Source organism: Streptomyces wedmorensis, from assembly GCF_000716445.1.
Lineage (GTDB): Bacteria > Actinomycetota > Actinomycetes > Streptomycetales > Streptomycetaceae > Streptomyces > Streptomyces wedmorensis.
In genome coordinates this window covers 109,477-156,983 of the sequence record NZ_JNWK01000012.1, presented here as the reverse complement: position 1 = coordinate 156,983, position 47,507 = coordinate 109,477, and the positions used below count along the sequence as shown (strand labels likewise).

Here is a 47,507-nt window from a genome sequence, read left to right as displayed (position 1 = left end):
CCCCCGCCCCCGACCCCGACCCCCGAACGACCGCTGCCGACCCCGGAGGCACCGGAGCCGACGCCGCCCCCCGGACCGACGGCAGCGACTCCCACGCCCGTGTCACCGGCGCCGACGCCGTCCTCCGCTTCAAGGCGGCCGCCTCCACCGAGGCCTACCGCCTCGCCGCCCACATGGCCGCCGTCGCCCCCGTCACACCCCCCGTGATGCGCCTCGTCCAAGCCGCCCTCGGCCCTCCCACCGACCCCGGCCACCTCACCGAGGTATTCCTCGGCGGCCTCATGCACGAACTCGACCCCATCGAACCCCACCGCCTCCCGCACCTCCGCCGCTTCGACTTCGACGCCGACGCCCGCCGCGCCCTCCTGACGGCCGTCCCCCCGAGAGAACTCCTCCGCACCGCCGACGCCCTGACCCACCGCATCGAGTCCGCCATCGGCCGCGCCGCCGTGTTCCCCGCCTGGGTCGGCCACCCCGACGGCACCGCCCTCATCGAGGACCCCACCCGCTCCTTCGGCTGGCTCCAGTCCCAGCTCCTCACACGGCTCGGCATCCAGCCCGCACCGGAGCACCAGGAACCACCGGTCGGCTCCCGCCCCCGCGTCGAACAGGACCCGCCGCGGAGCGACGGAAGCCCCGCCGGAGGGAACGCGGGCCACGACGCCCTCACCGAACTGCGCAGGAGGCTCGATCACGGGCGTGTCGTCGCCCGGCTCAACCTGACACAGGTCACCCGCCTGGCGGGCCTGGGACGTACGACGGTCTCGGCGGCCTTCCGCGACGACGGACCGATGCCGTCGGAACAGACGCTGGTGTCGTTGGCCCGTGCGCTGGCACTCCCGGCGGCGGAGCTGCTCGACCTGCGCCGAACAGCCTTGGCCGCCCCGGCGGCGCAGCCTCCCGGGCAACCGGGGCCCGGTGACGAGGCCGTCGCCGTGGAAGAGCGGGCCGTCGCCGAACACGAGCGGACCCTGGGGCCCGATCACCCCTTCACCATCGATGCCCGGATCGACCTCGCCTTCGCCTACAGGCGGCTGGGGCGCCTCCGCGAGGCCATCGACCTGCTGGAGCGGGTTCTCGCCGATTCCGAGCGGGTGCTGGGGCCGGAGCATCCCGACACCCTCACCGCCCGTGCCGACCTCGCCTTCACCTACCGGGAGGCGGGGCGGACCGACGAGGCCATCGCCTTGCAGGAAGAAGTCCTGGGCGACTCCGTGAGACTGATGGGCTCGGAGCATCCGGAGACCCGCAGTGCCCGGATCGACCTCGCCCTCTCCTTCAGAGAGGTCGGCCGGCTCGACGACGCCATCGACCTGCAGACTCACGTACTGGCCGATTGCGAGCGGCTTCTGGGCGCTGAGGAACCCGACACGCTCAGCGCGCGCTCCGACCTCGCCTTCACCTATTGGGAGGCGGGGCAGACCGATCAGGCCATCGAGCTGGAGGAGCAGGTTCTGACGGTCCGTGAGCGCAATCAGGGGCCGGAGCACCCCGACACCCTGACCGCACGCGCCAACCTCGCCATCTCCTTCCGGCAGGCGGGGCGGACCGGCGAGGCCATCGCCCTCCAGGAAGAGGCACTCGCCGGCCGTCAGCGGATCCTGGGGCCGGATCACCCCGACACGATCTCCGCCGGCGCCGCCCTCGCGGCCTCCTACTACCAGGCGGATCGGGTGGACGAGGCGATGGCGTTGGAGGAGCAGGTTGTGGCAGACCGCGAGCGGGTCCTGGGGCCGGATCACCCCGACACCCTCAACGCCCGGACCACCCTCGGCTTCTCCTACGGGAGGGTGGGGCGGATGGACGAATCGATCGCCCTGCAGGAACGCGTACTCGCCGATTCCGAGCGGGTCCTCGGCGCCGATCATCCCGACACGCTGCACGCTCGCTCCGACCTCGCCCTCTCCTACCGGCGGGTGGACCGGGTCGACGAGGCCGCGGCGTTGGAGGAGCGGGTCCTGACGGACTGCGAGCGGGTCCTGGGCCCGGATCACCCCGACACCATCACCGCTCGCTCCGACCTCGCCTTCACCTACGGAAAGGCGGAGCGGACCGACGAGGCCATCGCCTTGGAGGAACGCGCGTTCCGCGATTCCGAGCGGGTCCTGGGTGCCGAGCATCCGGAAACCCTGACCGCCTGTGCCGACCTCGCCTTCTTCCTCAGGCAGGCGGGACGGACGGACGAGGCCATCGTCCTCCAGCACAAGGTCCTCGCCGACCGCGAGCGGGTCCTGGGGGCGGACCACCCCGACACTCTCGCCGCCCGTTCCGACCTCGCCTTCTCCTTCCGGTGGCTCGGGAACTTCGCCGAGGCCGTCCCGCTGCAGGAGCGCGTGCTCGCCGATTCCGAGCGGGTCCTGGGCCCGGATCACCCCGACACCGTCACCGCCCGCGCAGACCTCGCCCTCGGCTACGGCCGGGTGGGGCGCGTCGTCGAGGCGATCGTCCTGGAGGAGCGGGCTCTGGCCCATTGCGAAGAGCATCTGGGCCCGGACCACCCGGACACCATCACCGCCCGCGCCGACCTCGCCTACTCCTATGAGCGGACGGGGCGGATCGGAGTGGCCGTCCCGCTGCAGGAGCGCGTGCTCGCCGATTCCGAGCGGGTCCTGGGCCCGGACCATTCCGAGACGATCGTCGCCCGCGCCAACCTGGCCCTCGTCTACCGGAGGGCGGGGCGGATCGACGACGCCATCACGCTGCAGGAAGCGGTCCGCGCCGACCGCGAGAGGACCCTGGGTCCCGAGGATCCCGCGACCCTCTCCGCCCGTGCCGAACTCGCCTTCTCCTACTACGAGACCGGGCGGGTCGAGGAGGCCATCGCCCTGGAGGAGCCGGTCCTCGCGATCTCCGAGCGGGTCCTGGGTCCGGATCACCCCGACACCGTCACCGCCCGCGTCAACCTCGCCTTCTCCTACTACGAGGTGGGGCGGACCGACGAGGCCATCGCACTGGAAGAGCGGGTCCTGGCCGACCGGGAGCGGCTCCTGGGCCCCGGGCATCCCGACACCGTCAGCGCGCGATCCGCTCTCGCCTCCTCCTACCGGCAGGCGGGCCGGACCGGTGATGCCGTCGCCCTGGAACAGCGGGTCCCGGGCGCCGGCGCGGAGAGCGCCGCTCCCGAGGGGGACGGTTCCTGATGGTCTCGCGCTCCGTGTCCGGAAATCGATCGGCCTCTCCCGCCCCCGCCCGCACACACCCCGCCGAGAGATGAGAGGGTCTTGCGGGTGAGTGAGACATCGACGAACACCCTGCAATACCGCGTCGACGGACGGGAGGACGCGCCGGTTCTGGTCATGGGGCCATCGTTGGGGACGACGTGGCACATGTGGGACCGGCAGGTGCCGGAGCTGGCGCGGGAGTGGAGGGTGGTGCGGTTCGATCTGCCGGGGCACGGGGGTGCGCCGGCGAGTGCGTTCGGTTCGGTGGCGGAGCTGGGGGACCGGCTGCTGGCGACGCTGGACGAGATCGGGGTGCAGCGGTTCGGGTACGCGGGGTGTTCGCTGGGCGGGGCGGTCGGGCTCGACCTGGCGTTGAGGGCACCGCACCGGGTGGCGTCGCTGGCGCTGGTGGCGACGTCGCCGAGGTTCGGGAGCGCGGACGAGTTCCGGCAGCGGGGCGTGATCGTCCGGACGAACGGGCTCGAGCCGATGGCGAGGACGGCGCCGGAGCAGTGGTTCACGCCGCTGTTCGCGGGGGCACAGCCGGCGATCGTCGACTGGGCGGTGCAGATGGTCCGCACGACGGACCCGGCCTGCTACATCGCGGCGTGCGAGGCGCTGGCGGTGTTCGATGTGCGGGAGGCGCTCGGGCGGATCGGGGTGCCGGCCCTGGTGCTGGTGGGCTCCGAGGACCAGGTCACCGGCCCCGCGGAGGCGCGGACGCTGGTCGCGGGGATACCCGACGCGCGCCTCGCGGTGGTGCCGGGCGCTTCGCACCTGGCGCCCGTGGAGCAGCCGGCGGCCGTGACGGACCTGCTGGGCGAGCACTTCGCCGGGACGGCGCAGGAGACCAGTGGGACGCTGACGGTGCCGCCGATGCCCGCGGGTCCGGTTCCCGCGGCCGAGCCCGCGGTGGCCGCGCCGGTGGCCGAGCCCGCCGAGGCGGGGTGGCCCGACCCGTACGAGAAGGGCCTCGGGCTGCGGCGCGAGATCCTGGGCGACGCCCATGTGGACCAGGCGCTGGCCGATGACCGGGACGGCGCGTTCCAGGAGCTGGTCACCCGGTACGCCTGGGGTGAGGTGTGGGGCCGGGAGGGCCTGGACCGGCGGATGCGCAGCGCGGTGACGCTGACCGCGCTGGTGGCCGGGGGCCACCGGGAGGCGCTCGCCGATCACACGCGGGCCGCCCTGCGCAACGGTCTGTCGCCGGAGGAGATCCGCGAGGTCGTCCTGCACGCGGGCGTGTACTGCGGGCTGCCGGCGGCCGAGACGGGCCTGCGGGTGGTCGCCCGCGCCATCGAGGAGGAGACGACGCCTCCGGCGTAACCTGGCGGAGTGAAGCTGACGAAGAAGTCCCACGCGTGCGTACGGCTGGAGAAGGACGGGCGGACGCTCGTCATGGACCCGGGCATGTTCACCGAGGAGGACGCGGTCCGCGGGGCGGACGCCCTGTTCGTCACCCATGAGCACCCGGACCACTTCGACGAGGGTCGGCTGCGCGCCGCACTGGAGGCGAACGAGGCCGCCGAGATCTGGACGCTGCGGAGCGTCGCGGAGCAGCTCTCGGCGGCCTTCCCCGGGCGCGTGCACACCGTGGGCCACGGCGACGCGTTCACAGCGGCCGGTTTCGACGTGCAGGTCCACGGCGAGCTGCACGCGGTGATCCACCCCGACATCCCGCGCATCACCAACGTGGGCTTCCTCGTCGACGGCTCCGTCTTCCACCCCGGCGACGCGCTCACCGTGCCCGACCACCCGGTGGACACGCTGCTGCTGCCCGTCATGGCCCCCTGGAACAAGATCTCCGAGGTCATCGACTACGTCAGGGAGGTCAAGCCGCGCCGGGCGTACGACATCCACGACGCGCTGCTCACCGATCTCGCCCGGCCCATCTACGACCGTCAGATCGGCGCCCTCGGCGGCACCGACCACTCCCGCCTCGCCCCGGGCGCCTCCGCCGAGCTCTGACCGGAGCCGGGGCGGTGGGCGACCACCACGACCCGGCGCCGCCGTGCCGGACGACTGTCACACCCCGCCAGTAGGCTTGCGGACATGCGCATCGCCACCTGGAACGTCAATTCGATCACCGCCCGGCTGCCCCGGCTCCTGGCATGGCTGGAGAGCAGCGGCACGGACGTGCTGTGCATCCAGGAGACCAAGTGCACGGCCGAGCTGTTCCCCACCGAGGAGCTGCGTGCCCTGGGGTACGAGTCGGCGGTCAACGCCACGGGCCGGTGGAACGGCGTGGCCCTGGTCTCCCGGGTCGGCCTCGCCGACGTGGTCACGGGGCTGCCCGGCGGCCCGGAGTACGACGCGGCGGAGGAGCCGCGCGCCGTCTCGGCGACGTGTGGCCCGGTCCGCGTCTGGTCGGTGTACGTGCCGAACGGCCGCGAGGTGGAGCACGAGCACTACGCGTACAAGCTGCGCTGGCTCGAGGCGCTCAAGGCGGCCGTCGCGGAGGACGCGGCGGGGGAGCGGCCCTTCGCGGTCCTCGGCGACTACAACATCGCCCCGACGGACGACGACGTGTGGGACCGGGCGGTCTTCGAGGGGGCCACGCACGTGACGGAGCCGGAGCGGGCCGCGCTCGCCGGTCTGCGCGAGACCGGTCTGACCGATGTGGTCCCGCGCCCGCTCAAGTACGACCACCCGTTCACGTACTGGGACTACCGCGCGCTCTGCTTCCCGAAGAACAAGGGCATGCGGATCGACCTGGTCTACGGCAACAAGCCCTTCGCCGAGGCCGTCTCCGACAGCTACGTGGACCGCGAGGAGCGCAAGGGCAAGGGGGCGTCGGACCACGCGCCCGTGGTCGTGGACCTGGACGTCTGACCGGTGGCCCGTCCCGGCGGCGGAGATCGTCTCCGCGCGCCGGGTGGTCGACCGGCGGGTGACGGTGCGAGGCTGTTCGGATGAACATCCCGTTTCTGGACAACTGGCGCAAGCGGCATGAGCCCGAGCCGGCCGACGCTCCCCTGGCCGCGGCCTTCGACCGCGACCCGGAGGGAGTCGCCGAGCTGCTCTCCGAGTGCGAGCTGCTGCGCACCCGGGTCGGCGCGGTCGGCGTGGTCCTGGACGACACCCCGCGCTCCCTCCAGGAGCTCGACCAGCTGCCGCCGCGCTGGCGGAACGACGCGGAGGAGCTGCCCTGGATCGGGAACGACGCCGGGCTCTACCTCGGCACCGTCATCGTCCGGAACGTGCCGGACGCGCGGTGGCAGGTGTGGCCCGGCGGCGGCCCGGTGGTGCGGCTCGCCTCCGGCCGTGAGATCCAGGTGGTCGAGGCCGGTCTCGACTGGGCGATGACGGGCTCGCCGGAGCTCTACCACGTGTACGCCGAGGCCGCCGAGTACTGACTCCGGGCGCCGCCCCCGCCACCCTTCCGCAGTAAATACGGCTTATCCCGGTTGTATGTGTGTCGGCCGTGAAGTCCCTTTTTCTCGTGGATAGTTTGCGCTGACCGCGACACCGCCGAGAAGGGGACAGGGCAGCGCATGGCCGTCGCCGATCCGCTGATCGAACTGCGTGGCGTCAACAAGCACTACGGCGCGCTGCACGTCCTCCGGTCCATCGACCTCACCGTCGGGCGCGGGGAGGTGGTCGTCGTCATCGGTCCGTCCGGCTCCGGCAAGTCCACCCTCTGCCGGGCGATGAACCGGCTGGAGAGCGTCGAGTCGGGCGAGATCGTCATCGACGGGAAGCCCCTCCCCGAGGAGGGCAAGGCGCTCGCCCGGCTGCGCGCCGAGGTCGGCATGGTCTTCCAGTCGTTCAACCTCTTCGCGCACAAGACCGTCCTGGCGAACGTCTCCCTCGCGCAGATCAAGGTCCGCAAGCGCAAGAAGGAGGAGGCCGACCGGCGTTCGCGCGAACTCCTGGACCGGGTCGGACTCGCCGCGCACGCCGACAAGTACCCGGCGCAGCTCTCCGGCGGCCAGCAGCAGCGCGTGGCGATCGCCCGCGCCCTCGCCATGGATCCCAAGGCCCTCCTCTTCGACGAGCCGACGTCGGCGCTCGACCCCGAGATGATCAACGAGGTCCTGGAGGTCATGCGGCAGCTGGCCCGGGACGGCATGACGATGGTGGTCGTCACCCACGAGATGGGTTTCGCCCGATCCGCCGCCAACCGGGTCGTCTTCATGGCCGACGGGAAGATCGTCGAGGACCGCGCGCCGGAGGAGTTCTTCACCGCTCCGCGCAGCGAGCGCGCCAGGGAGTTCCTCTCCAAGATCCTCAAGCATTGACCGGGGTGGGAGCCATGCGGCGTACGCACCGGACCCTGGCCGCGCTCGCCCTGCTGCTCGCCGTGTCGGCGCTCGGCGGCTGCGGCAAGGAGGGCAGCCCGCCGGTCAAGGGCCCGCAGCCCGACCGACTCCCGGTCTACCAGGTCCAATCGGGCTTCACCCTGCCGGACTCGGCCACCTGGAACCGGGCGAAGAAGCGCGGCCGGCTCGTCGTCGGCGCCAAGGAGGACCAGCCCTACATGGGGGAGAAGGACCCGGCCGCCGGGCGGTACTCCGGCTTCGACATCGAGATCGCCAGGATGATGGCCGCCTCCCTCGGCTTCGACCCGGCCGGCGTCGACTTCCGTACGATCGCCTCGGCCAACCGCGAGACGGCCCTGCAGAACGGCCAGATCGACTACTACGTCGGCACGTACACCATCAACGACAACCGTAAGAAGCTCGTCGGCTTCGCCGGCCCGTACTACCAGGCCGGTCAGTCCCTCCTGGTCCGCACCGACGAGGACGACATCGACGGACCGCAGGACCTGGCCGGCAAGCGCGTCTGTTCGGCCGCCGGCTCCACCCCGTACCAGCGGATCGCGAAGGACTACCCGCAGGCCGAACTCGTCGCCTACGACACGTACTCCGTCTGCGTGGACAACCTGCTGACCTACCAGGTCGACGCGGTCACCACCGACGACACGATCCTGATGGGCTACGCGGCGAAGGTGCCCGACGAACTCAAGGTGGTCGGCGAGCCGTTCTCCGAGGAGCCCTACGGCATCGGCGTCCCGCACGGCGACGACGCCCTGCGCTTCGCCCTCGACGACGCGATCGCCGCGCACGCGAGGAACGGCGACTGGAAGAAGGCGTACGACGCCACACTCGGCCTCTCCGGGGTCCCCGCCCCGACACCGCCCGCCATCGACCGCTACCCGGCCAACTGAGGACGAACCCCGCTGACATGGACGTACTGACAGACAACTTCTCGCTCTACGGCGAGGGTTTCCTCGGCACCGTCGAACTCACCGTCTACGCCTCGGCGCTCGCCCTCGTCCTGGGCTTCGTCATGGCCTCCTTCCGGGTCGCGCCCGTGGGCTCCTTCCGGGTCTTCGGCACGGTCTGGGTCACCGCCCTGCGCAACACCCCGCTGACCCTGCTCTTCTTCGCCGTCATGCTCGGCCTGCCCCGCTTCGGACTCGTGCTGCCCTTCGAGGTGTTCGCCGTCCTCGCGCTCGGCTGCTACACCTCGGCGTTCATCTGCGAGGCGCTGCGCTCCGGCATCAACACCGTGCCGCGCGGGCAGGGCGAGGCGGCCCGCGGTCTGGGCATGAGCTTCTCCCAGACCCTGTCCACGGTCGTCCTCCCGCAGGCGTTCCGTACGGTCATTCCGCCCATCGGCTCCAACCTGATCGCCCTCGCCAAGAACTCGGCGATCGCGGGAGCGTTCAGCGTCACCGAACTCCTCGGCACCTACAAGACGTTGAGCGAACTCGGCTACAGCATCGTGTGGACGTTCGTCTGGATCGCCGTCGGATACCTGATCATCACCCTCGGCATCAGCGCCCTGTTCCACGTCATGGAGAAGCACTGGGGGGTCGCCCGATGACCGAGTCCACCGCCCTCTACGACATCCCGGGGCCCCAGGCGCGGCGCCGCCACCTGATCTACGGCCTCGCGTCCACCGTCGTGCTCCTCGCGCCGGCCGGCTGGATCATCCATCTCCTCTTCGACACCGATCAGTTCACCTCCACCAAGTGGATGCCCTTCGAGTACGAGGGCATCCAGGAGCTGCTGCTCAGGGGCCTCGGGAACACCCTGAAGGCCTTCGCCTACGCCTCGGTGCTGTCGCTCGCGCTCGGCGCCGCGCTGGCCGCCGGCCGCCTCTCCGAGCACCGCGTGCTGCGCTGGGTGTCGGGTCTGGTCGTCGAGTTCTTCCGCGCCATGCCCGTCCTCGTGATGATCTTCTTCATCTTCGTGGCGCTCAAGGTGCAGCCGCTGCCCGCGCTCGTCGCCGGGCTGGCCCTCTACAACGGTTCCGTGCTCGCCGAGGTGTTCCGCACCGGCGTCCACGCCGTGGCGCGCGGCCAGGGCGAAGCGGCGTACGCGCTCGGCATGCGCAAGACCCAGGTCATGACCTACGTCCTGGTGCCGCAGGCCGTCCGCGCGATGCTGCCGGCGATCATCAGCCAGCTGGTCGTCGCCCTCAAGGACACCTCGCTCGGATTCCTCATCACCTAGGAGGAGTTCCTCCACGCGGGCAAGCTGATCGCGTCCGACCTGGACTACGACCTGCCGTTCATCCCCGTCGTGCTGGTCATCTCACCGATCTACATCGGGATGTGCATACTGCTCTCCTGGTTCGCCACCTGGGTGGCCCGCCGGGAGCGCCGCAATCCCAGGACGAAGGCCGTCGACGTCGCTCCGGCCGAACCGGGAACGCTGCTGCCGGGAGCGCAGTAGCCGGTGTGGAGCCCTGCCCGCCCGGCAGCAGCCGGTGATCACTCCTGCCGCAGCGGAACCGACACGTACGACGGGTCGGCCGACGGGGAGGAGAAGGTCAGCTGCGCGCCGGTCGGGTTGTGCTCGATGTACAGCGGGTCGACGGTGTCGACGACCAGCGCGAGCCGGTGTCCGGCCGGCACGTCGTACGCCGTGGAGAACAGTTCCAGATCGACGGGGAACGACTGCCCCGGGGTCCGGTCGTGGAAGGTGTACGGGGCGTTGCTGACGAGCTTGCCGATGCCGAGCGGGCCGACGTCGTAGAGGTACGCGACGAAGGTGCCGCTCTCCTTGGTGGGGGTGACCGTGGTGTGTACCTTCGCCGTCCCGCGCACCTTCTGCGCGGTGTCGTACCGCTCGGACTGCCATACGCCGGCGAAGGCGCGGGGCAGCAGCGGGACGGACACGACGGGCGGGGTGCGGAGGAACTGGTCCAGGGCGTTGGTCAGCAGCGTGATGCCGCCGTTGGCGCCGGAGTCGACGTTCGCCCAGACGTGCTCGGTGTCGGCGAGGGAGAACTTCCGCTGGTCGGCGTTGACGGACTTCCAGTCGGCGTAGCCCTCGTAGCCTCCGGTGGAGCGGGACTTGAGCTGGACCGGCTGTTCGCGGTCGATGCCGTTGTCGGCGCCCTTGAGGTAGCGGTCGAACCAGCGGTGGGTGCTGGTCCAGGTGTCGTTGGGGAGGCCGAACAGGCCGGTGGCCTCGGCGGTGGCGTGGTCGCCGGGGCGGAACTCCAGCCGCTTGGGGCCGGTGAGCTTCTCGTAGAAGCTCGCGTACTGGTTGGGCGGGAAGATCGTGTCCCCCCAGGCGTTGCCCAGCATGATCGCGGCGCCGTTGGCGTTGATCCGGTCCAGGTACGTCGCGGGGGACCGGGTCCGGCCCCAGGCGATCATCTCGTCCTCCTTGTCGAGGTTCGACGAGAGGAAGTCACCCAGGATCTGCTTCAGTTCGGGCCCCGGCCGCCCGGTGAGGTATCCGGCGCCGCCGAGCAGTCCGGCGGCCTGGAGGTGCTGGGTCCGCCCGCTGTAGATGGACTCGATGAGGTCGGCCCAGCCGCTGAGCGCGGCGACGGCCTTGACGCGCGGGTCGTGCGCCGCGGCCAGCAGGCTGATGCCCGCGCCGTAGGAGACGCCCGCCATGCCGACGCGGTCCGGGTCCGCGGGTGTGTTCGCGAGGGCCCAGTCGATCACCTTGGAGGCGTCGGCGACGTCCTTCGGGCCGGCGGTCTCGATCTCCCCGCCGGACTGCCAGAACCCGCGCGAGTTGTAACTCACCACCACGTAGCCGGAGTCGGCGAGCTTCTGCGCCTGCGCGAGGTACTCGATCTGGGGCATGGCCCAGCTGGTGGGCAGCACGATCACGGGGTAGCGGGCGGAACCGTCACCACCCGCCGGCGTGACGACGTTCGCCTTCAGGACGGTGCCGCCGTCCCCCACGATGTCGACGAAGCGGATCGAGGTGTCGGCGGCCTGGGCGGCGGGCGCGAGCCCGAGCGCCGTCCCGGCCACGAGAGCGGCCGAGACGGCGAGGGCCAGGGATGTGCGCACGGGGCACTCCTCACTGGGGGGTCACTGATGGGGGGGCAGTGAAAGTGACCCGACGGTAACGGGAGCGCCTTACCCGTGGTAACCAGTCGGTAAGTTACGTGCGGGTAACGATTGGGGTGCCGGAGTCGAGGGCGAAGGCCTCCGCGAAGTCGGCGTGAGCCTCCTCGTACCGCTTGACGGCCAGGAGGAACATGGACCGGTCGACGAGGGCGCGGGCGACGGAGGAACGGTCCTCGGGGAGGCGCCGGGCGAGCGCGACACCCTCGTCGAAGTCCGGGCGGAGCACCTCCTCGGCCCGGCGGCCGCACGTCTCCCAGCGGAGCGCCCGCCGGACGGTGAGGCGGCGCTGGGCGGCGACCAGCTCCGGCAGGTCACCCGAGGCGCGCAAGGCGGCGACCCGCTGTTCGAGGGAGGGGACGGAGGCGAAGTACTCCTCGCGCGTGTCGGGGGACCATCCGTGGTACGGGTGGGCCCCGAACGCCGGCAGCGGCGCGTCCGGAGTGGCGGCCGGCTCGGCCGGCCGGCCCGAGAGGACGAGGAGGGTGACCCAGGAGGCCTGGATGTTGCTCCAGCTCACCGGCTCCCCGCCCGCCGCGAGACGGGTGACCAGGGTCAGCGCCTCACGCCGCGCCGCGGCCTCCTCGGACCGGCGCCCGGCCGCCCGCAGCATCCGCGCGTAGTGGTCCAGCTTCCACACCAGGGAGGCCAGCGGGGAGCGGTCCTCCGCCGCCGTTCGTCGCGCCTCCGCGACGACGCGGGCGAACACCTCCAGGGCCTCCCCGCGCCGTCCGGCCGCGTCGAGCTCGGCCGCCCACTCGATCAGCGTCCAATCGGACACGTCGGCGGACCCGGGCACGATGCGCCGGGCGTACAGGTCCGCCGCCTCACCGTGACGCCCCTCCTCGGCCAGGACGACCGCGAGCCGCCCGTACTGACCGGCCGCCGCCAACTCCTCGCACACCGACCGGCCTTCGGCCCGCCGCCCGGCGGCGAACAGCGCGTGCTGGTACCCGCGCAGCGCGCCGTTCAGCTGGTCCTTCCGGCCCGGCACCTCCGCGTCGTACCGCCGCACCGCGTCCACCGCCTCCGCGTACAGGGCCACGTGCGCCTTCGGGTCCCTGAGCTCCCGGGTGCGCGCGACCAGCGCGTGCGCCAGCCTGGGCAGATAGACCCGCGGGCTCACCTGCGCCAGGGTCCGGTACGCCTCGATCTCCACCCGGTTGCTCGGCCGGTCCGATCCGAGCAGCAGGACCCGCGCCCGCAGCACCGCGTCCTCGTCGTACTTCCCCGCGTTCCCCATGTGCCCCCTGTCCTCCGTGTAATGCACGACGGAGATTCTGGGCGTCGTCGGGCAGCCCGGACAAGGCTCGCGAACTGTGCGTTCCGTCCTACGAAAACGCGCTCTGACCTGTCATGATGGTGACGTCTTCACTTCGAAGGGAGGGCCGGTGCGGAGCAGGATCCTCCCGCCCGACGTCTTCGACCCGCGGATCTACGCGGCGGGCATCCCGCACGACCGCTTCCGAGAGCTCCGTGACCGGGCCCCCGTCGCCCGTCAGGCGGAGCCCGAGATCCTCGGCTGGCCCGCCGGATCCGGCTTCTGGGCCGTCACCCGGCACGCCGACGTCGTACGCGTCCTCAAGGACTCGGAGACGTACTCCTCACACCTCGGCGCCACCCAGATCCGTGACCCCGACCCCGCCGACCTGCCGTTCATCCGGCGCATGATGCTCAATCAGGACCCGCCGGAGCACGGGAGGCTGAGGCGGCTCGTCAGCCGGGCCTTCACGCCGGGGCGGATCGAGCGGTTCGCCGTGACCGCGCGCGAGAGGGCCGGGAAACTGCTGGCGGAGGCGGTCGCCGCCGGGGGTGAGGTGGACCTCGTCCGGACCGTCACGGACGACTACGCGCTCCTCAACCTCACCGACCTGCTCGGGGTGCCCGCGAGCGACCGGGGACTGCTGCATGCCTGGACCGAGCGGGTCATCGCCTACCAGGACCCCGACGAGCCGCCCGTACTCGACGAGCAGGGCCGGCCGGTGAACCCCCGTTCGCCCGCGATGCTCGCCGAGATGTTCGCGTACGTCCAGGAACTCGCCGCGTACAAGCGGGCGCATCCCGCCGACGACGTCGTGACGTCACTGGCCACGTCCGAACTCGCCGACGCCGAACTGGAGATGTTCTTCTTCCTGCTGACCGTCGCCGGCAACGACACCGTCCGCAGCGCGGCCCCCGGAGGACTCCTCGCCCTCGCCGAACACCCGGACGAGCAGCGGAGGTTGTGGAGCGGTGAAGTGTCCATGGACACGGCGGTCGACGAACTCCTGCGCGTGCACCCGCCGGTGCTGTCCTTCCGGCGCACGGCGAACCGCGACACCGAACTGGCGGGGCAGGTCGTCCGGGCGGGCGACAAGGTCGTCGTCTTCCACGCCTCCGCCAACCACGACGAGCGCGTCTTCGCCGACCCGCACCGCCTCGACCTGGGCCGGACGCCGAACCCGCACGTCTCCTTCGGCGACGGCCCGCACGTCTGCCTCGGCGCCCACTTCGCCCGGCTTCAGCTCCGGGTGCTGTACGAGGAGGCGCGCGGGGCCTGCGGGGGGCTGACGCTCGCCGGACCGCCCCGCAGGCTCGTGTCCAACTTCATCAACGGGATCAAGTCGCTGCCGGTGCGGCTGCCGGAGCCGACAGGGCGACCCGCGTGACGTCGGCGACGAGCTCCACGACGTCGGGGCCGTAGGCCTGGGTGTTGACCACCTTGAGCAGCAGCACGAAGGAACCCGAGCGGTGGCTGCGGGCCAGTGACTCGTGGTGGCGGGCCAGGTAGCGGGTCGCCGCCTGGTTGGTGATGGCGCGCTGGCCGCAGAAGAGGAAGACCGGGCGGCCACCCTCCCCGGCGGTGAGCCGGGCGAGGATCACGTACTCGGAGACCCCCTTCTCCATGGGGTAGGTCTCGGTGCCGACCGTGATCGATCCCTGGACCTCGGACGGCTGCACGTCCACGTTCATGGTCACGCCGGGGAGGAGCGTGGACAGATGGGCGGCCATGCGTCTGTTCGAGTACGGGCCTCCGACGCAGAACTCGGTGCGGTCGCCGAAGCCCTGGTGGGCCACGTCGTGCGCGAGGATGCGGGCCTGCGCCCCGCAGTCCTTGATGAGGGCGGAGAGTTCGAGCATCGCGAACACGTCGAAGCGGTGCACGACGTTGTCCCCGCCCGCCTCCCGGTTCACCACGAGCAGGCACTCGGAGCTCCCCGGCAGCCCGAAGAAGGCCTGCTTGCGGCGGAGCCGGCGCCGCCAGAGGTACGTGCGGGCCAGCCAGCCCAAGGAGGCACTGACCCCGGTCGCCAGGACCCCGAGCACGATGTTCCGCACGTCTTCGTTCATGGGCGCGCATGCTATCGGCGGACCGGCCCCTTGTTCGAGGCGGTCCTGACGGAAGGGGCGGGGGGAAGTTACGCTGCGCGGACGGTCGTTGACTGGAGGTAGGAATGCGTCGCTCCGCCGCTGGGAAGGTCTCCGCTCTCGCCGTCGCGGCGACGGTGCTCTCGATGGGCGCCGCCGCCCCGGCCCCGTCCCCGCCGGCCGCCGCGCCGCCACCCGTCAAGGAACCCGTCGCCGTCGGGTACGGCGGGGCCGTCGCCAGTGTCGACGCCGACGCCTCCGCCGCCGGCGTCGAGGTGCTCCGCAAGGGAGGCAACGCCGTGGACGCGGCCGTCGCCGTCGCGGCCGCCCTCGGCGTCACCGAGCCCTACTCGGCGGGCATCGGGGGCGGCGGCTACTTCGTGTACTACGACGCGAAGAGCCGCACCGTCCACACGATCGACGGCCGCGAGACCGCGCCCCGCTCCGCCGGCGCGGACCTCTTCACGGAGAACGGCAAGCCCATCCCGTTCGAGGAGGGCCAGACCAGCGGCCTCGGCGTCGGCACCCCCGGCACCCCCGCCACCTGGCAGAGCGCGCTGGACGCCTGGGGCAGCAAACGGCTCGGCGCCCTTCTCGAACCCGCCGAACGGCTCGCCCGCGACGGCTTCACCGTCGACGCCACCTTCCGCGCCCAGACGGCCGCCAACGAGGCCCGGTTCCGCGACTTCCCCGCCACCTCGGAACTCTTCCTGCCCGGCGGGCAGCTGCCGGTCGTCGGTGCCACGTTCAAGAACCCCGACCTGGCGCGCACGTACGACAAGCTCGGCCGCGAGGGCGTCGGGGCCCTCTACCGGGGGCCGCTCGCCCGGGACATCGTCGACACCGTCCGTACGCCCCCGGTCCGCGCGGGCGCCACCCGGACCGTCCGCCCCGGAGACCTGACGGAGCGTGACCTCGCCGCCTACCGCACCGAGTTCCGCAAGCCCACCAAGGTCTCGTACCGCGGGCTCGACGTGTACGGCATGGCGCCCTCGTCCTCCGGGGGCACGAGCGTCGGCGAGGCGCTCAACATCCTGGAGGGCACCGACCTCGCCGCCGCCTCCCCGGCCGGGTACCTGCACCGGTTCATCGAGGCCAGCCGCATCGCCTTCGCCGACCGGGGCCGCTGGGTCGGCGACCCGGCCTTCGAGTCCGTGCCGACGCGCGGCCTGCTCTCCCAGGAGTACGCCGACTCCCGCGCCTGCCTCATCCGCGACGACGCGGCCCTGACCAGCCCGCTCCCGCCCGGCGACCCCGCGAACCCGGTGCCGTGCGCGAGCGGCGGGACGGCGGCGCCGACCACGTACGAGGGCGAGAACACGACCCATCTGACGGTGGCCGACAAGTGGGGCAACACCGTCGCCTACACGCTGACGATCGAGTCCACGGGCGGCAGCGGGATCACCGTGCCGGGCCGGGGCTTCCTGCTCAACAACGAGCTGACCGACTTCTCCTTCGCGCCGGCGAACCCCGCCGTGCACGACCCGAACCTGCCGGGACCGGGCAAGCGGCCGCGCTCCTCGATCTCCCCGACGATCGTCCTCGACCGTCACGACCGGCCCGTCCTCGCGCTCGGCTCCCCGGGCGGCGCGACCATCATCACCACCGTCCTCCAGACCCTCACCGGCGTCGTCGACCGCGGCCTCCCGCTCGTCGACGCGATCGCCGCGCCCCGCGCCAGCCAGCGAAACCAGGCCACCACCGAACTCGAACCCGCCCTGTGGAACAGCCCGCTGAGGGCGCAGCTGGAGGGCATCGGGCACGGCTTCCGGCAGAACCCGGAGATCGGCGCGGCGACCGGCGTCCAGCCCCAGTAGCTCCGCTACGAGGGCGCCCCGGCCGCACGCCGATCGCACGCACCGAACGACCCGGCCTGATCCGACGCGAATTGTCAGACAGGCCCTAGGGGGCTACAGCGCGGTGAGGACGCGAGGGCCGGCGTCCGTGATGGCGACCGTGTGCTCGGCGTGGGAGGCGCGGGAGCCGTCGGAGGTGCGGATGGTCCAGCCGTCGGGGGCCGTGTAGTGGTCGTCCGTGCCGCCGCCGATGAGCATGGGCTCGATCGCGAGCACCATGCCGTGCCGGAGCTTCATGCCGCGGCCCGGGCGTCCCTCGTTGGGGACGCCCGGGTCCTCGTGCATGGTGCGGCCGATGCCGTGTCCGCCGAAGCCGTCGGGGATGCCGTATCCGGCGTCGCGGCAGACCCGTCCGACGGCGTGCGCGATGTCCCCGATGCGGTTCCCGACGACGGCCGCCGCGATGCCGGCCTCCAGGGCCCGCTCCGCCGTCGAGATCAGGCGGGTGTCCTCGGGCCGGGCGCGGCCGACCGTGAAGCTGACGGCCGCGTCGCCGACCCAGCCGCCCAGCGTGGCGCCGCAGTCCACGGACACGAGGTCGCCGTCGGCCAGCCGGGCCGTGCCCGGGATGCCGTGCACGATCGCGTCGTTCACGGAGAGGCACACGACGGCCGGGAACGGCACCGGCGCCCACTCCGGGTGGTAGTCGAGGAAGGGCGAGCCGGCCCCCGCCTCGGCCAGGACCTCTCGTGCGGCGCGGTCGAGCTCGGTCAGCGCGACGCCGGGCGCCGCCCTCTCGCGTACGGCCGCGAGGGCGCGTGCCACCACGCGTCCCGCCTCGCGCATGGCCGCCAGGGATTCGTTCGTCTTGATCTCCACCATGCCAATTACTATACCGGTATTAGAATGGCGGCATGGTGCGCACACCCCTGACCCCAGAAGAGCGCGAGCGCGGCGAGCGGCTCGGCCTCCTCCTCCGTTCGGCGCGCGGCGAGCGGTCCATGGTGGAGATCGCCGCCGCCGCCGGCCTGTCCGCCGAGACCCTCCGCAAGATCGAGACGGGCCGGGCCCCCACGCCGGCCTTCTTCACCGTCGCCGCGCTCGCCGGGGTCCTCGACCTGTCCATGGACGAGCTCGTCGTGCTCTGCGCTCCGGCCCCGGTCTGATCCCGCCCGGCTGCCCCGGAGCGACTGTCAGAGGGAGACGGCCAGCTGCACGCGGCTGTGGCGCGGGCGCTCGATCTCGTCCAGGAGCGCGAGCGCCAGATCGGCGTGCCCGATGCGGCCGGGACCGTCGACCACCCGGCCCACCTCCGTCCGGTACGCCCCCGTCCGCTCGGCCTCCGCGTCCAGATCCATCGGCGGGACCACCATCAGCCAGTCGATCTCGGGCCCGACCCCCGCCGTGAGCAGCTCGAACTCGGCCACGTGCCCCTGCGAGAAGGCCCGCCACTCCGCCGGGAAGTCCGGAGCGTCCATCGGCCGCACCCCGGGCGCGGTCTCCAGGGTCGTCGCGATGCCCAGCGTGAGCAGCCGCCCGACGCCCGCCTCCACGAGGCCGCCGGCCAGCGCCTTCGCCGTCGCCGTGAAGAAGTCCACCGACGGCACGTCGAGGCGGACCGCCGCGTTCACCGCCGCGTCGTGGCCGGCCGCCAGCGCCGCCACCGAGGCCGCGTCCGTCGCGTCTCCCCGTACGAGCGAGACCCCCTCGCCCTCCAGGTCGCGGTACGCCTCCGGGTCGCGGACCACGGCCGTCACCCGATGGCCGCGTGCCACCGCCTCCGCCACGGCCGCCCGGCCGACGCGCCCGCCCGCACCGAAGACCACGATGCGCAGTTCGCCGTTGTCGTTCTTGCTGATGTCGTTGTCCATGCCCGGACCGTAGAACGGGGTCCCCTGGTTACTTCAACGGTACTGGGCTAGCGTCAATTCATGATCGAACCGCCGCCCGCTCAGCCCCTGGACCCCGGTCTCTTCCGCGACCCCGACTGCGGCGGGAGCCCGGCCCAGCCCATCCGCGTCGGCGGCAAGTGGACGGCGATGGTGCTGCGGTGCCTCCAGGACGGAGCGCCCCGCCGCTTCACCGAGCTGCGGGTCCCGCTGCACTGGATCACCCCCAAGGTCCTCACCGAGACCCTCCGCGCCATGGAGCGCGACGGATTCCTCACCCGGACCGTCCACGACGAGAACCCGCCGCGCGTCGAGTACGCGCTGACCGCACTCGGCCGGTCCCTCATCGGGCCGCTCGACACGGCCTGCGACTGGGCCCGCGCCCACGCACCCGAGATCAGCGAGGCCCGTACCGCCTACGAGGGGGCCGGCCCCGTGGCGTGACCCCGGGTGCGGGGCGCCCGAAAGGGGAGGCTCTACGCTTCGGTCCATGATTCCCGAGGAGCTGCGGCGCGGCCGCTACGTCAGTCTGACCACCTTCCGCAAGGACGGCACCGGCGTCGCCACTCCCGTCTGGTACGCGGTGGAGGGCTCCGAGCTGTACGCCTGGACCCGCACCGACTCGTGGAAGGTCAAGCGGCTGCGGAAGGACCCGCGGGTCGAGGTCGTCGTGTGCGACGTGCGCGGGAAGGTCGCCGAGGGGGCCGAGCGGGTCACCGGCGAGGGCCGGCTGGTGGAGGGGGAGGAGCTGCGCCGGATCAGGGGCCTGCTGTCGCGCAAGTACGGCTGGCAGTTCTGGCTGACCGACGTGCCGGCCATGATCGTCCGGCGCGGCAAGCGCCCGCACACCGGGATCGTCGTCACGTTCTGAAAACGGTCCGTAGTCGTCCCGTAACACGACTGCGGTCCAATACCCGCGGACCGGAAGGTTCCAGTCGACCGCGGGGCAGGTGCGTAGCGCATGACGGTGTATCAACCAACGGTGGAGAACGGCACGTTCACGGCGTGGCTGGCGGAGCTCGCCACCCGTCTCCGGCCCGGCGACGGCTGGTACGGCGTCTTCGCCGAGCGCGACCCGGAAGGGCTGCGCGCCTGCTTCGACGGGACGGACCTCCTGCCCTGGGACGTCGTCGAGTCCCTTCTCCAGGACGCCGGTGAGGCCGTCGGCGGGCCGTTCGCCGCGAGCGGCCGGACCCTGTACGCGGAGGCCGCCGCCGCCCACGACCGCAGGCCCGGCGGAGCGGCCGCGCTCACCGAACGCCGGGACCTGATGGAACGGGAGCGCCGGTACGCCGAATCCCGCGCCCGCGACCTCGGCGCACGCCTCCACGCGTCCCCCGGACCGGGTCCTGACGAGGCCGCCCGTCTGGAGCACGACCTCGCCTGGGTCCGCGACGACCACGCCAGGGCGGTGGCCCGCGTCCACGAACTGACGGGCCGGCTCGGCCGGGCGGCGGCGGAGGCGGCGAGGCCGGCCACGGCCGGCCTCGCCGGCCCGGTGCTCGCCGCGCCGACCCGGCCGGACGGCCCGGCGGCCGCCGCGCCGGGTCCGATGGCAGACCCCGTGGCGGGCCCGCCGACGGGCGACGCCAAGGCCCCCAGGGTCAAGCGGCGGCCGCGAGGAGCCCGGTACGCCTGGCTGGGGGAGAGTGCCGAGGGGCCGGAGGCGGCGACCGCGCCCGAGCCGCTGCCCGTACTCCCGGCCGGGGGAGCCGCGCCCAGGGGAGCCCGGTTCGGAGGCGCGGCCGAACCCGACGGGCCGGGCCGCGTGCCCCGGGCCCCGCTGCCGGACTCGGAGGAGGTCGTCCGGGCCGCGACCAACGCGGTGTACGCGCTCCGCAGGCTTCGCGCCCAGGGCCGTAGCGGCGAGGCGCACGCCCTGCTCTGCGAGGCGCTCGGCGGACCGGCCGAGCGGCTGCCCGCCCTCGCGGCGGAGCTGCACCGGGCCGGGCTCGGCGCCGACTGGGCCACCCTGCTCTGGGAGGCCGCCTCGCTGCCGCCGGGCCGGCTCGCCGCCGTCGCCGGCGCGCTGTCCGACGCGGGCCGGACGGCCGACTGCGAGCACCTCCTGCGCCAGGGCGTGGCCCGGCCCGTCGAGGAGCTGGCCGGGGCGTGCGCCGCGCTGCGTGCCGAGGACCACCACCGCGAGGCGCATGCCCTGCTGACGGCCTTCGTCCGCGTCCGCGCCCCCGAGGACGCGGCCCGCCTCGCGGGCGCGGACCCGCGCGGCCTCGTCCCCCAACTCCTCGACGCCGCCCGCGCGGTGTCCGCCTCCCGCGAGCGCGATCTGCTGCACGCCCTGCGCGTGGCCGGCCTGGCGGGGGTCTGACGGCGGTTCGCGCCGACCGGGCGCCCCGCGGCCGGGTCCGTACGGGCCCGGCCGCGGGCTTTTTCGTACGGGTCGGTACGGGTCCGTACGTGTCGGTACGTGTCCGACGTGGACCACTCGGGTATGAAACATGATCGACCCGGCCGCTTCGCGGCGGCGGTCTTGCTCCGGGGTGTGACGGGGCTTACGTTCTCCTCCTACGCATCGCGTCTACGTGCGTAGAGGCTCTCTGACGCCGTGCCGAAGGAGCAGCTCATGACCGACGTCGTACGCGCCGCGCTCGTCCAGGCGACCTGGACGGGCGACACCGAATCCATGATCGCCAAACACGAGGAACACGCCCGGGAGGCGGCCCGGCAGGGTGCCAAGGTGATCGGCTTCCAGGAGGTGTTCAACGCCCCCTACTTCTGCCAGGTCCAGGAGCCCGAGCATTACCGCTGGGCCGAACCCGTCCCCGACGGCCCCACCGTCTCCCGGATGCGGGAGCTCGCCCGGGAGACCGGGATGGTGATCGTGGTCCCCGTCTTCGAGGTCGAGAACGAGGGCTTCTACTACAACACCGCCGCCGTCATCGACGCCGACGGCAGCTACCTCGGCAAGTACCGCAAGCACCACATCCCGCAGGTCAAGGGCTTCTGGGAGAAGTACTACTTCCGCCCGGGGAACGCCGGCTGGCCGGTCTTCGACACCGCCGTCGGCAGGGTCGGGGTCTACATCTGCTACGACCGGCACTTCCCGGAGGGGTGGCGCCAACTCGGACTCAACGGAGCGCAGTTGGTCTACAACCCCTCGGCCACCCACCGCGGCCTCTCCTCCTACCTCTGGCAGCTGGAACAGCCCGCCGCGGCCGTCGCCAACGAGTACTTCGTCGCCGCCATCAACCGCGTCGGCATCGAGGAGTACGGCGACAACGACTTCTACGGCACCAGCTACTTCGTCGACCCGCGCGGACAGTTCGTCGGCGACGTCGCCTCCGACAAGGAGGAGGAACTCGTCGTCCGCGACCTGGACTTCGGTCTGATCGAACAGGTGCGCCAACAGTGGGCCTTCTACCGGGACCGCCGCCCCGACGCGTACGACGGGCTGGTGCAGCCGTGAGCAGCCTCTTCGCCCGGCACCGGGCCGTCATCCCCGACTGGGTCGCCCTCTACTACCGCGACCCCATCGAGATCACCCACGGCGAGGGCCGCCACGTCTGGGACGCCGACGGGCGCCGGTACCTCGACTTCTTCGGCGGCATCCTCACCACCATGACCGCCCACGCCCTGCCCGAGGTCACCAAGGCCGTCGCCGAGCAGGCCGGGCGGATCATCCACTCCTCGACGCTCTACCTCAACCGGCCCATGGTGGAGCTCGCCGAGCGGATCGCCGGCCTCTCCGGCATCCCCGACGCCCGCGTCTTCTTCACCACCTCCGGCACCGAGGCCAACGACACGGCCCTCCTCCTCGCCACCGCGTACCGCCGCTCGAACCAGATCCTGGCCATGCGGAACAGCTACCACGGCCGCTCCTTCTCCACCGTCGGCATCACCGGCAACCGCGCCTGGTCGCCCACCGGCCTCTCCCCGCTCCAGACGCTGTACGTGCACGGCGGCGTCCGCACCCGCGGCCCGTTCGCCCAGTACACCGACGAGCGGTTCGTCGAGGCCTGCGTCGCCGACCTCGAGGACCTCCTCGGCCACACCCGGGAGGTCGCCGCCCTCATCGCCGAACCGATCCAGGGCGTCGGCGGCTTCACCTCGCCGCCCGACGGCCTGTACGCGGCCTTCCGCCGCGTCCTCGACCGGCACGGCATCCTCTGGATCGCCGACGAGGTGCAGACCGGCTGGGGCCGCACCGGCGAACACTTCTGGGGCTGGCAGGCCCACGGCCAGGCCGGGCCGCCCGACGTCCTCACCTTCGCCAAGGGCATCGGCAACGGCATGTCCGTCGGCGGAGTCGTCGCCCGCGCCGAGATCATGAACTGCCTCGACGCCAACTCCATCTCCACCTTCGGCGGCTCGCCGGTCACCATGGCCGCCGGGCTCGCCAACCTCTCGTACCTCCTGGAACACGACCTCCAGGGCAACGCCCGGCGCGTCGGCGGCCTCCTCATCGAACGCGTCCGGGCCGCCTGCGCCGGCGTCCCGGAGGTGCGGGAGGTCCGCGGCCGCGGCCTCATGATCGGCATCGAGCTGACCGAGCCGGACACCGAACGGGCCAACCCGGACGCGGCCGCCGCGATCCTGGAGGCCGCCCGCGAAGGCGGACTGCTCATCGGCAAGGGCGGCGGCCACGACACGAGCACCCTGCGCATCGCCCCACCGCTCTCGCTCACGGTCTCCGAGGCCGAAGAGGGCGCCGCCATCCTCGAACAAGCCCTCCGAACCCTCTAGGAACAGGCCCTCCGAACCCTCTAGTTGGCAGGGGAGAAGTCCAGTGAGCACCCGTACCCTCATCCGGGGCGGTCTCGTCGTGACCGCCGCCGACGAAGTCCACGCCGACGTGCTGATCGAGGACGGCCGCGTCGCCGCCCTCGCGGCCCACGGCTCGGACACGGCGGCGGGCTGGACCGCCGACCGGACCATCGACGCCACCGACCGCTACGTGCTGCCCGGCGGCGTCGACGCCCACACCCACATGGAGCTGCCCTTCGGCGGCACCTTCGCCTCCGACACCTTCGAGACCGGCACCCGCGCCGCCGCCTGGGGCGGCACCACCACGATCGTCGACTTCGCCGTCCAGAGCGTCGGCCACAGCCTCCGCGAAGGACTCGACACCTGGTACGCCAAGGCCGACGGCAACTGCGCCGTGGACTACGCCTTCCACATGATCCTCTCCGACGTCAACGAGCACACGCTCAAGGAGATGGACCGGCTCGTCCAGGAGGGCATCTCCTCCTTCAAGCTGTTCATGGCGTACCCCGGCGTCTTCTACAGCGACGACGGGCAGATCCTGCGCGCCATGCAGCGCTCCGCCGACAACGGCGGGCTGATCATGATGCACGCCGAGAACGGCATCGCCATCGACGTCCTCGTCGAACAGGCCCTCGCCCGCGGCGAGACCGACCCCCGCTACCACGGCGAGGTCCGCAAGGCCCTCCTGGAAGCCGAGGCCACCCACCGCGCGATCCAGCTCTCCCGGGTCGCCGGGTCCCCGCTCTACGTCGTCCACGTCTCCGCCGAGGAGGCCGTCGCGGAGATCGCCGCCGCCCGCGACAAGGGCCTCCCCGTCTTCGGCGAGACCTGCCCCCAGTACCTCTTCCTCTCCACCGACAACCTCGCGGAGCCGGGGTTCGAGGGCGCCAAGTACGTCTGCTCGACGCCGCTGAGGCCCAAGGAGCACCAGGCGGCGCTCTGGCGCGGGCTGCGCACCAACGACCTCCAGGTGGTCTCCACCGACCACTGCCCGTTCTGCTTCACCGGACAGAAGGACCTCGGCCGCGGCGACTTCTCGAAGATCCCCAACGGCCTGCCCGGCGTGGAGAACCGCATGGACCTCCTCCACCAGGCCGTCGTCGACGGACACATCTCCCGCCGCCGCTGGATCGAGATCGCCTGCGCCACCCCGGCCCGGATGTTCGGCCTCTACCCGCAGAAGGGGACGATCGCGCCCGGCGCCGACGCGGACATCGTCGTCTACGACCCGCACGCCCGCCAGACGATCTCCGCGGCCACCCACCACATGAACGTCGACTACTCCGCGTACGAGGGGAAGACGATCACCGGACAGGTCGAGACGGTCCTCTCGCGCGGCGAACCGGTCATCGACCAGAGGAAGTTCACCGGCCGGGCCGGGCACGGCGCCTTCACTCCCCGCTCCACCTGCCAGTACCTGAACTAGGAGAACGACGTTGGACTTCGGACTCGTCCTGCAGACCGATCCGCCCGCCTCGGAGGTCGTCGGGCTGATGCGCCGGGCGGAACGCAACGGCTTCCGCTACGGCTGGACCTTCGACTCCGCCGTGCTCTGGCAGGAACCCTTCGTCATCTACAGCCGCATCCTCGAACACACCACCAAGCTCCACATCGGCCCGATGGTGACGAATCCGGGCACCCGCACCTGGGAGGTCACCGCCTCCACCTTCGCCACCCTCAACGACATGTACGGCAACCGGACCGTCTGCGGCATCGGCCGCGGAGACTCCGCCATGCGCGTCGCCGGCCGCAGGCCCAACACCCTCGCCCGGCTCGGCGAGGCCATCGGCGTCATCCGCGACCTCGCCGAGGGCCGCGAGGCGGTGGTGGACGGAAACCCGATCCGCATCCCGTGGGTGAAGAACGGGAAGCTGCCGGTGTGGATGGCGGCGTACGGGCCCAAGGCCCTCGCCCTCGCCGGCCAGAAGGCCGACGGCTTCATCCTCCAGCTCGCCGACCCGTTCCTCACCGAGTGGATGGTCAAGGCCGTCCGCCAGGCGGCCACCGACGCCGGCCGCGACCCCGACGCCCTCACCATCTGCGTCGCCGCCCCCGCGTACGTCGGAGACGACCTGGCACACGCCCGCGAGCAGTGCCGCTGGTTCGGCGGCATGGTCGGCAACCACGTCGCCGACCTGGTGGAGAAGTACGGCGAGCACTCGGGCATGGTGCCGGAGGAGCTCACCGCGTACATCAAGGACCGGCACGGCTACGACTACAGCCACCACGGCCGCGCCGACAACCCGTCCACCGACTTCGTCCCCGACGAGATCGTCGACCGCTTCTGCCTCCTCGGCCCCGCCGAGGCCCACGTCGAGAAGCTCCGGCGCCTCCGGGACATGGGCGTCGACCAGTTCGCCGTCTACGCCATGCACGATGCCAAGGAGGCCACGATCGACGCGTACGGCTCCGACGTCATCCCGGCCCTCGGCCCCGCGTGAGGCCCGGGGAACGGCCGGCCCCCGCGACGGGCGGGCGGGGGCCGGCCGTTCCCGTGGACGTCAGGGAAGGAACTCGCACGACGGACCGTCAGGCGCGCGGCCCCTCCGAAACGGTCCCGGCAACCCACCAGGCGCCCCCGCGGACACCTTTCCGCCCCACGTGACCTCGTTCCGTCCCCGAACGAAAGGTTCCGTCCATGACCGCCACCGTCCCCCCTGGTCAACCCGGCATATCCGGTCCCGCCGACGGCCGTGTCGAGCTCGCACCCGGCGCGGCCCCCGCCGATTCCCGCTTCGTCAACGACGACCTGCTCCCGGTCCCCCTCGCGGAGCGCCGCTGGACCACCTACAACTTCGCCGCCCTCTGGGTCGGCATGGCCCACAACATCCCGTCCTGGATGCTGGCCTCCGGTCTCGTCGCCCTCGGCATGGACTGGAAGCAGGCCGTCCTCACCATCGCCCTCGCCAACGTCGTCGTCCTGGTCCCGATGCTGCTCACCGGCCACGCCGGCCCCAAGTACGGCATCCCGTTCCCGGTCCTCGCCCGCGCCTCGTTCGGGCTGCGCGGCGCCAACCTGCCCGCCCTCATCCGCGCCGGGGTCGCCTGCGCCTGGTTCGGCATCCAGACCTGGATCGGCGGGCAGGGCATCTTCGTCCTCCTCGACAAGGTCCTCCAGGAGGTGGCCGGCAGCGGCTGGGCGGACGCGGCACGGATCGGCGGTCAGCCGTGGACCCTCTGGCTCTGCTTCGGCCTCTTCTGGGTGCTCGAACTCGCCATCATCTACCGGGGGATGGAGGCCCTGCGCCGCTTCGAGAACTGGGCCGCGCCGTTCGTCATCGTCGGCGCGCTCGCCCTCCTCGGATGGATCACGGTCGAGGCGGGCGGCTTCGGACCCCTCCTCGACCAGCCCTCGCGGCTCGGCTGGGGCGCCGACTTCTGGCCCGTCTTCTTCCCCGCCCTCATGGGCATGATCGCCTTCTGGGCGACCCTCAGCCTCAACATCCCGGACTTCACCCGCTTCGGCGCCGGGCAGCGCTCGCAAGTCCTGGGCCAGAGCCTCGGGTTGCCCACCACCATGACCCTGTTCGCGCTGCTCTCGGTGCTCGTCACCTCGGGCTCGCAGGCCGTGTACGGGGCGCCCGTCTGGGACCCGGTGGCGCTCGCCGCCAAGACCGACAGCGTCTTCGGGCTCCTCTTCGCCCTGGTCACCGTCCTCGTCGCCACCCTGTCGGTGAACATCGCGGCGAACGTCGTGTCCCCGGCCTACGACCTCGCCAACCTGGCGCCGAAGCTGGTGAACTTCCGTACGGGCGCGCTGATCACCGGCGTCGTGGGCGTGCTCATCATGCCGTGGAAGCTCACCGCCACCCCCGAGCTGTACATCTTCACCTGGCTCGGCCTGGTCGGCGGACTCCTCGGCACGGTCGCCGGCATCCTCATCGCCGACTACTGGCTCGTCCGCCGCACCGTCCTCGACCTCGACGGGCTCTACCGCGCCGACGGCCCCTACTGGTACCGCGGAGGCTGGAACCCGGCGGCGGTGCTCGCCTTCGCGGTCGGCGGCGTCCTCGCCGTCGGCGGCTCCCACTCGGCCCCCGGCACCGGCCCCTTCCCCGAGGACGGCCTCATCCCCTTCCTCAAGCCCCTCGCCGACTACGGCTGGGCCGTCGGTCTCGTCGCCTCCCTGGTCCTCCACACCGTCCTCATGAGGCGCGGGGCGTCCGCCCGGTCGTCCGCTCGATCCAGCTGAGGTACGACCACACGCGGGTGTTCACCGCCGGAGTGTCGGTCGCGCACCCCTTCCCGTACGAGACCAGGCCGACCAGGTACGGCTTCCGCGCGACCGTGTGCACCAGCGGTCCGCCGGAGTCGTACCGGCAGGTGTCGCGCCCCGGCGCGTACGTGCACAACTGTGCCGGGGTGACCTGCGGCATCCCCCGGGTCCCGCACACCGGATTGCTCATCGTCTCGAGCGTCACCGTCCGCAGGACGTCCGAGGTGGGCCCGCCGAACGAGGTGGCGCCCCAGCCCGGCGCTTCGACCCGCGTGTGGTCGAAGGCCCCCCGGGCGAACGAGGCGGGCAGGGCGACCGGACGCACGTCCCGGCCGAACGCGACCGGCTCGGCCAGCCGGACGAGGGCGATGTCGTTCCGTTGGCTCTCCGGGTCGTACTCCGGATGCACGATCATCCGGGCGGCGGCCGCCATCACCGCGTTCGGGCTGTCCTCCCGCGACGCCAGGTCATGCTCGCCGAGCAGGACGCCCACCCGCTCCGTACGGCTGTACGACCCCGTCACACAGTGCGCCGCCGTCACCACGTACCGCTCCCCGATCAGCGCCCCGCCGCACATCACCCTCCTCTCCTCCAGATCCACCAGACCCGCCATGTACGGGTACTGGTGCGGCCTGGCCTCCTGCCCGCCCACGATCCCCTCCGCCGGCCCCGTCCCCAGCATCCACACCCCGGCCGCAGCCCCCGCGAGCGCCGCGGCGACCTTCCTCGTCCAACCCATCGACCCTCCGACCCGTCGACCACACGACCCCGGGCCCGCGCACTGCCGAGACGTTTCCTCTACCCGTCCCCGCGCGCGGCCCGGCCCACCTGCTCGTCAACGATCAAGGCCCACCCCGGTCACGGCCGGTTGACGCCGCGACCGGTGCCGGGGGCGGTCGGCCGGGTGAACGGGGGGTGGCCGGAGCGGCGTTCCGGATGTCAGAGGGCCGTGCTTAGCTGGGGACATGATCGGAGACTTCCTTGAGCACGTCCTCGGCGGTGGCACGGGCGAGGTGGAGGAGGCGGTCCGCAAGGCGGCCGCCGCCGAGATCATGCCGCGGTTCCGGCAGCTCGCCGCCGACGAGATCGTGGAGAAGAACGGGCCGCACGACCTGGTCACGGTGGCCGACCGGGCCGCGGAGGCCCATCTCACCGCCTCCCTGACCGCACTGCTGCCCGGCTCCGTCGTGGTGGGCGAGGAGGCCGTGCACGCCGACCCGGCCGTCTGCGACGCGCTGCGCGGCGACGCGCCGGTGTGGATCGTCGACCCCGTCGACGGCACCCGCCAGTTCGTCCACGGCGACCCCGCCTTCTGCACCCTCGTGGCGCTGGCCCGCCACGGCGAGGTCCTCGCCTCCTGGACCTTCGCCCCGGCCCTGGAGGAGTTCGCCGTCGCGGTGCGCGGCCGCGGGGCCACCCTCGACGGGCGGCCGCTGCGGTCCGGATCACCCGACCCCGGCGCGGTCCTGGAGGTCGCCACCTCGCACCCGGACTACACGACGCCCGAGCAGAAGCGCGCCCTGCTGAGCCTGGACACGGAGGGCGTGCGCCGCCGCCCGTGCGGCTCCGCCGGGCTCGAGTACCTCGCCGTGGCGCGAGGAGCGCTCGACGCCGTCGCGTTCAGCTGGGAGTACGCCTGGGACCACGCCGCCGGACTGCTCCTCGTCGCCGAGGCGGGCGGTGCGGACACGACGGTCGCGGGGGAGCGGTTCCGCGTCACCGGCGGCAACGCGCTGCCGTTCACCGCCGCCCGGGACGCGGCGACCGCGGAGCGGATCCGGGGACTCCTCGGGGGGCTGTGAGCCCGGTCGGGCCACCGGCCTATCCTGGGGACCTTGGCATCGGCTGACGAAGGAGTCCGAAGGTGACGAACAGGACGTCGATGCTCGATGTTGTCGTCGTGGGGGCGGGGCCCAACGGACTGACCGCTGCCGTGGAGTCGGCCAGGCGCGGCTTCTCGGTCGCCTTGTTCGAGGCCGAGTCGACCGTCGGCGGCGGCGCCAGGACCGAGGAGCTGACACTCCCCGGGTTCCGGCACGACCCCTGCTCCGCCGTACACCCGCTCGGCGTCGGCTCGCCCGTCTTCAAGACGATGCCGCTCGACCGGTACGGCCTGGAGTGGCTGCACCCCGAACTGCCCATGGCCCACCCCTGGGACGACGGCACCGCCGCCGTCCTCGCCCGCTCCGTCGCCGAGACCGCCGCCTCCTTCGGGCCGCGCGACGCGGGGACGTACCGCCGGCTCGTCGCCCCGTTCGTCGACAAGTGGGACACCCTGGCCAAGGACTTCATGCAGCTGCCGCTCACCGCGCTGCCCCGCGACCCGGTCACCCTCGCCCGCTTCGGCCTCGCCGGTCTGCCGCCCTCCACCTGGCTGATGCGAAGGTTCCGGGACGAGAAGGCCCGCGCGCTGTTCGCCGGGCTCGTCGGCCATGTCATCGCCCCGCTGGGCGGTTTCGCCACCGGCGCCGTCGGCCTGGTCTTCGCGCTCGCCGCGCACGCGGGCGGCTGGCCCATGCCCCGGGGCGGCTCGCAGTCGATCTCCGACGCCCTCGCCGCGTACCTCAAGGACCTCGGCGGCGCCGTCCACACCGACTTCGAGGTCAAGCGCCTCGACGACCTGCCGCCGGCCCGCGCCTACGTCTTCGACACCTCGCCGACCGCGCTCGCCCGGATCGCCGGCTTCGGGGGACACTACGACCACTACAAGTACGGCGCGAGCGTCTTCAAGATCGACTACGCCCTGGACGGTCCCGTACCGTGGACCGCCGAGGAACCCCGGCGCGCCGGCACCGTCCAGATCGGCCCCACCGCCGGCGAGATCGACACCGCGCTGCGCGAGGCCTCTTCCGGCACCGCCCCCGACGCCCCCTTCCTCATCACGGCGCAGCCCAGCCTCGTCGACCCGTCCCGCGCCCCCGAGGGCAAGCACGTCTTCTGGGCCTACGGCCACGTGCCCAACGGCTGGCGCGGCGACCTCACCGAGGCGATCGAGCGTCAGATCGAGCGCTTCGCCCCCGGTTTCCGCGACCGCGTCCTCGCCCGCGCCACCGCCGGACCGCCCGAACTCGCCGCGCGCAACGCCAACTACGTCGGCGGCGACATCGCCTGCGGCGCCGCCCGCGGCCTCCAGCTCCTGCTGCGCCCCACCCTGTCCCTGCGCCCCTACGCCACCCCGCACCCGGCGGTCTTCCTCTGCTCCTCGGCCACCCCGCCGGGACCCGGCGTGCACGGCATGTCCGGTCACAACGCGGCGAAGGCCGTATGGCGGCGGCTGCGAAAATAGACTGCCCCCATGGCCAAGTACTTCGACGTCCACCCCGACAACCCCCAGCACCGCACGATCAGCGCGGTCGCCGACTCCATCCGGAACGGGGCGCTCGTCGCGTACCCGACCGACTCCTGCTACGCGCTCGGCACCCGGCTCGGCAGTCGTGACGGCATCAGTCGCATCCGCGCGATCCGCGACCTCGACGACCGGCACCACTTCACGCTGATGTGCCAGAACTTCGCCCAGCTGGGCCAGCTCGTGCAGATCGACAACGACGTGTTCCGCGCGGTGAAGGCGTCCACGCCCGGCGCGTACACCTTCATCCTCCCCGCCACCAAGGAGGTGCCCCGCCAGCTGCTCCACCCCAAGAAGAAGACGGTCGGCGTGCGCATCCCCGACCACGTCGTCACCCAGGCGCTCCTCGCCGAACTCGGCGAGCCGCTCCTCTCCAGCACCCTGCTCCTGCCCGACGAGGCCGAACCGCTCACCCAGGGCTGGGAGATCAAGGAGCGCCTCGACCACCAGGTCGACGCGGTGCTCGACTCCGGCGAGTGCGGGACCGAACCGACCACCGTCGTCGACTTCTCCGGCGGCGAGCCCGAGATCGTGCGCCGAGGAGCCGGGGACACCACGCGGTTCGAGTAGGACGACGCCGGGAACGCGCCACCACCCGCACGGCGGCCCTTACGGAACGGACCTTGATCACCGTACGGTCGAGGCGGCATCCGCTCACCCGGACCGACGGAGGACAGAGTCACGTGATCGTCATCGCCCATGTCAGCGACATCCATGTCGACGTGGACCCGCGCAGCGCCGCCCGCACCCGGGCGGTCATGCGGTACCTGGAGGAACTCCCGTACGACCTCGCGGCCGTCCTCGTCACCGGGGACATCGCCGACCTCGGGAGCCCGGACGGATACGCCATCGCGCGGGATCTGCTCGTCTCCCGGCACCCGCTGCTCGTCTGCCCCGGGAACCACGACGTCCGCGCGGACTTCCGCAAGAGCCTCCTCCCGGAGGGCACCGGAGTGCGCCCGGACGCGCCCGTCAACCAGGTGCTGCGGGGCGAGGGCTTCGTGATCGCCCTCTGCGACTCCTCCGTCCCCGGCGAGGACGACGGGTACCTGGAGGACGAGACGCTGGAGTGGCTGGACGGCGTCCTCGCCGACACCCCGCACGAGGTGCCCGTGCTCGTCGGCTTCCACCACCCGCCCGTACCGCTGCACACCCCGTACGTCGACGGCATCCGCCAGTTCGGCGAGGAGCGGCTCGCCGCGCTCGCCGACCGCCACCCCCACCTCACCGCGTTCCTCGCCGGGCACGCCCACACGGCCGCCGCCACCACCTTCGCCGGGCGCCCGCTGCTGGTCGCACCGGGCGTCGTCTCCACCCTCCGGCTGCCCTGGGAGAACCCGAGCGACGACGAGAACGTCCACCTCGCCCTCCCGCCGGGCCTCGCCTTCCACGTCCTGGGCGACGACGGCCGGCTGACCACCCACTACCGGACCGTCACCGTCTGACGGCCCGGCCGCAGCACGCCCCCGGGAACGGGGCCGGACGACCGTGTCGTTTTCTCGCCAGCCCGCGAGCCGTCCGTCCCCGATCCTGGAGGCATGCACACCGACACCGAGCGCTGCGTGCGGGCCGTCCAGTCGAAGGACGCCCGCTTCGACGGCGTGTTCTTCACCGCCGTCCGCACCACCCGGATCTACTGCCGGCCCAGCTGCCCGGCCGTCCCGCCCAAGCCCCAGAACATGGAGTTCCACCCCAGCGCCGCCTCCTGCCAGCGCGCCGGCTTCCGGGCCTGCAAGCGGTGCCGGCCCGACACCAGCCCCGGCTCACCCCAGTGGAACGTCCGGGCCGACGCCGTCGCCCGCGCCATGCGCCTCATCCAGGACGGGGTCGTCGACCGGGAAGGCGTCCCCGGGCTCGCCCGGCGCCTCGGCTGGTCCACCCGCCAGATCGAGCGCCAGCTCCTCGCCGAACTGGGCGCAGGACCCCTCGCCCTCGCACGCGCCCAGCGCGCCCAGACCGCCCGGGTGCTCATCGAGACGACGTCGATGCCGCTGGGGCAGGTCGCCTTCGCGGCCGGCTTCTCCTCCATCCGCACCTTCAACGACACCGTCCGCGAGGTCTTCGCCCTCACCCCCGGCGACCTCCGCGCCCGCGCCGCCCGCCGGTCACCGGCCGAGGCGTCCGCCACTCCCGGCGTGATCAGCCTCCGGCTGCCGTTCCGCGCCCCGCTGGAGCCCTCCAACCTCTTCGGCCACCTCGCCGCCACCGCCGTCCCCGGCGTCGAGGAGTGGCGCGACGGCGCCTACCGGCGCACGCTGAGCCTCCCGTACGGGCACGGCATCGTCGCCCTCGCCCCCCGCGCCGACCACATCGCCTGCCGACTGTCCCTGACCGACCCCCGCGACCTCGCCCACGCGATCAGCCGCTGCCGACGGCTCCTCGACCTCGACGCCGACCCCGTCGCCGTCGACGAACGGCTGCGCGCCGACCCGCTGCTCGCACCGCTCGTCGACAAGGCGCCAGGCCGCCGGGTGCCCGGAAGCGTCGACCCCGCCGAGTTCGCCGTACGGGCCGTCCTCGGCCAGCAGGTCTCCACCGCAGCCGCCCGCACCCACGCCGCCCGGCTCGTCGCCGCGCACGGCGTCCCCGTCGAGGACCCCGAGGGCGGCCTCACCCACCTCTTCCCGGACCCCGAGGCGCTCGCCGCCCTCGACCCCGACACCCTCGCCCTGCCGCGCAGCCGCCGCACCACCCTGCTCACCCTGGTCGGGGCGCTCGCCGACGGCTCGCTCACCCTCGGCCCCGCCGACGACCGCGAGGAGGCCCGCGCACGGCTGCTCGCCCTGCCCGGCTTCGGCCCGTGGACGACCGAGATCATCGCCATGCGGGCGCTCGGAGACCCCGACGCCTTCCTCCCCGGCGACCTCGGCGTCCGCCGTGCCGCCGAAGGACTCGGCCTGCCCGGCACCCCGGCCGCCCTCGTCGCCCGCGCCGCGCACTGGCGCCCGTGGCGCGCCTACGCCGTCCAGTACCTCTGGGCGACCGACGACCACCCGATCAACCACCTGCCCAGCGAAGGACACTGAACGGCCATGGCCCCCACCATCCGGCACACCGTCGTCGACAGCCCGTACGACCCGCTGACGCTCGTCGCCGTCGACGGCGTCCTCAGCCGCGTCCACATGACCGGCCAGCGCCACCGGCCCCCCGAGGAGACCTTCGGCGAGTCCGACCCACGCCCCTTCGGCGAGGCGATCCGCCAGCTCGACGCCTACTTCGCGGGCGAACTCACCTCGTTCGACCTGCGGTTGAACCTCGTGGGCACCCTGTTCCAGCTGCGCGTCTGGGACCAGCTGCTCCGCATCCCGTACGGCGAGACCCGGACGTACGGCGAACTCGCCGAGGAGCTCGGCAACCCCGGGGCCTCCCGGGCGGTGGGCCTCGCCAACGGCAAGAACCCCGTCAGCATCATCGTCCCCTGCCACCGGGTGATCGGCGCGGGCGGCAGCCTCACCGGCTACGGCGGCGGCCTCGACCGCAAGCAGCGCCTCCTCGCCTTCGAGTCGGGAACGGGAGAGCCCGCCGGCCTCTTCTAGGGGTGCCCCGCCCGATCGGCAAGGCACCCCCAGGGGTCCCTACCGGAGCCGGTCGAGCAGCGCGGGAAGCGCCGTGCCGATCGGCTCGCGTACGACCTCGTCGGCGACGGGGTCGTACGGGGTGGGCTCGGCGTTCACGATGATCAGGCGGGCGCCGTGCTCGGCGGCGATCCCCGCGAGGGAGGCCGCCGGCTGGACCTGGAGGCTGCTGCCGACCGCGACGAACACCTCGGCGGCCTTGGCGATCGACATCGCCTGGCCGAGCAGCACCGGATCGAGCCGCTGCCCGAACATGACCGTCGCCGACTTCAGGATCCCGCCGCACACCCGGCACGCCGGGTCGTCCTCGCCGGCCCGCACCCGGTCGAGCGCCTCCGCCATCGACGAACGGGCGTGGCACGCCGTGCACACCACCGACCGCGCCGAGCCGTGCAGTTCGAGGACCTTCCGCTCGGGCACCCCGGCGGCCTGGTGCAGCCCGTCCACGTTCTGCGTGATCACCCGCAGCGCGTGGCCGCTCGACCGCTCGTACGCCGCGATCGCCCGGTGCGCCACGTTCGGCTCGGCCCGCAGCACCGGACCGTCGAGCCGCATCCGCCACGAGCGGCGGCGGATCTCCGGATCCTCCATGTACGGCCCGTAGGTGACGAGCCGCTCCGCCTCGGGGTCCCGCCGCCAGACCCCGTTCGGCCCCCGGTAGTCCGGGATGCCCGAGTCAGTCGAGATACCGGCTCCGCTGAGAATCGCGACCATCGTCATGGGACGACCCTAGGCACGGGCAATCCGCTCCGCGAACGGGTTTTCCGGTGTACGTTCCCGGCATGGCCAAGGTGAACATCGCGCTCGACGCCGAACTCGTCGTGGAAGTCATGGTATTGGCGGGCATCGGCAACCCGCAGGACGCGGTGGAGGCCGTCGTCCGCGACTACATCGCGCGGGGGCACCGCACCGAAGCCCGGGTCGCCGGCCGCGACGAGCCCCACCGCACCGGCGAGATCGTCCCGCCGGAGCCCCCGCAGGGCTGACCCGCCCCTCACGCCGACGGCACCGCCAACCGCAGGGTCCGCCGGGCCAGTTCGCTGATCCGGACGCCGTCGAAGCCGAACACCGCGCTGTCCACACGGTCCCGCAGGGGCTCCTTCCATTGCGGCGGAATCGAGGCCGCCCCGCACATCACCCCGGCCACCGAGCCCGCCGTCGCGCCGTTGGAGTCCGTGTCGAGGCCGCCGCGCACGGTCAGCGCGATCGTGCGGGTGAAGTCCCCCTCGCCGTACAGGAGTCCGGCGGTCAGGACGGCCGCGTTCGGGACGGTGTGGATCCAGCCGAGCCCCGCCGTCCGCTCCGCCAGCTCGTCCAGCGCGTCGGACCAGCCGAGCCCGGACTCGTACAGGGCGATCGCCCCCCGCACGGTCCGGGCGAGCCGGCTGCTCGCCGGGATCCGCTCCAGGCCCGCCTCCAGGACGGAGCGGACATCGGGCGCGGTGAAGGCGGCGGCGACCAGCGCGGCCGCCCACATCGCCCCGTACACGCCGTTCCCGGTGTGCGAGAGGACCGCGTCCCGGCGGGCCAGCGAGGCGGCCCGGCGCGGATCGCCCGGACAGGTCCAGCCGTAGACGTCGGCCCGGATCAGGGCGCCGATCCATTCCTGGTACGGATTGTCGTACGTGGCCGTCAACGGCGGCCGCAGCCCGTTCGCGAGGTTCCGGTACGCGACCCGCTCGGCCGTGAACGTCTGCAGGTACGGCAGCCGCGCCAGCCACTCCTCGCCGAGCTGCTCGGTCGTGAACCCGAAACCACGCGTCTCCAGGAGGTGCAGCCCGAGCACCGACCAGTCGACGTCGTCGTCCCGGCAGCTGCCGTCGACCCCGCCGCGCACGCACCTCGGCCACTCGGGCCGCAGCTCGAAGCCGGTCGCCCCGGGCGGCGGGGGCGGCAGGTAGTCCGTCAGCGGCAGCGCGTCCGTCAGCCGCAGGTACGCGTCGATGCGGTCCCGGGTCCAGTGGTCCCCGCGCTCCACCGGCTTGCCGAGCACGTTCCCCGCGATCCGGCCCGTCCAGCCGCCCAGGATCCGGTCCGCGAGCACGTCGTACGAGAAGTCCACGTCAGCCCTCGCCCTCGCGAGGCTCCGCCTCGGTACGGGCCCTCCCGGCCCGGCGCAGGCGATGGTCGCCACCCTGCCCGGTCATCGCCGCCCAGGGCCGCTCGCGCGGGGCCCGATCGAGAGGTTCCGTACTCATGTGACACCACTATGGTACGGAATATCGCCTTATCAGGGGGTGGCACGCCGTCTGGCGGTACGGATAGGGTCGGCACCGGCGCGACTGCACGTTCGAAAGCAAGGGATGCAAGGTGACGGACGGGGCAGCAACTCAGGTCGCTCACGTGCTCGTGGCGGCTGACAAGTTCAAGGGTTCGCTCACGGCCGTGCAGGTCGCGGAGCGGGTCACAGCAGGACTGCGACGGGTCGTCCCCGAGCTCACGGTGGAGACCCTGCCCGTCGCGGACGGCGGCGACGGCACCGTCGCGGCCGCCGTCGCGGCCGGCTTCGAACGCCGCGAGGTACGCGTCACGGGACCGCTCGGCGAGCAGGTCACCGCGGCGTTCGCGCTGCGCGACACCACCGCGGTCGTCGAAATGGCGGAAGCCTCCGGCCTCCAGCTCCTCCCGCAGGGCGTCTTCGCCCCGCTCACCGCGACCACGTACGGCTCCGGCGAACTCCTCCGCGCGGCCCTCGACGCCGGCGCCACCGCCGTCGTCTTCGGCGTCGGCGGCAGCGCCACCACCGACGGCGGCGCCGGCATGCTCGCCGCACTCGGCGCCCGCTTCCTCGACGCGGCCGGCGAGCCCGTCGGCCCCGGCGGCGCGCCGCTCGCCGACCTCGCCACGGCCGACCTCACCGGGCTCGACCCCCGCCTCGCGGACATCGACCTCATCCTCGCCAGCGACGTCGACAACCCGCTCACCGGCCCCAAGGGCGCCCCCGCCGTCTACGGCCCCCAGAAGGGCGCCACCCCCGACGACGTCCGCACCCTCGACGCGGCCCTCGCCCACTACGCCACCGTCCTCGAGAAGGCCATCGGCCCCAAGGCCGCCGAAGCCGCCCTCGCCCCCGGGGCCGGCGGCGCCGGCGGCATCGGCTACGGCGCGCTCATCCTCGGCGCGAGCTTCCGCCCCGGCATCGAGCTCATGCTCGACGTCCTCGGCTTCGCCCCCGCCCTCGAGCGCGCCACCCTCGTCATCACCGGTGAAGGCTCCCTCGACGAGCAGACCCTCCACGGCAAGGCCCCCGCCGGCGTCGCCGCGGCCGCGCGGGCCGCCGGCAAGGAGGTCGTCGCGGTCTGCGGCCGCCTCGCGCTCGCCCCCGAGGTCCTCGGCGCCGCCGGCATCCGCCGCGCCTACCCGCTCGCGGCCCTGGAGCCCGACCCGGCCAAGTCCATGGCGAACGCGGGCCCGCTCCTGGAGGAAGCCGCGGCGAACATCGCCCGGGACTTCCTCTCGTAGCACCGGCGACGGCACACCGTACGGGCCGGGACCTTCCCCGGCCGGTACGGCGGACCCGGCCGCCCTACGGCACGGACAACTCCCGCTCCGGCTCCCCGGTGCGCGGATCGAGACGGACAGTCGTCACCTCGCCGTCCCCGGTCGTGAGGACCAGGGCGTCGGGCCCGGCCCAGGCCACGTTCGACAGCGCGCCCTCGGCGGAGTCGCCGTTGAGCGAGGCGACCGGCCAGCGGCGCGCGGCGATCCCGGACCCGTCCACGACCGTCACCCTCCAGAGCGGGTCGATCATGGCCGCGCCCTCCTCCACCACGAGGTACCGGTCCGCGCCCCGCGGCGCGGCCGTCCGGGCCGTCTCCTCCCAGTCGCCGCCGATCATCGGGAAGACCACCATCCGGAACCACCCGGTACCGATGAGCGCCACTCCGCACAGGGCGAACGCCAGTCGCCGGATCGCCGCCCGGTCCGTCAGCAGCCGCACCGCCGCGCCGAGCAGCACGACCGCCACGGCGAAGCTCGGCCAGCGGTACTCGAAGGCGGTGGCCAGGACCAGCAGCCTCGTCGACTCGGCGAGCCAGGGGCCCACCAGGCACGCGACTCCCGCCGCCACCCCTCCGGCCAGCACCACGCGCCCGAGGTTCCGCCGCCGCTGCCGGTCCGTGCATATGTCCCCAATGATCGTCATGGGCCCATCCTGACAGGTGCGTTCGGCCGCCCGGGGCCGCGCGGCGGCGCCCTCAGCCGGCACCCCCGGACGCCGTCAGCCGGAACGCGTCCAGGGCCAGCGTCATCTCCGTGAGGTCCCGCGGCCGGGACAGCGACCGCGTCGTCAGCTGCTCGAGCCGCCGCAGCCGGTTGAAGACCGTGTTGCGGTGGCAGTACAGCCGCCCCGCGGCACGCCCGGCCGACCCCTCGCACTCCAGCCACACGTCCAGCGTCTCCAGGAGGACCGCCCGGTCCGCCGGGTCGAGCTCCAGGAGCCCTCCGAGGACGTCCGAGACCAGCAGGCTCGCCATCTCCGGCTGGGAGACGACGAGCGCGCCGGCCATCCGCCGGTCGAGGCGGACGATCTCGCGGCTGCCGGGCGGGCAGGTGCGGAGGGCTAGTTCGGCGAGCCGCCGGGCGCGGCCGAGTTCGGTGAGGCCGACGACGACGGGGCTGATGCCGCCGGGACCGGGGCAGCGCCCGTCGAGGAGTTCGGAGAGGGCGTCGAGGCCGGTGTCGCCGGCGAGCGCCACCACCCCCAGCTCGCAGTCGGCGCCCATGCGCCAGAGGAACCGGACGCCTTCGCCCTGCACCTGACGGTGGAACGGTTCGCGTTCCTCGCGCCGGTCGTAGCGGAGGACGACGACCGCGTACCGGCCTTGTTCCGGCAGGTCGAGGCCGGCTGCGGCCCGTGAGACCAGTTCGGGGGAGCGCTGGCCCTGGAGGAGGGCGTCGAGGAGGGCCTGGAGCTGCTCGTCCGTACGGCGGTGCAGCTCCAGTTCGGCCGCCCGGTACGCCTCCGACGCGGTGTCGGCCTGGGCGTCCACCGCCGACCACACCGTCGTGGCGGACTGCATGAGCGCGGCCAGCTGCCCCGTGTCGGTGCCGGCGCTCTCGATCAGCGCGTCCCACACCAGGTGCCCGGCGTGCCGGTACGCGTGGACGACGAGCTCCAGCGGCATGCCCTGCGCGGCCCGCCGCCGGCCCATCTCGTCCGCGTGCTCCAGGTCCCGGCGGGGCGAGTCGCGAGGTGCCGAGATCATCTCGATCCCGATCCGCATCGCCTCCTCGGCCTCCTGCCAGTGCTGGTCGTACGGGAGGATCCGCCCGTAGGCGGGCTCGTACGCGTGGAGCTCCCGTAGGTGCTCGTCCACCAGTTCCGGTACCCGCTCCAGAAGCGTCGCGCACGCCTGGGCGAGCACCTTCCAGTCGTCACCGGTCCGCCGTCTGCGCCGTCCCATGCCCGGAGGATCCACTGCCCGGGCCCCTCGCGCACAGCCCTGACGCGCAGCGTTGTGCGCATGCACAGCCGGTCGCCGCGCCCGCTGGTCACCGGCAGCGTTTCGGCCGCGGAACGTGGACGCGCGGTCCGGCGCGGTGCTGGGGTGAGCGCCACTGAACGGCCGGGTGACAAGGGCGGCCGGGGAAAGGGGAACCATGGGAGGTACCGCACCCGCTCTCCAGGTGACGGACCTGACGGCGGGATACGGGCCCGTGCACGCGCTGCGGCGGGTATCGCTGACCGTGCCGGCCGGCACGGTCGTCACGGTCCTGGGAGGCAACGGGGCCGGCAAGTCCACGCTGCTGCGGGCGGTCTCGCGCACCCTCCGTTTCCACGGCGGCGCCGTGGTCTCGGGCACGGTGAGCCGCGACGGCCGGCCGCTCGACGGGCTGCCGCCCGACCGGGTCGTCGCGGCCGGTGTCTCCCAGGTGCCTGAGGGCCGCCAGGTCTTCGCGCGGATGACGGTCGAGGACAACCTGCGCGCGGGCGCCCTCGGGGGGCGCGGCGGCCGGGCGGCGAAGACGGCGGCGCTGCGGCGCGTCCACGAGCTGTTCCCCGTCCTGGCGGACCGTGCCCACCAGCGGGCCGGGCTGCTCTCGGGCGGCGAGCAGCAGATGCTCGCCGTCGGCCGTGCGCTCATGGCCCGGCCGGGTCTCCTCCTCCTGGACGAGCCTTCTCTGGGCCTCGCGCCGCTGATGGCGGCCCGCATCGCCGACGCGGTCCGCGAGATCAACGCCCAGGGCACGGCGGTCCTCCTCGTCGAGCAGAACGCGGCGCTGGCGCTGCGGCTCGCCTCCCTCGCGTACGTCCTGGAGGTCGGGGAGGTCACGCTCTCGGGCCCCGCCGCCGAACTCGCCGCCTCCGACGAGGTGCGCCGCCGCTACCTCGGGGTCGTCGACGAGGCGGCCGCCGCCGACGCCGCCGACGCGCGGGCCGCCCACCCGGTCCTGTCCCGCTGGGAGGAGACCCGATGACGCGCACCCCGCCGCCCGGCGGAGAGCCGGTGCCCGGCGCCGACGGCGCCGCCACGCCGACGGCCGGCACGTCGCCCGGAGCCCCCGGGGACACCGGCGGGTCCGGCACCCCCGTACCGCCCGCAGCCGGGTCCGGCGTCCCGGCCCTCGAAGTCCGCGACGTCACCGTCCGGTTCGCCGGTCTCACCGCCCTCGACGGGGTCGGCTTCACCGTCAGGCCCGGGACCGTCCACGCCCTCATCGGACCCAACGGGGCGGGCAAGTCGACCTGTTTCAACGTCCTCTCCGGCGTGTACCGCGCCACCGAGGGCTCCGTCCGGTTCGGCGCGCACGAGCTGACCGCGCTGCCGCCGCACCGGATCGCGGACCTGGGGGTGGGCCGGATCTTCCAGAACCTGGCGCTGCCGCCGCGCGCCACCGTCGAGGACAGCCTGATGCTGGGCCGCCACCGGCTCACCCGTACGGGCTTCCTGGCGGCCGGGCTGCGGCTGCCGTCGGCGGCCAGGGAGGAGGCACGGCACCGGGCGAGGGTCCGGGAGATCGCGGCCTTCGTGGGCCTGGAGGAGCAGCTCGCGCGACCCGCGGGCTCCCTGCCGTACGGGCAGCAGAAGCTCGCGGAACTGGCCCGCGCCCTGTGCATGGAGCCGAAGCTGCTGCTGCTCGACGAGCCGGTCGCGGGCATGACCGCCGACGAGCGGCGCCGTACGGCCTCGGTCATCGCGGGCGTCCGCGACAGCCTGGGCATCTCGGTGCTCCTCGTCGAACACGACATGGGTCTGGTGATGCGGCTCGCCGACTCCGTCACCGTCCTCGACTTCGGCCGCCGGATCGCCGACGGGGCCCCCGCCGACGTCCAGAACGACCCGGCGGTCGTCCGCGCCTACCTCGGAGAGGAGACCGCCGCGTGAGCACCTTCGCCGAATTCCTGATCAACGGCGTCTCACTGGGCTCGATCTACGCCCTCATCGCCCTCGGCTTCGTGGTGATCTTCCGCGCCACCGAGGTCGTGAACTTCGCCCACGCGTCCCTCCTGCTCGCCGGCGGTTACGTCACCGCCGTGCTCCACGACACGATCGGCTTCTGGCCCGCGCTGCTCGCCGGCGTCGCGGGCGCGGCGGTGGTCGGCGCGGCCGTCGAGTTCCTCGTGATGCGCCGCCACCGGGGTGGCGACCACAGCGTCCTCGCGATCGTCACGATCGGCGTGGACATCCTCCTCGCCACCGAGCTGACCCGGCGGATCGGCACCGACATCCTGGCCCTCGGCGACCCGTGGGGCGACGCCGTCGTCACCGTCGGCCCGGTCACGATCGCCGAGACCCGGATCGCGGCGCTCCTCGCCGCGGCCCTGCTCATCACCGCGTTCCTGCTCGCCTTCCGGTACACGTCCTGGGGCGTGGCGATGCGGGCCGCGGCCGAGAACCAGGAGACCGCCGCCCTGATGGGCATCCGGCTGGGCCGGGTGTCGCTGGGCGCCTGGGCGGTCGCCGGCGGTCTCGCCGCCGTCGCCGCGCTGTTCCTCACGGTCTTCCCGACCCCCGGCCTGGAACGGGCCACCTCGCTCGCCGCGCTGAAGGCCTTCCCCGCCGCCATCCTCGGCGGTCTCGACTCCACCACGGGTGCCCTCGTCGGCGGGCTGCTCGTCGGGATCACCGAGTCGCTCGCCACCGGCTACCAAGGGGATCTGACCTTCCTGGGCCGGGGGATCGGCGACGTCGCCCCCTACCTCGTGATGGTCGCGGTGCTGCTGATCCGCCCGGCCGGACTCTTCGGCACGAAGGAGCTCGCCCGTGTCTGAGACCCTCACCCGTCCCGTCGTCCGGGGCCGCGCCCTGGTGTACGGCTGGTCCGCCGCGGGCCTGCTGCTCGCCGCGCTCCCGTTCTACCTGGACCGCTTCTGGCTCCAGGCCGGGTTGTTCGCGATGGCCGCCGCCCTGGGGGCCATCGGCATCAACCTGCTGACCGGTGCCACCGGCCAGCTCTCGATGGGGCACGCCTTCTTCCTCGCCGTCGGAGCCTACGGCTACTGCGCGTTCGCCGGGGACGGCTCCGACGGCCTGGCCGGCCTCGGGCTGCCCGGCTGGCTCGCCGCCGTCCTCGCGGTCGCCCTCGCGGGTCTGGCCGGCGGGGTGTTCAGCCCGATCGCGGGACGGCTGCGCGGCGCGTACCTGGGCATCGCCACCCTCGCGCTGATCTTCATCGGCCAGCACGTGCTGTTCAACGCCCATGACGTCACCGGCGGCTACAACGGCCGCGCGGTCCCGCCGCTCTCCCTCTTCGGCCTCACCTTCGACGACACGGAACTCCTCGTCGCCCAGGTGCCGTTCGGTGCCGTCGAGAAGCTCTGGTACCTGGGGCTCGTCCTGCTCGTCGGCGGGGTCCTCTTCGCCCGCGGGGTCCTCAGGGGCCGTCCCGGCCGCGCCATGAACGCCATCCGGGACCACCGGATCGCCGCCGGCGTCATGGGCATCCCGGTGGCCCGCTACCGCGCGGCCGTCTTCGTCCTGTCGTCCATGTACGCGGGCCTCGCGGGCGTCCTGCTCGCCCTGGTCTTCCAGCGCACCGTGCCCGAGTACTTCGGTATGGCGCTCTCCCTCGAATACCTGGCCATGATCGTCATCGGCGGTCTCGGCTCGGTCGCGGGCGCGGTGGCCGGAGGCGTCTTCGTCTCCCTCCTGCCGCAACTCCTCACCCGCTACAGCGACGCGCTGCCCCTGGTCTCCGCCCCCGGGACGGGCGGGATCGCACCGGGGGAGGCCGCGCGCTACCTCTACGGCGCCGCCGTCGTCGCGGTGGTGCTCTTCCTGCCCGGCGGCCTGGTCCGCCTCGCCGCCCGGACACGCAAGACCCCGACGTCAGACCGACCCTCAGGAGAGGCACGATGAACCACCGACGACAGGCCGTGCGGGGCCTGGCCGCAGCCCTTGCCGCACTGGTCGCGCTCACCGCCGCCGGATGCAGTTCCAAGGCGAAGACCGGCGACGGCAAGGTGACCGGCGCGGGCGGCGTGAAGACCGGCGAGGGCGTCACGGACAAGACGATCGCCCTCGGCGCGCTCACCGACATGACCGGGGTGTACGCCACGCTCGGCAAGAGCGTCACCCAGGCCCAGCAGCTGTACGTCAAGCAGGTCAACGCCGCCGGCGGGATCTGCGGCCGGCAGCTGGAGCTGACGGTCCGCGACCACGGCTACGACCCGCAGAAGGCGCTCGCCGCGTACACCGAGCTGGAGCCGAAGGTCGTCGGCTACACCCAGTTCATCGGCTCCCCGTTCGTCGCCGCCGTCAAGTCACGGGTCGACGGCCAGGACAAGGGCCTCGTCCTGCCGCAGGCCTGGTCCGCCTCGCTCCTCGGCTCCCCGTACATCCGCGTCCTCGGCGCCACGTACGACGTCGAGACGATCAACGCCGTCGACTTCCTGGTCACGGAGAAGGGCCTGAAGAAGGGCGACAAGCTCGGCCACGTCTACTTCGAGGGCGACTACGGCGAGAACGCGCTCGCGGGCTCGAAGCACGCGGCCGGCAAGGCGGGCCTGACCGTCGTCGAGCAGAAGATCAAGCCCACCGACAACGACATGTCGGCGCAGGTCGCGGCTCTCAAGCAGGCCGGGGTCAAGGCCGTCGTCATCAGCGCCGGACCCCGCCAGGCCGCCTCCCTCGTCGGCGTCGCCGCCGCCACCGGCCTCAGGGTCCCCGTCGTCGGCAACAACTCGGCCTTCGCCCCGCAGCTGCTCGGCACCCAGGCGGGCCCCGCCCTGGAGAAGATGTACTGGTTCGCCTCCCCGAGCCTGCCGATCGGCGCCGACACCCCCACGGCCAAGAAGCTGGTCGCCGACTACCAGGCCGCCTACCCGGGCGACGGCCTCGACAACGGCATCGTCGCAGGCTGGACCGCGGCGAGCGTCTTCGGCGAGGCGCTGAAGAAGGCCTGCGCGGACAAGGACCTGACCCGCGAGGGCGTCGACAAGGCCCTCCTGACCATGAAGGCCCACGACGCCGGCTTCGGCATGACGCATGACCTCGGCGACCCCGAGGCACCGTCCTCCCGCGAGTCGGTCATCATCCAGCCGGACAAGTCCGTCCCCGGCGGCATGCGCACCGTCCGGCAGCCGTTCGTCTCGGAGGCGGCGAAGAGCTACACCCCCTGATCCGCGAGCCCGGTCCGCGACGACACGCGGACCGGGTCCCGGACCGGGGGATCTTCACGTGCCCGAAACATCTCGGTGTGAAGCTCGGGACTCATGAACCCACGTATCGAGGAGAACCGGAGCCACCCCCGCCTCGCCGGGCTGCTCGGCGCCTACCACCTGGTCAACCAGGCGGAGAAGGGCACGGCGGTGGAGTCGGTCGCCGCGCTGCCGGCGGTGTACCGCGTCGAGGCCGAGGACCCGGCCGGCGCGTTCGCCGCCGACACGGTCCTGCTGGCCACGCCGGCCGGTGCGTCCGCACCGGCCGGCTGCGTCGTCCTCAAGGCCCCCCGCGCGGGCCGCGCCCCCGAGATCAAGCGGCTCTGGGTGTCGCCCGAGGCCCGGCGGAAGGGCCTCGCGAAGGCGCTGATGGCCGAGGCCCTGCGCCGGGCCGCCGCGGGCGGCGCGCCCGCCGTGCGTCTCACGGTCTGGTCCTGGCGGGACGAGCCGCTCGCCCTCTACCGGAGCCTCGGCTTCGCCGTCGTGGACCCCTGGGACGACCGGCCGGACCTCCTCTGCCTGGAGAAGCCGCTCGACGTCGTCGAGCGGCTGTCTCCCGCTGCCGTGCGGGCCCACGCCGCCGAAGGCCTCGCCGCGCTCCTCGTGGACGCCGTGGACGGCGGTGCCTCGGTCGGCTTCCTCGCGCCCCTGGACCGGGCCGAGGCGGCCGCCTGGTGGGGCCGCGTCGCCGAGGAGGCCGCCGAGGGGGTACGCGACGTCTGGGCGGCCCACGGCCCCGACGGGCGCCTCGTCGGCGTCGTCACCCTCGTCCGCACCGGCACGGCCAACGGCCGGCACCGCGGCGAGATCGCCCGGCTCCTCGTCCACCGCTCGGCGCGCGGCCGGGGCCTGGGACGGCGCCTGCTCGCCGCGGCCGAGGCCCACGCCGCCGCCACCGGTCTCGGCCTGCTCGTCCTGGACACCCAGACCGACAGCCCCGCCGAGCGCCTCTACCGGGGCGCGGGCTGGACGGCGGCCGGCACGATCCCGGACTTCGCCGCCGATCCGTCCGGCACCCTCCGCCCCACCACGCTGTACTACAAGCGGCTCGGGCAGGACACCCCGTAGGGGTCACGGGGCACGCGAAAGGGCCCCGGGAGGCTGATGCCTCACGGGGCCCTTCTCGTACCGCTTCGTCCGCTAGGGCAGCTGTGCCGCCCGCGCTTCCCGGCTCTCACGCCGGTTGCCGCGGAAGGTGTTCACTCGGCGGGCCGTCGCGAAGAGGGGGATCACGGCGCCCAGCACGACCTGGAGAGCACAGCCGGTCTGGAGCAGGAACGCCCCGCCCGGAGCGTCGAACGCCCAGGCCGCCAGCATGGCCATCGCACCGACGATCCAGCTGAGCATCGCCACCGCGAGGACACCCCGCGGCTTCGGGTACTCGACCCGGCTCACCATCAGCCAGGCCACCCCGATGATCGCGAGCAGCGTCGGGATGAACGGCAGCTCGAGGAGCACGATCGAGACCACGGTCAGCGCGCCGAAGGGGCTCGGCATGCCCTGGAACATGCCGTCCTTCATCGTCACGCACGAGAATCTCGCCAGTCGCAGCACCACGGCGAGCAGCACCACGATCGCGGCCACGGCCGAGACCTTCTGCTGCGCGTCGTCCGCGACCATGCCGTACACGAGCACGAAGTACGCCGGGGCCAGACCGAAGCTGATCAGGTCCGACAGGTTGTCGAGCTCGGCACCCATCGGCGAGCTGCGGAGCTTGCGCGCCACGATGCCGTCGAAGAGGTCGAAGATCGCCGCGCACAGCATCAGTATCACCGCGGTGGCGGCGCTGTTCCGCGCCATGCCGGTCTCGGTGCTGCCGGTGAGGTGCGGGATCAGGATGCCGGTCGTGGTGAAGTAGACCGCCATGAAGCCACACGTGGCGTTACCGAGCGTGAGGGCGTCCGCTATGGACAGCCTCAGCGACAGCGGCATCTCCTCGGCCTCTTCGGCCGCCTCCGCCTCGGCGTCGGCGACCCACTCGGAGGCCCGTGTGTCGGGATCAATCACGGTCAATGCGAGTCACCCCCGCGGTCGTGGCCTGCCCCACCTCGACGGCGACCTCGACACCCTCCGGGAGGTAGATGTCGACCCGTGAGCCGAAGCGGATCAGACCGATCCGGTCACCCTGCTCGACCTTCGTTCCCTGCGGGATGTACGGCACGATGCGCCGGGCGACGGCACCCGCGATCTGCACCATCTCGATGTCGCCGAGTTCGGTGTCGAAGTGCCAGACAACGCGCTCGTTGTTCTCGCTCTCCTTGTTGAACGCCGGGACGAACCCGCCGGGGACGTGCTCGACGGACGTCACGGTGCCGGCCAGCGGCGCGCGGTTGACGTGCACGTTCAGCGGGCTCATGAAGATGGCGACCCGGGTGCGTCCGTCCTTCCACGGCATGATGCTCTGCACCACACCGTCGGCGGGGGAGATGACCCGGCCCTGAGCGATCTCGCGCTCGGGGTCGCGGAAGAACCACAGCATGCCGGCCGCGAGTGCGGTGGTCGGCACGGCGATGGCCGCG

At 72.9% G+C, this 47,507-nt stretch carries 46 protein-coding genes and 1 pseudogene (1 of these 47 running past the window's edge); 34 read left to right on the top strand and 13 right to left on the bottom strand.

Features of this window, described 5'->3' with window-relative positions; genetic code table 11:
* From OO54_RS42390 to OO54_RS41495, 9 genes and pseudogenes are all read left to right on the top strand, one after another.
* The coding region (locus tag OO54_RS42390; protein ID WP_157856469.1) for a tetratricopeptide repeat protein at positions 1 to 3,140 on the top strand (3,140 nt) is incomplete at its 5' end.
* Positions 3,141 to 3,227: 87 nt separating this feature from the next.
* A complete protein-coding gene (gene pcaDC / locus OO54_RS13025) occupies positions 3,228 to 4,487 on the top strand; it encodes a bifunctional 3-oxoadipate enol-lactonase/4-carboxymuconolactone decarboxylase PcaDC (protein WP_033202994.1) in 1,260 nt (419 codons plus the stop codon).
* Positions 4,488 to 4,496: 9 nt separating this feature from the next.
* Positions 4,497 to 5,129, top strand: a complete 633-nt coding sequence (locus tag OO54_RS13020; protein WP_017236833.1) for an MBL fold metallo-hydrolase — start codon at positions 4,497 to 4,499, stop codon at positions 5,127 to 5,129.
* Positions 5,130 to 5,213: 84 nt separating this feature from the next.
* On the top strand, positions 5,214 to 5,993 hold the full coding sequence (locus OO54_RS13015) for an exodeoxyribonuclease III (protein WP_033202993.1): 780 nt from the start codon (positions 5,214 to 5,216) through the stop codon (positions 5,991 to 5,993).
* A gap of 80 nt (positions 5,994 to 6,073) precedes the next feature.
* Positions 6,074 to 6,517, top strand: a complete 444-nt coding sequence (locus tag OO54_RS13010; RefSeq protein ID WP_033202992.1) for a DUF6278 family protein — start codon at positions 6,074 to 6,076, stop codon at positions 6,515 to 6,517.
* A gap of 138 nt (positions 6,518 to 6,655) precedes the next feature.
* Positions 6,656 to 7,402, top strand: coding sequence for an amino acid ABC transporter ATP-binding protein (locus tag OO54_RS13005; protein ID WP_033202991.1), 747 nt, complete (start codon positions 6,656 to 6,658; stop codon positions 7,400 to 7,402).
* A 14-nt stretch (positions 7,403 to 7,416) separates the two neighbouring features.
* Entirely contained in the window at positions 7,417 to 8,331 is a 915-nt protein-coding gene (locus OO54_RS13000) for a glutamate ABC transporter substrate-binding protein (RefSeq protein ID WP_033202990.1), read from the top strand.
* A gap of 17 nt (positions 8,332 to 8,348) precedes the next feature.
* The gene (locus tag OO54_RS12995; protein WP_033202989.1) at positions 8,349 to 8,993 is read left to right on the top strand and encodes an amino acid ABC transporter permease; all 645 of its coding nucleotides are present in this window, start codon (positions 8,349 to 8,351) and stop codon (positions 8,991 to 8,993) included.
* A pseudogene (locus OO54_RS41495) lies at positions 8,990 to 9,847 on the top strand (amino acid ABC transporter permease). Before OO54_RS12995 ends, OO54_RS41495 begins: the two are co-directional and overlap by 4 nt.
* A gap of 38 nt (positions 9,848 to 9,885) precedes the next feature.
* On the opposite strand, the gene OO54_RS12985 reads toward OO54_RS41495, so the two are convergent.
* Positions 9,886 to 11,433, bottom strand: a complete 1,548-nt coding sequence (locus tag OO54_RS12985; protein WP_033202988.1) for a CocE/NonD family hydrolase — start codon at positions 11,431 to 11,433, stop codon at positions 9,886 to 9,888.
* Between the two features lie 94 nt (positions 11,434 to 11,527).
* Positions 11,528 to 12,760, bottom strand: coding sequence for a hypothetical protein (locus tag OO54_RS12980; protein ID WP_157856468.1), 1,233 nt, complete (start codon positions 12,758 to 12,760; stop codon positions 11,528 to 11,530).
* 121 nt (positions 12,761 to 12,881) lie between these two features.
* Between OO54_RS12980 and OO54_RS12975 the strand changes: the two genes are divergently transcribed.
* Positions 12,882 to 14,138: a cytochrome P450 gene (locus OO54_RS12975; RefSeq protein ID WP_200146721.1), complete on the top strand. Its 1,257-nt coding sequence runs from the start codon at positions 12,882 to 12,884 to the stop codon at positions 14,136 to 14,138.
* On the opposite strand, the gene OO54_RS12970 is transcribed toward OO54_RS12975, so the two are convergent.
* A complete protein-coding gene (locus OO54_RS12970; RefSeq protein WP_033202986.1) occupies positions 14,089 to 14,820 on the bottom strand; it encodes a hypothetical protein in 732 nt (243 codons plus the stop codon). The genes OO54_RS12975 and OO54_RS12970 overlap by 50 nt on opposite strands.
* Positions 14,821 to 14,924: 104 nt before the next feature.
* Between OO54_RS12970 and ggt the strand changes: the two genes are divergently transcribed.
* Positions 14,925 to 16,655, top strand: coding sequence for a gamma-glutamyltransferase (gene ggt / locus OO54_RS12965; RefSeq protein WP_245236722.1), 1,731 nt, complete (start codon positions 14,925 to 14,927; stop codon positions 16,653 to 16,655).
* Between the two features lie 93 nt (positions 16,656 to 16,748).
* Here ggt and map read toward each other — a convergent pair whose 3' ends face one another.
* Positions 16,749 to 17,516, bottom strand: a complete 768-nt coding sequence (map, locus tag OO54_RS12960) for a type I methionyl aminopeptidase (protein ID WP_033202985.1) — start codon at positions 17,514 to 17,516, stop codon at positions 16,749 to 16,751.
* Between the two features lie 32 nt (positions 17,517 to 17,548).
* Here map and OO54_RS12955 point away from each other — a divergent pair, with 32 nt between their 5' ends.
* On the top strand, positions 17,549 to 17,800 hold the full coding sequence (locus tag OO54_RS12955) for a helix-turn-helix domain-containing protein (RefSeq protein ID WP_017236823.1): 252 nt from the start codon (positions 17,549 to 17,551) through the stop codon (positions 17,798 to 17,800).
* A gap of 27 nt (positions 17,801 to 17,827) precedes the next feature.
* Here OO54_RS12955 and OO54_RS12950 read toward each other — a convergent pair whose 3' ends face one another.
* Positions 17,828 to 18,505 carry an NAD(P)-dependent oxidoreductase gene (locus OO54_RS12950; RefSeq protein WP_051786894.1) on the bottom strand — a complete coding sequence of 226 codons (678 nt, stop codon included), beginning with the start codon at positions 18,503 to 18,505 and terminating at the stop codon, positions 17,828 to 17,830.
* A gap of 60 nt (positions 18,506 to 18,565) precedes the next feature.
* Here OO54_RS12950 and OO54_RS12945 point away from each other — a divergent pair, with 60 nt between their 5' ends.
* The 8 genes from OO54_RS12945 to OO54_RS12910 all read left to right on the top strand — a co-directional run bounded on the left by OO54_RS12945 (position 18,566) and on the right by OO54_RS12910 (position 27,440).
* Positions 18,566 to 18,967 carry a winged helix-turn-helix transcriptional regulator gene (locus OO54_RS12945; protein ID WP_078905175.1) on the top strand — a complete coding sequence of 134 codons (402 nt, stop codon included), beginning with the start codon at positions 18,566 to 18,568 and terminating at the stop codon, positions 18,965 to 18,967.
* A gap of 46 nt (positions 18,968 to 19,013) precedes the next feature.
* Positions 19,014 to 19,394 (top strand): PPOX class F420-dependent oxidoreductase, encoded by a 381-nt coding sequence (locus OO54_RS12940; RefSeq protein WP_033202984.1) that lies wholly within the window; start codon positions 19,014 to 19,016, stop codon positions 19,392 to 19,394.
* Between the two features lie 90 nt (positions 19,395 to 19,484).
* A complete protein-coding gene (locus OO54_RS12935) occupies positions 19,485 to 20,852 on the top strand; it encodes a hypothetical protein (protein ID WP_051786893.1) in 1,368 nt (455 codons plus the stop codon).
* A 255-nt stretch (positions 20,853 to 21,107) separates the two neighbouring features.
* Positions 21,108 to 21,950: a nitrilase-related carbon-nitrogen hydrolase gene (locus tag OO54_RS12930; protein ID WP_033202982.1), complete on the top strand. Its 843-nt coding sequence runs from the start codon at positions 21,108 to 21,110 to the stop codon at positions 21,948 to 21,950.
* On the top strand, positions 21,947 to 23,227 hold the full coding sequence (locus OO54_RS12925; protein ID WP_033202981.1) for an aspartate aminotransferase family protein: 1,281 nt from the start codon (positions 21,947 to 21,949) through the stop codon (positions 23,225 to 23,227). The genes OO54_RS12930 and OO54_RS12925 overlap by 4 nt, the downstream gene beginning before the upstream one ends.
* Positions 23,228 to 23,270: 43 nt before the next feature.
* On the top strand, positions 23,271 to 24,674 hold the full coding sequence (gene hydA, locus OO54_RS12920; protein WP_033202980.1) for a dihydropyrimidinase: 1,404 nt from the start codon (positions 23,271 to 23,273) through the stop codon (positions 24,672 to 24,674).
* Between the two features lie 10 nt (positions 24,675 to 24,684).
* Entirely contained in the window at positions 24,685 to 25,689 is a 1,005-nt protein-coding gene (locus tag OO54_RS12915) for a TIGR03842 family LLM class F420-dependent oxidoreductase (protein WP_033202979.1), read from the top strand.
* A gap of 197 nt (positions 25,690 to 25,886) precedes the next feature.
* Complete coding sequence (locus tag OO54_RS12910; protein ID WP_033202978.1) at positions 25,887 to 27,440, top strand: NCS1 family nucleobase:cation symporter-1; 1,554 nt, start codon at positions 25,887 to 25,889, stop codon at positions 27,438 to 27,440.
* Here the strand turns inward: OO54_RS12910 and OO54_RS12905 are convergent.
* Positions 27,394 to 28,203 (bottom strand): serine protease, encoded by an 810-nt coding sequence (locus OO54_RS12905; RefSeq protein WP_033202977.1) that lies wholly within the window; start codon positions 28,201 to 28,203, stop codon positions 27,394 to 27,396. The two genes, OO54_RS12910 and OO54_RS12905, sit on opposite strands and share 47 nt — an antisense overlap.
* Positions 28,204 to 28,429: 226 nt before the next feature.
* On the opposite strand from OO54_RS12905, the gene OO54_RS12900 reads away from it, so the two are divergent.
* The 6 genes from OO54_RS12900 (at position 28,430) to OO54_RS12875 (ending at position 34,346) form a co-directional block, all read left to right on the top strand.
* Positions 28,430 to 29,266 carry an inositol monophosphatase family protein gene (locus tag OO54_RS12900; protein ID WP_033202976.1) on the top strand — a complete coding sequence of 279 codons (837 nt, stop codon included), beginning with the start codon at positions 28,430 to 28,432 and terminating at the stop codon, positions 29,264 to 29,266.
* A gap of 80 nt (positions 29,267 to 29,346) precedes the next feature.
* On the top strand, positions 29,347 to 30,750 hold the full coding sequence (locus OO54_RS12895) for a phytoene desaturase family protein (RefSeq protein WP_033202975.1): 1,404 nt from the start codon (positions 29,347 to 29,349) through the stop codon (positions 30,748 to 30,750).
* Between the two features lie 9 nt (positions 30,751 to 30,759).
* Entirely contained in the window at positions 30,760 to 31,380 is a 621-nt protein-coding gene (locus tag OO54_RS12890) for an L-threonylcarbamoyladenylate synthase (RefSeq protein ID WP_033202974.1), read from the top strand.
* A gap of 113 nt (positions 31,381 to 31,493) precedes the next feature.
* On the top strand, positions 31,494 to 32,255 hold the full coding sequence (locus OO54_RS12885) for a metallophosphoesterase (protein ID WP_033202973.1): 762 nt from the start codon (positions 31,494 to 31,496) through the stop codon (positions 32,253 to 32,255).
* Positions 32,256 to 32,348: 93 nt separating this feature from the next.
* Complete coding sequence (locus OO54_RS12880) at positions 32,349 to 33,836, top strand: AlkA N-terminal domain-containing protein (protein ID WP_033202972.1); 1,488 nt, start codon at positions 32,349 to 32,351, stop codon at positions 33,834 to 33,836.
* A gap of 6 nt (positions 33,837 to 33,842) precedes the next feature.
* Positions 33,843 to 34,346, top strand: a complete 504-nt coding sequence (locus OO54_RS12875) for a methylated-DNA--[protein]-cysteine S-methyltransferase (protein WP_033202971.1) — start codon at positions 33,843 to 33,845, stop codon at positions 34,344 to 34,346.
* 39 nt (positions 34,347 to 34,385) lie between these two features.
* Here OO54_RS12875 and OO54_RS12870 read toward each other — a convergent pair whose 3' ends face one another.
* On the bottom strand, positions 34,386 to 35,105 hold the full coding sequence (locus OO54_RS12870; protein WP_017236806.1) for an SIR2 family NAD-dependent protein deacylase: 720 nt from the start codon (positions 35,103 to 35,105) through the stop codon (positions 34,386 to 34,388).
* A 62-nt stretch (positions 35,106 to 35,167) separates the two neighbouring features.
* On the opposite strand from OO54_RS12870, the gene OO54_RS12865 reads away from it, so the two are divergent.
* Positions 35,168 to 35,371 (top strand): type II toxin-antitoxin system VapB family antitoxin, encoded by a 204-nt coding sequence (locus OO54_RS12865; protein ID WP_026057769.1) that lies wholly within the window; start codon positions 35,168 to 35,170, stop codon positions 35,369 to 35,371.
* Between the two features lie 8 nt (positions 35,372 to 35,379).
* On the opposite strand, the gene OO54_RS12860 is transcribed toward OO54_RS12865, so the two are convergent.
* Both OO54_RS12860 and OO54_RS48295 read right to left on the bottom strand, forming a co-directional pair.
* Complete coding sequence (locus OO54_RS12860; RefSeq protein WP_033202970.1) at positions 35,380 to 36,447, bottom strand: ADP-ribosylglycohydrolase family protein; 1,068 nt, start codon at positions 36,445 to 36,447, stop codon at positions 35,380 to 35,382.
* Position 36,448: 1 nt separating this feature from the next.
* Positions 36,449 to 36,583, bottom strand: coding sequence for a hypothetical protein (locus tag OO54_RS48295; RefSeq protein WP_267888964.1), 135 nt, complete (start codon positions 36,581 to 36,583; stop codon positions 36,449 to 36,451).
* Between the two features lie 112 nt (positions 36,584 to 36,695).
* On the opposite strand from OO54_RS48295, the gene OO54_RS12855 reads away from it, so the two are divergent.
* Positions 36,696 to 37,847: a glycerate kinase gene (locus tag OO54_RS12855; protein ID WP_033202969.1), complete on the top strand. Its 1,152-nt coding sequence runs from the start codon at positions 36,696 to 36,698 to the stop codon at positions 37,845 to 37,847.
* 64 nt (positions 37,848 to 37,911) lie between these two features.
* Here the strand turns inward: OO54_RS12855 and OO54_RS12850 are convergent, their stop codons facing one another.
* Both OO54_RS12850 and OO54_RS12845 read right to left on the bottom strand, forming a co-directional pair.
* A complete protein-coding gene (locus OO54_RS12850; RefSeq protein WP_157856467.1) occupies positions 37,912 to 38,529 on the bottom strand; it encodes a hypothetical protein in 618 nt (205 codons plus the stop codon).
* Between the two features lie 52 nt (positions 38,530 to 38,581).
* Entirely contained in the window at positions 38,582 to 39,790 is a 1,209-nt protein-coding gene (locus tag OO54_RS12845; RefSeq protein ID WP_033202967.1) for a PucR family transcriptional regulator, read from the bottom strand.
* 196 nt (positions 39,791 to 39,986) lie between these two features.
* On the opposite strand from OO54_RS12845, the gene OO54_RS12840 reads away from it, so the two are divergent.
* From OO54_RS12840 to OO54_RS48550, 6 genes are all read left to right on the top strand, one after another.
* Positions 39,987 to 40,805, top strand: a complete 819-nt coding sequence (locus tag OO54_RS12840; RefSeq protein ID WP_017236802.1) for an ABC transporter ATP-binding protein — start codon at positions 39,987 to 39,989, stop codon at positions 40,803 to 40,805.
* Positions 40,802 to 41,713 (top strand): ABC transporter ATP-binding protein, encoded by a 912-nt coding sequence (locus OO54_RS12835; RefSeq protein ID WP_033202966.1) that lies wholly within the window; start codon positions 40,802 to 40,804, stop codon positions 41,711 to 41,713. Before OO54_RS12840 ends, OO54_RS12835 begins: the two co-directional genes overlap by 4 nt.
* The gene (locus OO54_RS12830) at positions 41,710 to 42,600 is read left to right on the top strand and encodes a branched-chain amino acid ABC transporter permease (protein WP_017236800.1); all 891 of its coding nucleotides are present in this window, start codon (positions 41,710 to 41,712) and stop codon (positions 42,598 to 42,600) included. The genes OO54_RS12835 and OO54_RS12830 overlap by 4 nt, the downstream gene beginning before the upstream one ends.
* A complete protein-coding gene (locus tag OO54_RS12825) occupies positions 42,593 to 43,687 on the top strand; it encodes a branched-chain amino acid ABC transporter permease (RefSeq protein ID WP_033202965.1) in 1,095 nt (364 codons plus the stop codon). Before OO54_RS12830 ends, OO54_RS12825 begins: the two co-directional genes overlap by 8 nt.
* On the top strand, positions 43,684 to 44,949 hold the full coding sequence (locus OO54_RS12820) for an ABC transporter substrate-binding protein (protein WP_051786892.1): 1,266 nt from the start codon (positions 43,684 to 43,686) through the stop codon (positions 44,947 to 44,949). Before OO54_RS12825 ends, OO54_RS12820 begins: the two co-directional genes overlap by 4 nt.
* Before the next feature lie 93 nt (positions 44,950 to 45,042).
* The gene (locus OO54_RS48550; RefSeq protein ID WP_078905174.1) at positions 45,043 to 46,056 is read left to right on the top strand and encodes a GNAT family N-acetyltransferase; all 1,014 of its coding nucleotides are present in this window, start codon (positions 45,043 to 45,045) and stop codon (positions 46,054 to 46,056) included.
* 72 nt (positions 46,057 to 46,128) lie between these two features.
* Here OO54_RS48550 and pssA read toward each other — a convergent pair whose 3' ends face one another.
* Both pssA and OO54_RS12805 read right to left on the bottom strand, forming a co-directional pair.
* A complete protein-coding gene (pssA, locus tag OO54_RS12810) occupies positions 46,129 to 46,995 on the bottom strand; it encodes a CDP-diacylglycerol--serine O-phosphatidyltransferase (RefSeq protein WP_020477424.1) in 867 nt (288 codons plus the stop codon).
* Positions 46,988 to 47,507, bottom strand: partial view of a phosphatidylserine decarboxylase gene (locus OO54_RS12805; RefSeq protein WP_033202964.1) — the 3' portion only. 137 nt of this gene lie beyond the right edge of the window; only the last 520 of its 657 coding nucleotides appear in the window; its start codon lies beyond the right edge, outside the window; the stop codon is at positions 46,988 to 46,990. Before OO54_RS12805 ends, pssA begins: the two co-directional genes overlap by 8 nt.

Excerpts from the sequence above, each read along its gene's own strand:
- OO54_RS12995 (WP_033202989.1), top strand. The coding sequence starts at position 8,349 with ATGGACGTACTGACAGACAACTTCTCGCTCTACGGCGAGGGTTTCCTC.
- OO54_RS12870 (WP_017236806.1), bottom strand. The coding sequence starts at position 35,105 with ATGACGATGGTCGCGATTCTCAGCGGAGCCGGTATCTCGACTGACTCG.
- OO54_RS12890 (WP_033202974.1), top strand. The coding sequence starts at position 30,760 with ATGGCCAAGTACTTCGACGTCCACCCCGACAACCCCCAGCACCGCACG.
- map (WP_033202985.1), bottom strand. The coding sequence starts at position 17,516 with ATGGTGGAGATCAAGACGAACGAATCCCTGGCGGCCATGCGCGAGGCG.
- OO54_RS12950 (WP_051786894.1), bottom strand. The coding sequence starts at position 18,505 with ATGGACAACGACATCAGCAAGAACGACAACGGCGAACTGCGCATCGTG.
- OO54_RS12930 (WP_033202982.1), top strand. The coding sequence starts at position 21,108 with ATGACCGACGTCGTACGCGCCGCGCTCGTCCAGGCGACCTGGACGGGC.
- OO54_RS12820 (WP_051786892.1), top strand. The coding sequence starts at position 43,684 with ATGAACCACCGACGACAGGCCGTGCGGGGCCTGGCCGCAGCCCTTGCC.
- OO54_RS12835 (WP_033202966.1), top strand. The coding sequence starts at position 40,802 with ATGACGCGCACCCCGCCGCCCGGCGGAGAGCCGGTGCCCGGCGCCGAC.
- OO54_RS12900 (WP_033202976.1), top strand. The coding sequence starts at position 28,430 with ATGATCGGAGACTTCCTTGAGCACGTCCTCGGCGGTGGCACGGGCGAG.
- OO54_RS13000 (WP_033202990.1), top strand. The coding sequence starts at position 7,417 with ATGCGGCGTACGCACCGGACCCTGGCCGCGCTCGCCCTGCTGCTCGCC.
- OO54_RS48550 (WP_078905174.1), top strand. The coding sequence starts at position 45,043 with ATGAACCCACGTATCGAGGAGAACCGGAGCCACCCCCGCCTCGCCGGG.
- OO54_RS48295 (WP_267888964.1), bottom strand. The coding sequence starts at position 36,583 with ATGAGTACGGAACCTCTCGATCGGGCCCCGCGCGAGCGGCCCTGGGCG.
- OO54_RS12905 (WP_033202977.1), bottom strand. The coding sequence starts at position 28,203 with ATGGGTTGGACGAGGAAGGTCGCCGCGGCGCTCGCGGGGGCTGCGGCC.
- OO54_RS13005 (WP_033202991.1), top strand. The coding sequence starts at position 6,656 with ATGGCCGTCGCCGATCCGCTGATCGAACTGCGTGGCGTCAACAAGCAC.
- OO54_RS12880 (WP_033202972.1), top strand. The coding sequence starts at position 32,349 with ATGCACACCGACACCGAGCGCTGCGTGCGGGCCGTCCAGTCGAAGGAC.
- OO54_RS12970 (WP_033202986.1), bottom strand. The coding sequence starts at position 14,820 with ATGAACGAAGACGTGCGGAACATCGTGCTCGGGGTCCTGGCGACCGGG.
- OO54_RS12945 (WP_078905175.1), top strand. The coding sequence starts at position 18,566 with ATGATCGAACCGCCGCCCGCTCAGCCCCTGGACCCCGGTCTCTTCCGC.
- OO54_RS12840 (WP_017236802.1), top strand. The coding sequence starts at position 39,987 with ATGGGAGGTACCGCACCCGCTCTCCAGGTGACGGACCTGACGGCGGGA.
- OO54_RS12935 (WP_051786893.1), top strand. The coding sequence starts at position 19,485 with ATGACGGTGTATCAACCAACGGTGGAGAACGGCACGTTCACGGCGTGG.
- ggt (WP_245236722.1), top strand. The coding sequence starts at position 14,925 with ATGCGTCGCTCCGCCGCTGGGAAGGTCTCCGCTCTCGCCGTCGCGGCG.
- OO54_RS12940 (WP_033202984.1), top strand. The coding sequence starts at position 19,014 with ATGATTCCCGAGGAGCTGCGGCGCGGCCGCTACGTCAGTCTGACCACC.
- OO54_RS12875 (WP_033202971.1), top strand. The coding sequence starts at position 33,843 with ATGGCCCCCACCATCCGGCACACCGTCGTCGACAGCCCGTACGACCCG.
- OO54_RS12910 (WP_033202978.1), top strand. The coding sequence starts at position 25,887 with ATGACCGCCACCGTCCCCCCTGGTCAACCCGGCATATCCGGTCCCGCC.
- OO54_RS12865 (WP_026057769.1), top strand. The coding sequence starts at position 35,168 with ATGGCCAAGGTGAACATCGCGCTCGACGCCGAACTCGTCGTGGAAGTC.
- OO54_RS12850 (WP_157856467.1), bottom strand. The coding sequence starts at position 38,529 with ATGACGATCATTGGGGACATATGCACGGACCGGCAGCGGCGGCGGAAC.
- OO54_RS12955 (WP_017236823.1), top strand. The coding sequence starts at position 17,549 with ATGGTGCGCACACCCCTGACCCCAGAAGAGCGCGAGCGCGGCGAGCGG.
- OO54_RS12845 (WP_033202967.1), bottom strand. The coding sequence starts at position 39,790 with ATGGGACGGCGCAGACGGCGGACCGGTGACGACTGGAAGGTGCTCGCC.
- OO54_RS12895 (WP_033202975.1), top strand. The coding sequence starts at position 29,347 with ATGCTCGATGTTGTCGTCGTGGGGGCGGGGCCCAACGGACTGACCGCT.
- OO54_RS13010 (WP_033202992.1), top strand. The coding sequence starts at position 6,074 with ATGAACATCCCGTTTCTGGACAACTGGCGCAAGCGGCATGAGCCCGAG.
- OO54_RS13015 (WP_033202993.1), top strand. The coding sequence starts at position 5,214 with ATGCGCATCGCCACCTGGAACGTCAATTCGATCACCGCCCGGCTGCCC.